General features: G+C 60.5%; 48 protein-coding genes and 2 tRNA genes (1 of these 50 only partly in view). 42 read left to right on the top strand and 8 right to left on the bottom strand.

Features of this window, described 5'->3' with window-relative positions; genetic code table 11:
* The 8 genes from dnaX to ACKTSJ_RS01900 form a co-directional block, all read left to right on the top strand.
* A protein-coding gene (gene dnaX / locus ACKTSJ_RS01935) for a DNA polymerase III subunit gamma/tau (RefSeq protein WP_407896848.1) crosses the window boundary here: on the top strand, positions 1 to 1,583 show its 3' portion. 22 nt of this gene lie to the left of the window's left edge; 1,583 of the gene's 1,605 nt are visible here — the last part of the coding sequence; its start codon lies beyond the left edge, outside the window; it ends in the stop codon at positions 1,581 to 1,583.
* A gap of 133 nt (positions 1,584 to 1,716) precedes the next feature.
* Entirely contained in the window at positions 1,717 to 2,034 is a 318-nt protein-coding gene (locus ACKTSJ_RS01930) for a YbaB/EbfC family nucleoid-associated protein (protein WP_407896870.1), read from the top strand.
* A 120-nt stretch (positions 2,035 to 2,154) separates the two neighbouring features.
* Positions 2,155 to 2,754 (top strand): recombination mediator RecR, encoded by a 600-nt coding sequence (gene recR / locus ACKTSJ_RS01925; protein WP_407896846.1) that lies wholly within the window; start codon positions 2,155 to 2,157, stop codon positions 2,752 to 2,754.
* Positions 2,751 to 3,596 carry a 23S rRNA pseudouridine(2605) synthase RluB gene (rluB, locus tag ACKTSJ_RS01920; RefSeq protein ID WP_407896844.1) on the top strand — a complete coding sequence of 282 codons (846 nt, stop codon included), beginning with the start codon at positions 2,751 to 2,753 and terminating at the stop codon, positions 3,594 to 3,596. Before recR ends, rluB begins: the two co-directional genes overlap by 4 nt.
* A gap of 89 nt (positions 3,597 to 3,685) precedes the next feature.
* Entirely contained in the window at positions 3,686 to 4,888 is a 1,203-nt protein-coding gene (locus ACKTSJ_RS01915; protein WP_407896842.1) for an adenylate/guanylate cyclase domain-containing protein, read from the top strand.
* Positions 4,889 to 4,913: 25 nt separating this feature from the next.
* Complete coding sequence (locus tag ACKTSJ_RS01910) at positions 4,914 to 5,324, top strand: TssQ family T6SS-associated lipoprotein (RefSeq protein ID WP_407896840.1); 411 nt, start codon at positions 4,914 to 4,916, stop codon at positions 5,322 to 5,324.
* A 19-nt stretch (positions 5,325 to 5,343) separates the two neighbouring features.
* Positions 5,344 to 6,513, top strand: coding sequence for a serine/threonine-protein kinase (locus ACKTSJ_RS01905; RefSeq protein ID WP_407896838.1), 1,170 nt, complete (start codon positions 5,344 to 5,346; stop codon positions 6,511 to 6,513).
* A 6-nt stretch (positions 6,514 to 6,519) separates the two neighbouring features.
* On the top strand, positions 6,520 to 6,957 hold the full coding sequence (locus tag ACKTSJ_RS01900; RefSeq protein WP_407896836.1) for a protein YgfX: 438 nt from the start codon (positions 6,520 to 6,522) through the stop codon (positions 6,955 to 6,957).
* On the opposite strand, the gene nadB is transcribed toward ACKTSJ_RS01900, so the two are convergent.
* Positions 6,948 to 8,531 carry an L-aspartate oxidase gene (gene nadB, locus ACKTSJ_RS01895; RefSeq protein ID WP_407896834.1) on the bottom strand — a complete coding sequence of 528 codons (1,584 nt, stop codon included), beginning with the start codon at positions 8,529 to 8,531 and terminating at the stop codon, positions 6,948 to 6,950. The genes ACKTSJ_RS01900 and nadB overlap by 10 nt on opposite strands.
* 184 nt (positions 8,532 to 8,715) lie before the next feature.
* Between nadB and rpoE the strand changes: the two genes are divergently transcribed.
* From rpoE to acpS, 13 genes are all read left to right on the top strand, one after another.
* Positions 8,716 to 9,315, top strand: a complete 600-nt coding sequence (gene rpoE, locus ACKTSJ_RS01890; protein ID WP_407896832.1) for an RNA polymerase sigma factor RpoE — start codon at positions 8,716 to 8,718, stop codon at positions 9,313 to 9,315.
* Between the two features lie 2 nt (positions 9,316 to 9,317).
* Positions 9,318 to 9,794 (top strand): sigma-E factor negative regulatory protein, encoded by a 477-nt coding sequence (locus ACKTSJ_RS01885; RefSeq protein WP_407896830.1) that lies wholly within the window; start codon positions 9,318 to 9,320, stop codon positions 9,792 to 9,794.
* Positions 9,795 to 9,799: 5 nt separating this feature from the next.
* Entirely contained in the window at positions 9,800 to 10,786 is a 987-nt protein-coding gene (locus ACKTSJ_RS01880; protein WP_407896828.1) for a MucB/RseB C-terminal domain-containing protein, read from the top strand.
* Positions 10,779 to 11,228: a SoxR reducing system RseC family protein gene (locus ACKTSJ_RS01875; protein WP_407896826.1), complete on the top strand. Its 450-nt coding sequence runs from the start codon at positions 10,779 to 10,781 to the stop codon at positions 11,226 to 11,228. The genes ACKTSJ_RS01880 and ACKTSJ_RS01875 overlap by 8 nt, the downstream gene beginning before the upstream one ends.
* Before the next feature lie 21 nt (positions 11,229 to 11,249).
* Complete coding sequence (locus tag ACKTSJ_RS01870; protein ID WP_407896824.1) at positions 11,250 to 12,641, top strand: DegQ family serine endoprotease; 1,392 nt, start codon at positions 11,250 to 11,252, stop codon at positions 12,639 to 12,641.
* Between the two features lie 93 nt (positions 12,642 to 12,734).
* A complete protein-coding gene (lepA, locus tag ACKTSJ_RS01865) occupies positions 12,735 to 14,528 on the top strand; it encodes a translation elongation factor 4 (RefSeq protein ID WP_407896822.1) in 1,794 nt (597 codons plus the stop codon).
* A gap of 14 nt (positions 14,529 to 14,542) precedes the next feature.
* Positions 14,543 to 15,346 carry a signal peptidase I gene (gene lepB / locus ACKTSJ_RS01860; RefSeq protein WP_407896820.1) on the top strand — a complete coding sequence of 268 codons (804 nt, stop codon included), beginning with the start codon at positions 14,543 to 14,545 and terminating at the stop codon, positions 15,344 to 15,346.
* A gap of 56 nt (positions 15,347 to 15,402) precedes the next feature.
* Positions 15,403 to 15,738 carry a DUF4845 domain-containing protein gene (locus ACKTSJ_RS01855; RefSeq protein WP_407896868.1) on the top strand — a complete coding sequence of 112 codons (336 nt, stop codon included), beginning with the start codon at positions 15,403 to 15,405 and terminating at the stop codon, positions 15,736 to 15,738.
* A 7-nt stretch (positions 15,739 to 15,745) separates the two neighbouring features.
* A complete protein-coding gene (gene rnc / locus ACKTSJ_RS01850) occupies positions 15,746 to 16,414 on the top strand; it encodes a ribonuclease III (protein WP_407896818.1) in 669 nt (222 codons plus the stop codon).
* Entirely contained in the window at positions 16,411 to 17,301 is an 891-nt protein-coding gene (era, locus tag ACKTSJ_RS01845) for a GTPase Era (RefSeq protein WP_407896816.1), read from the top strand. Before rnc ends, era begins: the two co-directional genes overlap by 4 nt.
* Positions 17,294 to 18,025 (top strand): DNA repair protein RecO, encoded by a 732-nt coding sequence (gene recO, locus ACKTSJ_RS01840; RefSeq protein WP_407896814.1) that lies wholly within the window; start codon positions 17,294 to 17,296, stop codon positions 18,023 to 18,025. Before era ends, recO begins: the two co-directional genes overlap by 8 nt.
* A complete protein-coding gene (gene pdxJ, locus ACKTSJ_RS01835) occupies positions 18,022 to 18,735 on the top strand; it encodes a pyridoxine 5'-phosphate synthase (protein ID WP_407896812.1) in 714 nt (237 codons plus the stop codon). Before recO ends, pdxJ begins: the two co-directional genes overlap by 4 nt.
* On the top strand, positions 18,732 to 19,115 hold the full coding sequence (acpS, locus tag ACKTSJ_RS01830; RefSeq protein ID WP_407896810.1) for a holo-ACP synthase: 384 nt from the start codon (positions 18,732 to 18,734) through the stop codon (positions 19,113 to 19,115). Before pdxJ ends, acpS begins: the two co-directional genes overlap by 4 nt.
* A 45-nt stretch (positions 19,116 to 19,160) precedes the next feature.
* On the opposite strand, the gene acnA is transcribed toward acpS, so the two are convergent.
* Positions 19,161 to 21,854, bottom strand: coding sequence for an aconitate hydratase AcnA (acnA, locus tag ACKTSJ_RS01825; RefSeq protein ID WP_407896808.1), 2,694 nt, complete (start codon positions 21,852 to 21,854; stop codon positions 19,161 to 19,163).
* A 226-nt stretch (positions 21,855 to 22,080) separates the two neighbouring features.
* Between acnA and ACKTSJ_RS01820 the strand changes: the two genes are divergently transcribed.
* The 7 genes from ACKTSJ_RS01820 (at position 22,081) to ACKTSJ_RS01790 (ending at position 38,314) form a co-directional block, all read left to right on the top strand.
* Entirely contained in the window at positions 22,081 to 24,990 is a 2,910-nt protein-coding gene (locus ACKTSJ_RS01820; RefSeq protein WP_407896806.1) for an EAL domain-containing protein, read from the top strand.
* Positions 24,968 to 27,781: an EAL domain-containing protein gene (locus ACKTSJ_RS01815; protein ID WP_407896804.1), complete on the top strand. Its 2,814-nt coding sequence runs from the start codon at positions 24,968 to 24,970 to the stop codon at positions 27,779 to 27,781. Before ACKTSJ_RS01820 ends, ACKTSJ_RS01815 begins: the two co-directional genes overlap by 23 nt.
* 65 nt (positions 27,782 to 27,846) lie before the next feature.
* A complete protein-coding gene (locus ACKTSJ_RS01810) occupies positions 27,847 to 30,318 on the top strand; it encodes an EAL domain-containing protein (protein WP_407896802.1) in 2,472 nt (823 codons plus the stop codon).
* An 11-nt stretch (positions 30,319 to 30,329) separates the two neighbouring features.
* Positions 30,330 to 33,146, top strand: a complete 2,817-nt coding sequence (locus ACKTSJ_RS01805; protein WP_407896800.1) for an EAL domain-containing protein — start codon at positions 30,330 to 30,332, stop codon at positions 33,144 to 33,146.
* 356 nt (positions 33,147 to 33,502) lie between these two features.
* Positions 33,503 to 35,476 carry a TonB-dependent receptor plug domain-containing protein gene (locus ACKTSJ_RS01800; RefSeq protein WP_407896798.1) on the top strand — a complete coding sequence of 658 codons (1,974 nt, stop codon included), beginning with the start codon at positions 33,503 to 33,505 and terminating at the stop codon, positions 35,474 to 35,476.
* A gap of 1 nt (position 35,477) precedes the next feature.
* Positions 35,478 to 36,422 (top strand): ABC transporter substrate-binding protein, encoded by a 945-nt coding sequence (locus ACKTSJ_RS01795; protein WP_407896796.1) that lies wholly within the window; start codon positions 35,478 to 35,480, stop codon positions 36,420 to 36,422.
* Positions 36,419 to 38,314 carry an ATP-binding protein gene (locus ACKTSJ_RS01790; RefSeq protein WP_407896794.1) on the top strand — a complete coding sequence of 632 codons (1,896 nt, stop codon included), beginning with the start codon at positions 36,419 to 36,421 and terminating at the stop codon, positions 38,312 to 38,314. The genes ACKTSJ_RS01795 and ACKTSJ_RS01790 overlap by 4 nt, the downstream gene beginning before the upstream one ends.
* Before the next feature lie 2 nt (positions 38,315 to 38,316).
* Here the strand turns inward: ACKTSJ_RS01790 and ACKTSJ_RS01785 are convergent, their stop codons facing one another.
* The 5 genes from ACKTSJ_RS01785 to recJ all read right to left on the bottom strand — a co-directional run bounded on the left by ACKTSJ_RS01785 (position 38,317) and on the right by recJ (position 44,673).
* Complete coding sequence (locus ACKTSJ_RS01785) at positions 38,317 to 38,982, bottom strand: Crp/Fnr family transcriptional regulator (RefSeq protein ID WP_407896792.1); 666 nt, start codon at positions 38,980 to 38,982, stop codon at positions 38,317 to 38,319.
* A 2-nt stretch (positions 38,983 to 38,984) separates the two neighbouring features.
* Positions 38,985 to 40,487: a lysine--tRNA ligase gene (gene lysS, locus ACKTSJ_RS01780; protein ID WP_407896790.1), complete on the bottom strand. Its 1,503-nt coding sequence runs from the start codon at positions 40,485 to 40,487 to the stop codon at positions 38,985 to 38,987.
* Positions 40,488 to 40,502: 15 nt separating this feature from the next.
* A protein-coding gene (prfB, locus tag ACKTSJ_RS01775) for a peptide chain release factor 2 (RefSeq protein WP_407896788.1) occupies positions 40,503 to 41,607 on the bottom strand; the annotation gives its coding sequence in 2 pieces (ribosomal slippage) (positions 40,503 to 41,525 and positions 41,527 to 41,607; 1,104 coding nt in all).
* A gap of 59 nt (positions 41,608 to 41,666) precedes the next feature.
* A complete protein-coding gene (locus tag ACKTSJ_RS01770; RefSeq protein WP_407896786.1) occupies positions 41,667 to 42,938 on the bottom strand; it encodes an MgtC/SapB family protein in 1,272 nt (423 codons plus the stop codon).
* Between the two features lie 4 nt (positions 42,939 to 42,942).
* Positions 42,943 to 44,673 carry a single-stranded-DNA-specific exonuclease RecJ gene (recJ, locus tag ACKTSJ_RS01765; RefSeq protein ID WP_407896784.1) on the bottom strand — a complete coding sequence of 577 codons (1,731 nt, stop codon included), beginning with the start codon at positions 44,671 to 44,673 and terminating at the stop codon, positions 42,943 to 42,945.
* Positions 44,674 to 44,780: 107 nt separating this feature from the next.
* Between recJ and ACKTSJ_RS01760 the strand changes: the two genes are divergently transcribed.
* The 14 genes from ACKTSJ_RS01760 to ccmI all read left to right on the top strand — a co-directional run bounded on the left by ACKTSJ_RS01760 (position 44,781) and on the right by ccmI (position 55,588).
* On the top strand, positions 44,781 to 46,013 hold the full coding sequence (locus ACKTSJ_RS01760) for an aspartate kinase (RefSeq protein WP_407896782.1): 1,233 nt from the start codon (positions 44,781 to 44,783) through the stop codon (positions 46,011 to 46,013).
* A gap of 46 nt (positions 46,014 to 46,059) precedes the next feature.
* A tRNA-Ser gene (locus ACKTSJ_RS01755) sits at positions 46,060 to 46,153 on the top strand.
* Positions 46,154 to 46,203: 50 nt separating this feature from the next.
* Positions 46,204 to 46,280: transfer RNA gene (locus ACKTSJ_RS01750), tRNA-Arg, on the top strand.
* 108 nt (positions 46,281 to 46,388) lie between these two features.
* Positions 46,389 to 48,278: a SurA N-terminal domain-containing protein gene (locus ACKTSJ_RS01745; RefSeq protein ID WP_407896780.1), complete on the top strand. Its 1,890-nt coding sequence runs from the start codon at positions 46,389 to 46,391 to the stop codon at positions 48,276 to 48,278.
* A 229-nt stretch (positions 48,279 to 48,507) separates the two neighbouring features.
* Positions 48,508 to 49,137 (top strand): cytochrome c biogenesis heme-transporting ATPase CcmA, encoded by a 630-nt coding sequence (gene ccmA / locus ACKTSJ_RS01740; protein ID WP_407896778.1) that lies wholly within the window; start codon positions 48,508 to 48,510, stop codon positions 49,135 to 49,137.
* Positions 49,134 to 49,817, top strand: coding sequence for a heme exporter protein CcmB (gene ccmB, locus ACKTSJ_RS01735; protein WP_407896776.1), 684 nt, complete (start codon positions 49,134 to 49,136; stop codon positions 49,815 to 49,817). The genes ccmA and ccmB overlap by 4 nt, the downstream gene beginning before the upstream one ends.
* 6 nt (positions 49,818 to 49,823) lie before the next feature.
* On the top strand, positions 49,824 to 50,561 hold the full coding sequence (gene ccmC, locus ACKTSJ_RS01730) for a heme ABC transporter permease CcmC (RefSeq protein ID WP_407896774.1): 738 nt from the start codon (positions 49,824 to 49,826) through the stop codon (positions 50,559 to 50,561).
* Between the two features lie 20 nt (positions 50,562 to 50,581).
* Positions 50,582 to 50,725: a heme exporter protein CcmD gene (gene ccmD, locus ACKTSJ_RS01725; protein ID WP_407896772.1), complete on the top strand. Its 144-nt coding sequence runs from the start codon at positions 50,582 to 50,584 to the stop codon at positions 50,723 to 50,725.
* Complete coding sequence (gene ccmE / locus ACKTSJ_RS01720; protein WP_407896771.1) at positions 50,722 to 51,171, top strand: cytochrome c maturation protein CcmE; 450 nt, start codon at positions 50,722 to 50,724, stop codon at positions 51,169 to 51,171. Before ccmD ends, ccmE begins: the two co-directional genes overlap by 4 nt.
* The gene (locus ACKTSJ_RS01715; protein WP_407896769.1) at positions 51,168 to 51,350 is read left to right on the top strand and encodes a hypothetical protein; all 183 of its coding nucleotides are present in this window, start codon (positions 51,168 to 51,170) and stop codon (positions 51,348 to 51,350) included. The genes ccmE and ACKTSJ_RS01715 overlap by 4 nt, the downstream gene beginning before the upstream one ends.
* Positions 51,351 to 51,367: 17 nt before the next feature.
* Positions 51,368 to 53,353: a heme lyase CcmF/NrfE family subunit gene (locus ACKTSJ_RS01710; RefSeq protein WP_407896767.1), complete on the top strand. Its 1,986-nt coding sequence runs from the start codon at positions 51,368 to 51,370 to the stop codon at positions 53,351 to 53,353.
* Positions 53,350 to 53,877: a DsbE family thiol:disulfide interchange protein gene (locus ACKTSJ_RS01705; RefSeq protein WP_407896765.1), complete on the top strand. Its 528-nt coding sequence runs from the start codon at positions 53,350 to 53,352 to the stop codon at positions 53,875 to 53,877. Before ACKTSJ_RS01710 ends, ACKTSJ_RS01705 begins: the two co-directional genes overlap by 4 nt.
* Positions 53,874 to 54,335 carry a cytochrome c-type biogenesis protein CcmH gene (locus ACKTSJ_RS01700; RefSeq protein ID WP_407896763.1) on the top strand — a complete coding sequence of 154 codons (462 nt, stop codon included), beginning with the start codon at positions 53,874 to 53,876 and terminating at the stop codon, positions 54,333 to 54,335. The genes ACKTSJ_RS01705 and ACKTSJ_RS01700 overlap by 4 nt, the downstream gene beginning before the upstream one ends.
* Complete coding sequence (gene ccmI / locus ACKTSJ_RS01695) at positions 54,332 to 55,588, top strand: c-type cytochrome biogenesis protein CcmI (RefSeq protein ID WP_407896761.1); 1,257 nt, start codon at positions 54,332 to 54,334, stop codon at positions 55,586 to 55,588. The genes ACKTSJ_RS01700 and ccmI overlap by 4 nt, the downstream gene beginning before the upstream one ends.
* Positions 55,589 to 55,677: 89 nt before the next feature.
* Here the strand turns inward: ccmI and ACKTSJ_RS01690 are convergent, their stop codons facing one another.
* Positions 55,678 to 57,519: an N-acetylglutaminylglutamine amidotransferase gene (locus ACKTSJ_RS01690; RefSeq protein ID WP_407896759.1), complete on the bottom strand. Its 1,842-nt coding sequence runs from the start codon at positions 57,517 to 57,519 to the stop codon at positions 55,678 to 55,680.
* Positions 57,520 to 57,671 lie beyond the last annotated feature (152 nt).

The following is a 57,671-nucleotide window of genomic DNA, read 5'->3' as shown; positions in this document are numbered from 1 at the left end:
CGCGCAAGTGGCGCCCCAAAAATTTTGCGCAACTGGCGGGACAAGAGCACGTGGTGCAGGCGCTGACCAATGCGCTCACGCAGAGCCGCCTCCATCATGCCTATCTGTTCACTGGCACGCGCGGTGTGGGCAAGACCACCATCGCACGCATTTTTGCCAAAGCCCTGAACTGCGAAAGCGGCATCACCGCCACGCCGTGCGGCGTGTGCAGCGCCTGTACCGAGATCGACAGCGGCCGCTTCGTCGATCTGATCGAGCTGGATGCGGCCTCGAATACGCAGGTGGACAACATGCGCGAACTGCTGGAGAGCGCGTTGTACGCCCCGACCAGCGGACGCTTCAAGGTCTATATCATCGACGAAGTGCACATGCTGTCGAAGAATGCCTTCAACGCCATGTTGAAGACGCTGGAAGAGCCTCCGGCGCATGTGAAATTCATTCTCGCCACCACTGATCCGCAAAAGATTCCGGTCACGGTGTTGTCGCGCTGCCTGCAGTTCAACCTCAAGCAATTGTCGCCTGCCCTGATCCATGATCATCTGCAGTTCGTGCTGGAACAGGAGCACATTCCGTTCGAGAACGGCGCGCTAAATCTCGTAGCGCGCGCTGCCACCGGCAGCATGCGCGATGCCCTGAGCCTGATGGACCAGGCGATTGCCTATTCTTCCGGCAAGGTGGACGAGGGGCTGGTGCGCACCATGCTGGGCGCAATCGACCAGGGGTATCTGTTCGATCTGTTGCACTGTTTGCGGGCCGGCGATGGCGCGGGACTGCTGCGGATCGCCGACGACATGGCGCTGCGCAGCATCGCGTTCGATCCGGCGCTGCAAGATTTGGCGACTTTGCTGCATCGCATTGCGCTGGCGCAAACGGTTCCGCAGGCAATTCCGGACGATGAGCCGGAGCGCGTGCGCCTGCTGGAACTGGCGCAGCAGTTCACCCCGGAAGAGATTCAATTGAACTACCAAATTGCCATTCACGGACGCAACGAGATCGATCTTGCGCCGGATGAATATGCCGGCTTCACCATGACCCTGTTGCGCATGCTTGCCTTTGCGCCCAAGGGCGCGGTGCGCAGCGCAGAGCCGCCGGCAACGCGCGCGCTGCCGGCGCAGGCAGCCACTGCGGTGCGGAAAGTCGTCAAGCCGGCACCGGCGGCGAGGCCTGAGCCTTCTGCCCCGGCGCCCGTTCCAGGTGGCGCCGATCTGGATTGGAATACCCTGTTGGCACAGTTGAACGTGCAGGGCATGGCGTTGCAACTGGCGAAAAATAGCGTGCTTTCCAGATTTGACGAGGGCCGTCTGGTATTGGGGCTGGCGCCTCAGCACAAGCACTTGCAAAACAACAAGAGCGCGCAGGAGAAGTTGCAGGCGGCGCTGACGGATTATTTTGCCCGCCCGGTCAAGCTCGTCCTAGAGTTGGCAGTGGCGCAGGACGTGGTCACCCCGGCGGCGGTCGAGCAGCACGAGAAACAGACCCGCCAGCAGGCGGCCGAAGCGGCCATCAAACAGGATGTCTTTGTGCGCGAGGCCCAGGCGCAATTGGGCGCGCAACTGGTCGAAGGGGCCATCCGGCCCGTATAGCAAACGATGCGGGTTTGTCCGGTCGCACGGCAAGCCATTGATCGTTTTTCTCTCCCCGTGTTTTCGCGCTCCCGGCGGGCGCGGCCGGGAGTGGGCCACAATCGGGATATTTTTTGAACGGAGGATGCAGAAAATGATGAAGGGCGGATTGGGCGGACTGATGAAGCAGGCCCAGCAGATGCAGGCGAACATGAAAAAGGCGCAGGACGAACTGGCCACCATCGAGGTCGAGGGGCAGTCCGGCTCCGGCATGGTCAAGGTCGTAATGACCTGCGCCCACGAGGTGCGCCGCGTGCAACTGGACGACAGCGTGCTGGATGACAGGGAGATGCTGGAAGACCTGATCGTGGCGGCATTCAGCGATGCGAACAAGCGGGTGGCCGAAACCACAAAGGAGCGGATGAGAGGTTTCACCACGCATTTGCCACCCGGCATGAGCCTGCCGTTCTGATGTGGCAGAGTATTTAAGAACATGATGCTGACAAGGCTTGGTCCACTCCCTCACCCCCGTTTCCCCTCTCCCTGTGGGCGAGGGGTGCGGTCAGCCCTCGCTATGCGAGATTCGCATTAAATGAAAACACCTTCCAGTCTGGAGGCCCTGATCAGCGCGCTGCGCTGTTTGCCGGGGGTCGGGCCAAAATCCGCGCAGCGCATGGCCTATCACTTGCTGCAACGCGACCGCCAGGGGGCGCTGCAACTGGCACGTTCGCTCGATCATGCGGTGGAGAGCGTCAGGCACTGCGCCAAGTGCAACAACTTTTCCGAGGAAGAGATTTGTGCGTTGTGCGCCTCGTCGCGCCGTGAAACCGGCGTGCTGTGCGTGGTGGAGATGCCGGCCGATCTGCTGGTGATGGAGCAGGCACAATGCTTTCGCGGCATGTATTTCGTCCTGATGGGCAGGTTGTCCCCGCTGGACGGGGTGGGCGCGCGGGAACTCCCGCTGGATAGACTGGTCAAGCGCGCGCAGGAATTGCAAGGCGAGGTCATTCTGGCCACCAACTTCACGGTGGAAGGGGAAGCCACCGCCCATTATCTGGCGACCCTGTTGCGGGCGCACGGCATCAAGGTCTCGCGCATCGCGCGCGGCTTGCCGGTGGGGGGGGAATTGGAGCATGTGGACAGCGGGACCTTGGCGCAGGCTGTGCTGGAAAGAAGAGCAGTGATCGAATGATTGAAGATTCCGCAGCAGGACAGCCGGGCGAACGCCTGCAAAAGGTTCTGGCACAGGCGGGTTTCGGCTCGCGCCGCGAGATGGAAGCGTGGATCGCCGAGGGGCGGGTTACCGTAAATGGCGCCGTCGCGACCTTGGGTGTTCGTATCACGGAAGGTGACAAGGTGCAGGTGGACGGCCGCATCGTGCGTCTGGTCTTGCCGGGCGAGCAGAAATTGCCGCGTATCCTGCTCTATCACAAGCAGGAAGGTGAAATCGTCAGCCGGGACGATCCGGATGGACGTGCCAGTGTTTTCGACCATTTGCCGAAATTGCGCGGACAAAAATGGATCGCCATCGGGCGCCTGGATTTCAATACCAGCGGTTTGCTGATTTTTACCACCTCCGGCGAACTGGCCAATCGTCTGATGCATCCGCGTTTCGAAGTGGAACGCGAGTATGCGGTGCGGGTGCAGGGTGAGCTGACACCGGAACAGATGAAACAGATGACCGGTCCTGGCATCGAACTGGAAGACGGAAGAGTCAGGTTCGACCAGTTGAGCGATGAAGGGGGCGAGGGCTATAACCACTGGTACCGTCTGGTGATCCGCGAGGGACGGAATCGCGAGGTGCGTCGCACCTTCGAGGCGCTGGGACTGCCCGTGAGCCGCCTGATGCGGGTTCGTTTCGGCATCATCAACCTGCCCCCGCGTATCAAACGCGGCATGATGGTCGAGCTGGGCGAGGGCGAGTTAAGGGCGATATTGGAGTGGGTTGGCTTGCCGGCAGGGGAGGCGAGACAGGTCGTCAAGACCGACCGCGCACAACGCAAGCTGAAACGCGTCCCTCCCCGAAAAAATTGAACTGGCGATAGTCAATGACTATCGTTAGAATCGGCGGGCTGATTATTCGCAGGACAGGCTTCATGGCGAGCACATAACCGAAAAAATACATGGAACAAAGAGGCAACAAAACCATCATCTGTGCGGTATTTTTTTTGGATATTGTCGAATATTCAAAAAAATCCGTTGCGGGCCAGATTTCCCTGAAAGAACGGTTCAATGCCTTTTTGTCGATTGCGATCCGTGATGTGCCGGTTGCCGACCGCATCATTCTGGATACCGGAGACGGGGCGGCAATCAGCTTTCTGGGAGATATCGAAGATGCCTTGCAGGCAGCGTTGAGTGTGCGCAGCAGCCTGCTGGGCGAGGGGGTGCGCATGGACCAGCCCCTGCTGGTACGGATGGGGATCAATCTCGGCCCGGTGCGACTGGTCAAGGATATCAACGGGCTGCCCAATATCGTCGGAGACGGCATCAATGTGGCGCAGCGCGTGATGGGCTTTGCCGATCCCGGCCAGATTCTGGTTTCGCGCTCGTATTTTGACGCGGTCTCGCGGCTATCGCACGAATACGCCGGCATGTTCCACTACCAGGGCGCGCGCACCGACAAGCATGTGCGCGAGCACGAGGTGTATGCCATCGGTTATCCGGGGGATTTGACCTCGACGCATCGGAGCAGGGTGCTTACGGATGAGGTTGAGCGGACAATGGGGTGGCACCGATTTTTGCTGTCGGCCAAGCGCTACTGGTACGATTTATCCCATCAGGCGGCCAATGCAGAACGGTATGTTGTCTCTCGTTTTGTGGGCGCAACCCGGATGCAGCAGGCTGGATTTGTCGCGGTGATTGGGCTGCTTTTGCTGGGATTGCTGCTGGGGGGCTATCGTCTGTCACAGCGGCAGGATACATCCCGGCAAATCATGGCAGGAGCTCCGTCCCAGGTGGACCGCGGAGTGCCTATACCGGCTTCAGCACCCATTGCGGTGTCGGAGGCATCCAATAAACCGGAGGCGCCAAACAAAAAAGTGGCCAAACCGCCGGAAAAAAAGATTCAGGGCATCAAGCAAAGCGCTCGAACCAGAACGTTGGAGGAAACGACTGGCGGACCGGCCCTGGTGCGGCTTTCCATCCAGCCTTGGGGCGAGGTGTATCTGGATGGAAAAAAACAGGGCGTCAGCCCGCCTTTGCTTGAATTGCAAGTGGTTGCGGGAAAACATTCGGTTGAAATCAAAAACTCGACTTTCCCGGTGTACACGAAGAAGATTCAGGTCAAGGCAGGCGCACAAATAATAATTAGGCACAGTTTTAAATAAACGGCCGCGATAGGAGAGTGGAAGAATGTTACGGTGGATAATGGCGGGCTTGATTCCGCTATTGCTGGCGGGGTGCGGTTCCATCATCGGCACGTGTGATGATGGGCGAGGCGGCATCCGACTGTTCGGAAAGAGCGAGGCTGAATACAAATTGAATCGAGGTCTCAAAGATTATGAAGATGGCAATTACATCAATTCGATGAATGCCCTTCAGGATGTGTTGGAGACCAAGTTGGCCAACAAGGAAGACAAGGTGATCGCTTACAAATATCTGGCGTTCATTCACTGTATTTCCTCGCGCGAGATGCTGTGCAAGGAATATTTCCGCAAGGTGTTGTTGATCGATCCGACCTTTGAGCTTTCCCCGGCAGAAGTCGGACATCCCCTGTGGGGGCCCGCCTTCCGGAGTGTCAAAGGCAGCAAGACGAACAAATAATCAATCTATTCGACGAAAAATGATCAGCCAACTTGGGCGTTATAAGGTAGTCGGAGATCTGGGCCAAGGCGCGATGGGGGTCGTCTATAAGGCGCGCGACCCCCTGATCGACCGCGAAGTGGCCATCAAGACCATCAACTTGAGCCTGGCGATGGATGAGCGGGATGAGTATGAGGCCCGTTTCTATCAGGAAGCCAAGGCGGCTGGACGGCTCAGTCACCCGAATATCGTCACAATCTACGATGTTGGGCGCAGCGAAGATGTGGCCTATATCGCGATGGAGTACCTGCAGGGCCGCGAACTGCGCGATATTCTCAACGAAAACCCGATGTTGCCGGTCAGCGAAGTGATCGATATCGTCACCCAGGTTGCCCGGGGGCTGTCCTATGCGCACGAGCACGGCATCGTGCATCGTGACGTCAAGCCGTCCAACGTGATGGTTCTGCGCGACGGACATGTCAAGATCACCGACTTCGGAATTGCGCGGATGGCGTCGGCGGCGGTGCGGACCCAGACCGGCATGGTGCTGGGTTCCCCCAAGTACATGTCGCCGGAGCAGGTATTGGGCAAGGAAATTGACTCGCGTTCCGATATTTTTTCCCTCGGTGTGATGGCGTACGAGATGCTGACGGGGCGGGTTCCGTTTCTTGGCGAGAACGTCAATGCCATCATGTATCAGACCTTGAATGCCATCCCGGCGCAGCCCAGCAGTTTGAATCCGGCGGTTCCGGAAATGCTGGACTACATTTTGGCCAAGGCGCTGTCCAAGGATCTGGAGGCGCGCTACCAGAATGCACGTGATCTGGCGGACGATCTGAAAGTCTGTCGCGATGGCATGCCGCGCGACGTGTCTTCTGCTCCGAAATTCGGTGTGCCGAGAGCCGGAATACCGGATGCACGGGGTGAAACTGAAGCAAAACCAGTCGCCGTGCTGGGGCTCTCCAGTTCTTTCGACTCCACGGAGGCGACCATGCGCCTGGCCGCGATGACCGCGAGCAAGGAAGAAGTGGAAGAATTATCCAAGACCTTGCGCATTGCGCGCCCTAACATGGCCGAGATCAATCGCGGGGCGCCGAAAAGCACCAGACCGACCGGATATCGTAAGGCTGCGAGTACGAGCGGCGGCTATCTGTTGTTTGCGATCATCCTTACTGTGCTGGTCGGGTTGTTTGCGATCATCTTTTCCTGAAGCTCAATGAATGCCGGTGTAGCCGGGCAGCCGTTCACGATCCTGCCCTCGCGCATACTGACCTGTTTTCTGGTGTTGTCTGCAATCGTATGTCTGTGCGCAATCTGCTGTTTGCCGTGGGCTGCTGGATGGAAAGCGGCGGGCGTAGCCGGGCTGCTTGTTGTGGCCGGATTTAGCTTGATGCGGGATGCCTGGTTGCGCCTGCCCCAATCCTGTGTGGCCTTTGAACTGACCGCGCCGCGCCGTCTGTCGCTGGTGCCGCTTGCGGGCGATCCGGTTGCGGGCGTGATCAGCGACAGTAGTTTCGTCTCGCCTTACCTCACCCTGATCAATATCCGGACTGACACCGGCAGGCGCCGCAGTCTTGTGATCATGCCGGATAGCCTGCAGGCGGAAGACTATCGTCGACTGCGCGTGCGCTTGCGCTGGTCAACTCAAGCCTGACGCTGCGGGGTAAGAATGGTCGGCTCGGCGACGGACAGGGTTTGCGGATAGTCCTTGCTGAAATGCAGGCCGCGGCTTTCATGGCGTGACAGCGCGCTTTGCACGATCAGGTCGGCGGTCAGCACGAGATTGCGCAGTTCCAGCAGATCGGCGGTGACGTGGAAATTGCGGTAATACTCGTTGATTTCCTCGTGCAGGAGTTGAATGCGATGTTGGGCGCGTTGCAGACGTTTGGTCGTGCGCACGATACCGACGTAGTCCCACATGAAGCGGCGCAACTCATCCCAGTTGTGGGAGACGACCACCAGTTCATCCGCGTCGGTCACCCGGCTTTCATCCCAGTCCGGCAGCGCCTCATGTGCGGATTCCGGACGCGCCAGGATGTCGGTGGCGGCCGCATCGGCGAATACCAGACACTCCAGCAGTGAATTGCTGGCAAGACGGTTGGCTCCGTGCAAACCGGTGCAGGCCGTTTCGCCGATCGCATACAGCCGGTCAACATCAGTACGTGCCGCCAGATCAGTGACAACCCCGCCGCAGGTGAAATGCATCGCCGGGACGACCGGGATCGGCTGTCTGGCGATATCGATGCCCAGCGCCAGGCAGCGCGCATGGATGGTCGGGAAATGTTCTTTCAGGAAAGATTCCGGCTGGTGCGAAATGTCCAGAAACACGCAATCCAGACCGCCCTTCTTCATTTCGTAGTCGATGGCGCGCGCGACCACATCGCGCGGTGCCAGTTCGGCGCGTTCATCATGTTGCGGCATGAAACGGGTGCCGTCGGGCAGTTTGAGCAGGCCCCCCTCGCCGCGCACCGCCTCGCTGATCAGGAACGACTTGGCATGCGGGTGGTAAAGACAGGTCGGATGGAATTGCATGAACTCCATGTTGGACACGCGACAACCGGCACGCCAGCCCATGGCGATGCCGTCGCCGGTGGATGTGTCCGGATTGGTCGTATAAAGATAGACCTTGCCGGCGCCGCCGGTCGCCATTACGGTGTTTTGTGCGGCGATGGTGCGCACCCGGTCGTGTTCCTTGTCGAGCACATAGGCGCCGTAGCAGCGCGCTTCGCGCTTGCCCAGCTTGCGTCCGGTGAGCAAATCCACCGCGATGTGCTGTTCGAGTACCGTGATGTTCGGATGCGCCAGCACCTGCTCCCCCAGGGTCTGCTGCACGGCTTTGCCGGTGGCGTCGGCGGCGTGAATGATGCGGCGGCGACTGTGCCCGCCCTCCCGGGTGAGATGGAAGTCGGTGCCGCTCCCTTCGCTGCGGGAAAACGGCACACCCTGTTCGATCAGCCAACTCACGGCGGCCGCACCGCGTTCGACGACAAAGCGCGTGGTTTTCGCATTGCACAGGCCGGCACCTGCCGTGAGCGTGTCGCGGATGTGTTCGTCCAGGCTGTCATCCGGGGTTTGTACGGCCGCAATCCCGCCCTGTGCCCACGCACTCGCACCATCCAGCAGGCCGCGTTTGGTGACGATGGCGACTTGCTGCCGGTCGGCCAGTTTCAGGGCGAGGGTCAGGCCGGCGAGGCCGCTACCGATGATGAGGGTGTCAAATTCCAGCACGATGTGGGGAGGGCGTGAGTCGATGTCGCGACTATAGCAAAACTGGCCGGACAAACGTGGAAATGAACTAATTTTCCAGGCGGCTGTCCATCCGCGCGTTACGGGCAAGGCTGACGATGTGCACCCGTCCGGTTATACTCACGCGCCGCATCTGGCGGCAATCAACGATAAACCGGGAAACGGAATGGGTGACAGGGAAGTCGATCAACAGCTGGTGGAACGCGCGCAACGCGGGGACAAGCACGCGTTCGAGCTATTGGTCGGCAAATATCAGCGCCGTCTCGGGCGGTTGATTTCCCGTTTTGTGCGCAATGCGGCCGAGGCCGAGGATTTGACGCAGGAAGCGTTCATCAAGGCGTACCGGGCGTTGCCGGCATTCCGTGGCGACAGTGCTTTTTACACCTGGCTGTACCGCATCGGCATCAACACGGCCAAGAACCATCTGCTGGCGCAGGGGCGGCGGGCGCCCACCAGCACCCCGTTCGACTCGGAAGAGGCGGAAGATTTCGAGGATGCGAGTTTGCTGCACGAGGTGGCGACTCCTGAAAATGAATTGATGAGCAAACAGGTGGTTGAAGTCGTCAATGCTTCGCTGCAGCAACTGCCGGAAGACTTGCGTACCGCGCTGACGCTGCGCGAGATCGAGGGTTTGAGTTATGAAGAGATCGCGTCGGTGATGAATTGTCCGATCGGCACGGTCAGGTCGCGCATCTTTCGGGCGCGGGAAGTGGTCGCCACGAATCTGCGGCCATTGTTGGGAACCAGTGAAAACAACAGGTGGTAAAGATGAAACAGGAAATATCGGCGTTGATGGATGGCGAACTGTTCGAGGACGAGGCAGAGGCCCTGCTGGACAAACTCAAACGGAAACCGGACGTTGACCGGGACTGGATGACCTATCACCTGATCGGCGATGTCCTGCGCCAGCCGGAATGTATTCATTGCGGTTTTACCGCGTCCTTCCATCAACGACTGCAAGCCGAACCCACCGTTCTGGCGCCGCACCGCCAAACTTCTCAACGCATCAGGCATTACGCCATGTCGGCGGCAGCCTCGGTCATGGCGCTGGCCCTGGTGGCATGGTTGTCCATGCAGGTCGGTACCGAACCCGTGGTGCAGACGGCAAACGTGCAACCGCCGAACCCGATTCGTCCGGCGGCCTATCAGGTTGACGATTATCTGATGGCACATCAGGAATTCTCGCCCAGCGCGGATGTGCAGGGCGCAGCGACCTATATCCACACCGTGGCGGAAAAAGAGTGAAGCGCGTGAGGTTGCACGTCATCCTGCCCGGCATGCTGTGGTTGCTGGGCGCGGCTTCTGCCGCGGCCGATCCGCTGCAGGATGATGCGGGATGGTTGCGCACCATGGCGTTCGCCGCGCATCAGACCAATTACAGCGGCGTGTTTGTCTATCAGGCCGGCGGCCGGGTGGAGATGTCGCGCATCACCCATCTGGTGGACGCGCAGGGGGAACATGAACGATTGCAGGGGATGGAAGGTTCTCGGCGCGAGATCATCCGCCACAATGACCAGGTCTGGATGTATCTCGGGGACAAGAAAGTCAGGTTCGGCAAGCGTCATGCCCGGCGCGCGTTTCCGGCGCTGTTGCCCGAGCAGATTCTGACGCTGAAAGAAAATTATGTCGTCACCCAGGAAGAAGAGGATCGGGTGGCGGATTACCACGCGCACACGATACGCCTGCAACCCAAGGACACTTTGCGCTACGCGCGCAAGATGTGGGCGCACAGCGAATCCGGCCTGTTGCTCAAAGCGGTGGTGCTGGACGAGCACGACCGGGTGATCGAGCAATACGCTTTCTCGCAATTGCAGATCGGCGGCAACATCGACCGCAAGTGGATTCCGGCGAGCGAAAGCGATACCCGGGAAATCGCGGCGAGGGAACACCTTTCGCCGCTGCCGGAGGCGGGCATCGAAAGCGTGTCGAGTGGATGGCAAGTCGATGGCGTGCCGCCCGGATTCAAAAAAATAATCGAAATGCGCCGCATTCTGGCGCAACGCGAATCCCCGGTGGTGCAAATCGTGTATTCGGACGGACTGGCCGCGCTGTCGATCTTCATCGAGCGGGCTGCCGAAGCGGATCATCCGCACCTCGGCCTTTCCAGCCAGGGCGCGGTCCACGTTTATCGCAAGTTGAGCGACGGCAATTTCATCACGGTTGTCGGCGAATTGCCGCCGCGCGCCGTGCTGCAGGTTGGCGAGTCGGTACGCTATGCGGGAGAGCCTCATGAATGAGATGCGCGCCATCGTCGTTTCCCTGCGCGGCGACCAGGCCGAGATTGCGCCGGTCGGCAATTTCGGGTGTAGTCATTGCAACAGCGGCAACGGATGCGGCAGCGGCAAGCTGGCGCAGATGTTTTGCAGCAACAAGCCGCGCAAATTCAGCGCGCGGAATTTAGCGCAGGCGCATATCGGCGACGAAGTGAATGTCGTGCTGCCCGCAGGCTTGCTGCTGCGGAGTTCGCTGCTGATGTACATCCTGCCGCTGGCGCTGCTGCTGGGTGGCGCGCTGCTGGGCGCGGCGATGGCGGACACCCATGCCGCACGTGACGGCTATGCCTTGGCGGGCGCGCTGGCCGGATTGTTGGCGGGATTTGCCGCCGGCCGTGCCATCGCGGCCGGGGCAAGGCAGCAGGCGGTCGTGCAGTCCGTGGTCGTAGGCAAAGCGGTTATTTGAGAGCTCATCGGGAGGTTTTTCATGTTCAAACGGTATTTGCTGTTCTTTGCGGGTTTTCTGTTTGCAGCTTCGGTCTGGTCGGCAGAACTGCCGGATTTCACCACCTTGGTGGAAAAGCAGGGTGCGGCCGTGGTGAATGTCAGTACCACGCAAACCATCGAAGCGCCGCAGGGTTTGCAGGGGTTTCCCAATTTGCCGGAGAACGATCCGTTCTACGAATTCTTCCGCCGTTTCGCCCCGAAAGTCCCGCAGCAGCGTGAATCCAGGTCCTTGGGCTCGGGCTTCATCATCAGCGCCGATGGCTATGTCCTCACCAATGCGCATGTGGTCGATCGGGCCGACAAGATCACCGTGCGCCTGACCGACAAGCGCGAATTCAAGGCGACCGTGGTCGGCGTCGACAAGCGCACCGACGTGGCGTTGCTGAAAATCGAGGCGAACGGATTGCCGCAAGTGGTGCTGGGCAAACCGGATCAGCTCAAGGTGGGCGAATGGGTGCTGGCGATCGGCTCGCCGTTCGGCTTCGACAGCAGTGTCACGGCAGGGATTGTCAGCGCCAAGGGGCGCTCCCTGCCGCAGGAAAATTTTGTGCCGTTCATCCAGACCGACGTGGCGATCAATCCGGGCAACTCCGGCGGCCCTCTGTTCAATCTGAAAGGCGAAGTGGTCGGCATCAACTCGCAAATCTACAGCCGTTCCGGCGGTTACATGGGCTTGTCGTTCGCCATTCCGATCGATGTCGCGATGGAAGTCGTATCCCAGTTGCGCACCACCGGAAAGGTCACGCGCGGCCGCATCGGTGTCAGCATTCAGGAGATGACGCGCGAACTGGCGGATTCCTTCGGTCTGGCCAAGGCAGAAGGCGCCCTGATCTCCGGGGTGGAGCGGGGCGGGCCGGCGGACAAGGCGGGGGTGCGCGCCAGCGACGTGATCCTCAAGTTCGACGGCAAGGCGATTGCCAGTTCTTCCGATCTGCCGCGCATCGTGGCGGCGACCAAGCCCGGCAGCGAAGTCGGGGTGTTGCTGTGGCGCAAAGGAAGCACCCTGAAAGTCACGCTCGTCGTGGGCGAGATACAGGATGCCGCAGGCAAGCGGATCGCCGACAATGGGGATGACGATGCCCAGTCGCAGAGCATCAGCCGCCTCGGCCTGAGGGTGGCCGAACTGAATGCCGAGCAGAAGGCCGAGCTGGAAGTGGCGGGCGGTTTGCTGGTGCTGGATGCCAAGGGCGCGGCGGCGAAAGTCGATCTGCAGCGGGGCGATGTCATCCTGGCAATCGGCAACATCGAAATCACCAGTGTCAAACAGTTCAATGAAATCCTGAAACAGGTTCCGCCGGGCCGCAACATCGCCTTGCTGGTGCGGCGCAACGACGGGACGGCCTATGTCCCGATCCGCATCGACGACAAATAACCCGGGCCATCTGCGTTCGGCGATGCGCGGCAAAATCGGCTAGAATGCGCGCCTTGCGCAACTGGCCGATTTTGGCGTTTTCTCCCTATCTTCATGCAATATATCCGCAATTTTTCCATCATCGCCCATATCGATCACGGCAAATCCACGCTGGCCGACCGCATCATTCATCTTTGCGGCGGACTGTCCGACCGCGAGATGGAGGCGCAGGTGCTGGATTCGATGGACATCGAGCGCGAGCGCGGCATCACCATCAAGGCACAGACTGCCGCGCTGAACTACAAGGCGCGCGATGGCCGGATCTACAACCTCAACCTGATCGATACGCCGGGGCACGTGGACTTCTCCTACGAGGTGTCGCGCTCGCTGTCCGCCTGCGAGGGTGCGCTGCTGGTGGTGGATGCTTCGCAAGGCGTCGAAGCGCAAACCGTGGCCAACTGCTACACCGCACTCGACCTCGGCGTGGAAGTGGTGCCGGTGCTGAACAAGATCGATCTGCCGTCGGCCGATCCGGCAAATGCCATCGCCGAGATCGAGGATGTGATCGGCATCGACGCCCACGATGCGGTGCACTGCTCGGCCAAGACCGGACTGGGCGTGCAGGATGTGCTGGAATCCCTGATCGTCAAGGTGCCGCCGCCCAAGGGCGATCCCGCCGCACCGCTGCAGGCGCTGATCATCGATTCCTGGTTCGACAACTACGTCGGCGTGGTGATGCTGGTGCGCATCGTCAACGGCACGCTCAAGCCGAAAGACAAAATCCTGCTGATGGCGACCGGCGCGCAGCACCTGACCGAGCATGTCGGTGTGTTCACCCCCAGGTCGCAGGATCGTGCCGCCTTGTCCGCCGGACAGGTGGGTTTTGTGATTGCCGGCATCAAGGAGTTGAAGGATGCCAAGGTGGGCGACACCGTTACCCTGGTGTCCAGGCCGGCAGCAGCCGCCTTGCCGGGCTTCAAGGAAATCCAGCCGCAGGTATTCGCCGGACTGTTTCCGGTGGAATCCAACCAGTACGAGGCGCTGCGCGACTCGCTGGAGAAGCTCAAGCTGAACGATGCGGCGCTGCAATACGAACCCGAAGTGTCGCAAGCACTTGGCTTCGGTTTTCGCTGCGGCTTCCTCGGCCTGTTGCACATGGAGATCGTGCAGGAAAGGCTGGAGCGCGAGTTCGACATGGACCTGATCACCACCGCGCCCACGGTGATCTACGAGGTGGTGCTGCGCGATGGTTCGGTAATCATGGTGGACAACCCGTCCAAGCTGCCCGACCTGTCCAAGGTCGAGGAAATCCGCGAACCCATCGTCAACGTTAACCTGTATATGCCGCAGGAGTATGTGGGTGCGGTCATTACCTTGTGCACCCAGAAGCGCGGGGTGCAGGTGGACATGGCTTACCACGGCAAGCAGGTGCTGCTGAAGTATGAGATGCCGATGGGCGAGATCGTGCTGGATTTTTTCGACAAACTGAAATCAGTATCGCGCGGCTATGCTTCGATGGATTACGAATTCAAGGAATACCGCGCTGCGGATGTGGTGAAGGTGGACATGCTCATCAACGGCGACAAAGTGGATGCGCTGTCCATCATCGTGCACCGCTCCAACAGCCAGTACCGCGGGCGTGAAGTGGCTGCCAAGATGCGCGAACTGATCCCGCGCCAGATGTACGATGTGGCGATCCAGGCCGCCATCGGCGCCAACATCATTTCGCGCGAAAACGTGAAGGCTTTGCGCAAGAATGTGCTGGCCAAATGCTACGGCGGTGACATCACGCGCAAGAAGAAACTGCTGGAAAAGCAGAAGGCCGGGAAGAAGCGCATGAAACAGGTGGGCAGTGTGGAAATTCCGCAGGAAGCCTTCCTTGCCATCCTGCGCGTTGACGATAAATAACCACGGAAATCCAGATGACTTTTGCCCTGATCCTGTTCGTCCTGCTCGTGCTCACCGGCGCGATCTGGCTGTTGGATAAATTCATGTTGCGCCAACGGCGTGCGCCCGCGGACAAGCAACCGTGGTGGGTGGAATATTCCATCAGTTTCTTTCCGGTGATTCTCGCCGTATTCGTGTTGCGCTCGTTCGTGGTTGAACCGTTCAAGATTCCGTCCGGCTCGATGATCCCGACCTTGCACGTGGGCGACTTCATCCTGGTCAATCGCTACACCTATGGATTGCGCCTGCCCATCGTCAACCGGAAGATCGTGGAGATCAACCAGCCGCAGCGCGGCGATGTGATGGTGTTCCACTATCCGAACGATCCCTCGGTGGACTACATCAAGCGCGTGATCGGATTGCCGGGAGACGAGATCATCTACCGCGACAAGCAACTGTGGCTGAACGGCAAACTGCAAGCCGCTGCCCGCGACGGGGATTACAATTATGTCGAAAGCGGTCTCAATTTCGTGCATACCGAACGCTACCGTGAGAATCTCGACGGGCGCGAGCACCCCATCCTGATCAATCCGGAGCGGGCGCAGATCCACCTGAACGGGGTCGAACGCTTTCCGCAATTCGAGCAATGCCGTTATAGTGAGCGCGAGATGCGTTGCACCGTGCCGGCCGGACAGTATTTCATGATGGGCGACAACCGCGACAACAGCCGCGACAGCCGCTACTGGGGATTCGTTCCGGACGAGCTGATCGTGGGCAAGGCGTTTCTCATCTGGATGAATTTCGACGAGCTGAAGCGCGTGGGCTTGTCGGTCGAGTGAGCGTGTTTTTTGGGAAAGGAGTCGTCATGCATGGAATGAAAAATCGACAATGCGGCGTGGGCTTGACTAATTTAATCATGGGCGCATTCGCGCTCATTATCATCGCGTTGCTTGCCCTGAAAATCGTACCAAGCTACCTGCACAGCATGCAGATAAGCCATATTTTCAACGAAATCGTGGCGGATCCGGCCATGCAAGATGCGCCGATCAGCGCGGTGGAGATGTCCTACCGCAAACGCGCCAGCATCAACTATATCGAAGACCTCAAGGTCGAGGATATCGAGATCGTGCGCGAGGGCGGCGCGCTCAGTTTGAGCGCCAGCTACGAAGTGCGGATTCCGCTGATGGGCAACGTCAGCCTGGTCTTGGCGTTCAATCCCTCCAGTTCCTGATGCGCCGATGAAGCATGCCGCACTCTGTCAGCGGATCGGTTACCGCTTTGTCCAGCCGCAGCTCTTGCAACGCGCACTGACCCATCGCAGCTACAGCGCTGAACACAACGAGCGTCTGGAATTCCTCGGCGACAGCCTGCTCAACTGCACGGTCGCCAAATATCTTTATGACCGCTATCCCGACATCGCCGAAGGCGAGTTGTCGCGGCTGCGCTCGAATCTTGTCAACCAGCAGACGCTGGCCCAACTGGCGCAGCAACTGGAACTGGGCAAGGAATTGCGGATGGGGGAGGGTGAAGTAAAGAGCGGCGGCAACCGGCGTCCGTCCATCCTCGCCGATGCGCTCGAAGCCCTGTTCGGCGCGGTCTGGCTGGATGCGGACTTCGCCGTCGCGCAGCAGGTCGTGCTCGGCCTGTATGTGCCTTATCTCGGCGGCCTCGACTTGCGCAGCCTGGGCAAGGATCCGAAGACCCTGCTGCAGGAACATCTGCAGGGCCACAAGCTGCCGTTGCCAAAATACGAGGTGGTCGCGATCCGGGGCGAGGCGCACGCGCAGACCTTCGTGGTGGCCTGCAACCTGCCAAAATTGAACATCGTCACCCAGGGCGAGGGCGCGAGCCGCCGTCTGGCCGAACAAATCGCTGCCGCTGCGGCTTATCAGCAAATTACCCCATGACCGAAAATACTGCACGCACCGGATTTATCGCCATTGTCGGCCGCCCCAACGTGGGCAAATCGACCCTGCTCAATCATCTCATCGGACAGAAGGTCAGCATTACCTCGCGCAAGGCGCAGACCACGCGCCACCGCATCCACGGCATCCTGACCGAGGGCGCGGAACAGTTTGTGTTTGTCGATACGCCCGGGTTCCAGACCCGCCACACCAACGCGCTGAACCGCAGCATGAACCGCGTGGTGACCGGCAGCCTGCGCGATGTGCATGCGGTGCTGTTCGTCATCGAGGCGCGCCACTTCGACGAGCGCGACCAGCAGGTGCTGGAACTGTTGCCGCAGGACAGGCCGATCATCCTGGTGATCAACAAGGCCGACCTGATGAAGGACAAGGCCGAGTTGCTGCCTTTCATCGAACAGGTATCCGCGCTGCGCCCGTTCGCCGCCATCGTTCCGGTCAGCGCGCGCCAGGACAAACAGCTCGACACCCTCCTCGACGCGGTCCGGCCTTATCTCGCGGCAGGTGAACATCTGTACGCGGAAGATGACATCACCGACCGCAACGAGCGTTTCCTCGCGGCCGAACTGTTGCGCGAAAAAGTATTCCGGTTCACCGGCGAAGAATTGCCCTACTCGGTCAGCGTGGTGATCGAGCAGTTCCAGCAAGAGGGCAAGTTGCGCCGCATCCATGCCGCCATTCTGGTGGACAAGGAAGCGCACAAGATCATGCTGATCGGCCACAAGGGCGAGAAACTGAAAGAGATCGCCACCCAGGCGCGGCTCGACATGGAGAAACTGTTCGACGGCAAAGTGTTTCTCGAAGTGTTCGTCAAGGTGCGCAGCGGCTGGGCCGACAGCGCGCACATGCTCAAGACACTGGGGTATGAGTAACGCGCCTGCCGGACTGCGCTTCCAGGACGAACCCGCGTTCGTGCTGCACAGCTACCCCTTCCGCGAGACCAGTCTGATCCTCGAAGTATTCAGCCGGGCGCACGGGCGGGTGCCGCTGGTGGCGCGCGGCGCCCGGCGCCCACGATCCGCGCTGCGCGGGCTGCTGATGAACTTCCAGCCGCTGGCCTTGAGCTGGTTCGGCAAGCACGAGTTGCGCACCCTGCACCGTGCGGAATGGCAGGGTGGGCAACCGCAGTTGCGGGGCACGGCATTGCTGTGCGGTTTTTACCTGAACGAACTGCTGCTCAACCTGATGGCGCGCGACGACCCGCACCAGCGGCTGTTCGATTATTACCAGCAGACCCTGCAGCGTCTGGCGCAGGAAGACGATCAAGCATTCACCCTGCGCTGCTTCGAAAAGCACATGCTGCAGGAACTCGGTTACGCGCTGACGCTGGACAAGGAGGCGGACAGCGGCAAGCCGGTCGTACCGGAGCGGACGTACCGCTATATACTTGAACGCGGCGCGATTGTGGAGACACCGGACTCGGTACAAGGCATGCCAGTGCTCGGCAAGACCCTGCTCGACATGGCGGCGGACGATTACCGCGACGCCGACAGCGCGCGCCAGAGCAAGCAATTGATGCGCATGCTGCTGGACCATCATCTGGCCGGGAAAACCTTGCATACACGCGAATTGATGAGGGATTTACAGAAGCTATGAAACTTGGACTGAATATCGACCATATCGCCACCCTGCGCCAGGCGCGCGGCGCGCGTTATCCCAATCTGGTGCGTGCCGCGCTGATCTGCGAGGATGCCGGTGCGGATGCCATCACCCTCCATCTGCGGGAAGACCGGCGCCACATTCAGGATGCCGACGTTGACCTGTTGCGCGGCATGTTGCAGACGCGGATGAATCTCGAATGCGCAGTCACCGGGGAGATGATAGACAACGCCCTGCGCGTCAAGCCGCACGACATCTGCCTGGTACCCGAGCGGCGCGCGGAACTGACCACCGAAGGCGGGCTGGACGTGGTGAAGTATTTCGAGCCGGTAAAAAGCGCGACGCAGCGTTGCCTTGATGCGGGCATTCGCGTTTCGCTGTTCATTGATCCCGACGAGAGGCAGATCGACGCGGCGCAGCAGAGCGGCGCGCCGGTGATCGAACTACACACCGGCCGCTATGCCGACGCCGACAATTTGCCGGCGCGCGCAGCGGAATTGGCGCGCCTGCACCGTGCTGCCCTGCACGCGCACGCGCTCGGACTGCAGGTCAACGCCGGACACGGTTTGCATTACCACAACGTGCAGCCCATCGTTGCCCTGCCGCATATCGCCGAGCTCAACATCGGCCATGCGATCATCAGCGAGGCGGTGTTCATCGGGCTGGAGCAGGCAGTGAAGAACATGAAGGCTTTGCTCGCCGCATGATCTTCGGCATCGGCACCGACATCGTCAGCGTCGCGCGCATCGAAGCAGCGGTGCAGCAACATGGTGCCGCCTTCGCGCAAAAGATTCTGACGCCCTCCGAGCTGGCCGACTATGCGTTGGCGCCGCATCCCGCACGTTTCCTGGCCAAGCGCTTCGCCGCCAAGGAAGCGTTTGCCAAAGCGACCGGGCAGGGGTTGCGTCATCCCATCACCCTGCACAACCTCACGGTCAACCACGATGCAATGGGCAAGCCGCAATTCTGCTTTGCAGCTGAATTATCCGTTCAATTGCAACAGCTCGGTATCCGGCATCATCACTTGAGCATCAGCGATGAAAAAGACCATGCGATTGCCTTCGTGATTTTAGAGGTGGCCTCGTAATTTCGGACAGTCCTATAAGTTCCAATACAGCGAGCTGAACGTTGCTTACGCCTTGCCCGCCAGTTCCTTCAGCACAAACGGCAGGATGCCGCCGTTGTTGTAGTAATCCACCTCGATCGGCGTGTCGATGCGCAGCAGCAGGGCAACAGTCTGCCTGCTGCCGTCGCGGCGGGTGATGGCAAGCTGAACGTCTTGTTGCGGCTTCAGCTTGTCGTTGATGCCGAGCAGGTCGAAGGTCTCGTCGCCCGTCAGATTCAAACTCGCCACGCTATCGCTGCCCTTGAATTGCAGCGGCAACACGCCCATGCCCACCAGGTTGCTGCGGTGGATGCGCTCGTAGCTCCGGGCGATGACCGCCTTCACGCCGAGCAGTTGCGTGCCTTTCGCCGCCCAGTCGCGCGACGAACCGGTACCGTATTCCTCGCCGGCGAAGATCACGGTCGGCGTGCCGTCGGCGATGTATTTCATCGCGGCGTCGTAGATGGCCATCTGTTCGCCCTTGTACAGGGTGTAGCCGCCTTCGATGCGGCTGCCGTCGGCCCCAGGCGGCAGCATCAGGTTTTTCACGCGCACGTTGGCGAAGGTGCCGCGCATCATCACCTCGTGGTTGCCGCGGCGCGAACCGTAGCTGTTGAAGTCCTTCACGGCCACCTTGTGCGCTTGCAGATACTGGCCTGCCGGCGTGGTGGGCTTGAAGCTGCCGGCCGGGCTGATGTGGTCGGTCGTAACGGAATCGCCAAACAGCGCGAGCGCCTTCGCGCCCTTGATGTCGCCGATCCTGGGAGCATCTCCGTCGAAGAACGGCGGTCGCGCGATGTAGGTGGAATCATCCCACTGGTACAGGTTGCCGGTGGGGGCCTGGATGGCGTTCCACAGCGGCAGGTCGCGGGTCAGATCGGAATACAGCTTCTGATACACGGCGGGATCGGCCGCGTACTTCATCACGGTCGCCACCTCGTGGCTGTTCGGCCAGATATCCTTGAGATACACCGGCTGGCCATCGCGGCCGCTGCCCAGCGGCTCGCTGGTGAGGTCGATGTTGGCGCGGCCGGCGATGGCGAACGCCACCACCAGCGGCGGTGAGGCAAGGAAGTTGGCCTTGATGTTCGGGTGGATGCGCGCCTCGAAATTGCGGTTGCCGGAGAGCACGGCGGCGCACACCAGACCGTTATTGGTGATGGTCTGGTCGATGTCTTCGCGCAGCGGTCCGGCGTTGCCGATGCAGGTGGTGCAGCCGTAGGCGGCAAGACCGAAACCCAGTTGCGTCAGCGGTTCCAGCAGACCGGCATTCTGCAGGTACTCGGTCACCACGCGCGAACCGGGAGCGAGGGTGGTCTTGATGTGCGGCGCAACCTTCAAGCCCTTGGCGACCGCCTTCTTCGCCAGCAGTCCGGCGGCCAGCAACACGCCGGGGTTGGAGGTGTTGGTGCAGGAAGTGATCGCCGCAATCAGCACGTCGCCGTTGCCGATTTCCAGCCCATCCCTGCCGGTGGGGTAACGCTTGGAGAGGTTCGCGGCAGGTTGGTTGAAGCCGTTCTCGGCGACGGGCTTGCTGAACAGGGTGTCGAACGTGTCCTGCATGGCGGGCAACGCGATGCGGTCTTGCGGGCGCTTGGGGCCGGCCAGCGACGGCACGATGCTGGACAGGTCCAGTTCCACCACGCTGCTGTAGTCGATGCTGCCTGCCTTGGGAATCCCGAACAGACCCTGCGCCTTGAAGTAGGACTCGAAGGCATCCACTTCTTCCGCCGTGCGGCCGGTGTTCTTCATGAACTGCACGGTTACGTCGTCCACCGGGAAGAAACCCATGGTGGCACCGTATTCCGGCGCCATGTTGGCCAGCGTGGCGCGGTCGGGGACGGACAGCGCCGCCGTGCCTTCGCCGAAGTATTCGACGAACTTGCCCACCACCTTGTGTTTGCGCAACAGTTCGGTCACGGTCAGCACCAGGTCGGTGGCTGTCACCCCCTCGTTCAACTTGCCTGTCAGGTGCACGCCGACCACATCCGGCGTCAGGAAATATACCGGCTGGCCGAGCATGCCGGCCTCAGCCTCGATGCCGCCCACGCCCCAGCCAACTACGCCGATGCCGTTGATCATGGTGGTGTGCGAATCGGTGCCGACCAGGGTATCCGGGTAATACACGCCGTCCTTGTGCTGCACGCCGCGCGCCAGATATTCCAGGTTCACCTGGTGCACGATGCCGATGCCGGGCGGCACCACCTTGAAGGTGTCGAAGGCCTGCATGCCCCACTTCATGAAGCGGTAGCGCTCGCTGTTGCGCTCGAACTCCAGCCCCATGTTGATCTTCAGTGCATCCGGGTTGTTGTAGCTGTCGATCTGCACCGAGTGGTCCACCACCAGGTTCACCGGTACCAGCGGCTCGATCACCTTGGGGTCTTTGCCCGCCTTCGCGGCGGCATCACGCATCGCGGCGAGGTCGGCCAGCAGCGGCACGCCGGTGAAATCCTGCAACACGATGCGCGCCACCACGAACGGAATCTCTGCGCTGCGCGCGGCGTTCGGCTGCCAGTTCGCCAGTTCGCGCACATGCTGCTCGGTCACCTTCTTGCCGTCCACGTTGCGCAAGACGGATTCCAGCACGATGCGGAGGGAGACCGGCAGGCGCGAGAGCTTGCCGATGCCGGCCTTCTCCAGTGCGGGCAATGAATACAGCGTGCCCTTTTTGCCGGAAGCGAGCGTGAGGGTCTGGCGGACGTGGAAGGGATCGTGGGGCATGGATGCGTCTCCATAAAAGGTAACGGGAAAGGTGCGTGATTATAGTCGTTCGGTCTGTCCAGTTGGCGCTCCATGACGTTTCTGCTAAAGATTTTCAAAATCCAGCCGATAGGGTTCGAGACGGGCAGCAGGCGGATCAGGTTCTGTTTCCAGGGGTTATTGCAACGATTGCGCGGGGGCGTAGCTTGTTAAGATGGGCGTCCGAATCTTCAAATAAGGAATGGTTTTGCTGATTTCCTGGAATATTCCGCTGGTGCTGCTGTCGGTGTTGCTGGCCATGGTCGGCGCTTACACCGCGCTGATCCATGCCCGGCGCATGCGGATCAGCACCGGCCATACCGCCAACATGTGGATGCTGACGGGGGCGGCGACGCTGGGCGTGGCGGTCTGGGCTATGCACTTCGTCGGCATGCTGGCATTCCATTTGCCCATTCCGCTGGGTTACGACCTCGAACTGACCTTGCTGTCGCTGCTGCCCGCCATCCTCGCCGCCCTGGTCGGGTTCCGCATCCTGCGCCAACCGGAGGTCAGCGCCGGACGCCTGCTGTTCAGTGCCGTCCTGATGGGGATCGGCATCAGCGGCATGCACTACCTCGGCATGGCCGCGCTGAAGATGATGCCGGCGATCCGCTACGAACCGCTCGTCTTGGTCGCGTCCGTGCTGGTCGCCATCACCGCATCCTGGATGGCGCTGTATTTCATGTACCGTGCCGCATGGCTGAAGCTGCACGGCACGCCGCGCAATGTGCTCGGCGGAATCCTGCTGGGGCTGGGCATCTCTGCCATGCACTATGTCGCCATGGTCGGCGTGCAGATTCCGCAGAACGCGATCTGCCAGGTTGATGCCCTGCGCATTGAACCCGGCGTGCTGGCGATCCTGGTGGCCTTGACCTCGATGTTCTGGTTCGGCGGCGGCCTGCTGGCCAGCCTGTTCGACCAGCGCATGGCGCGTGCGAACGCCAACGAGCTGGAAAATCTGCAGCAGCAGCACGAGCAGTTGCTGCGCCAATCGGAAGCGGTATCGTCCGCCATGATCGCCGCCCTGCGCGAGAGCGAAGACCAACTGCGCCTGACCCTGCAGAGTGCGCCGGATGCCGTGTTCATCACCGAGAAGGACGGGCACATCGTCTATGTCAACGACAACGTGGTGAACCTGCTGGGCTATGAACGCGCCGAGCTGTATGCGATGAGCGTGTTCGATCTGGTGCCGGAAGACTGGCGCGCAACGTACCACGAAACAGGCGCGCAGATCATTTCGGTTTCCGGGCGTCATGTGTTCGAGATCCGCCTGCTGACGCGCGACGGCGAGAAGATCCCGTTCGAGTTGAACGCGGTGCTGTTGCCGAATGGCCGGGTCTATGGTTCCTGCCGCGACATCCGCGAGCGCAGGGCGGCACAAAAAGCCCTGAAAGAGTCGCAGGAGAGCCTGCAACGCCTGCTCGATTCGATGGCGGAAGGCATGTATGGCGTGGACAACCGGGGGCGGTGCACCTTCGTCAACCGGGCGTTCCTGCGCATCCTGGGGTTTGCCAGTGCCCGGGAGGTGCTGGGCCGGCACATCCACACGCTCATCCACCATTCCCATGCCGATGGCACGCCCTATCCGGCAACCGAATGCCTCATGTACCAGGCCTTCCAACTGAACCAGTCCGCGCATTGCGACGATGAAGTGTTCTGGCGCAAGGACGGCGTGGCGCTGCCGGTGGAATACTGGTCGCATGCCATCGTCGCCGACGGCAAGGTCGTCGGTGCGGTGGCGACCTTTCTCGATATCTCGGAGCGCAGGGAAAAAGAGCAGCACATCCATCAGCTGGCGTTCTACGACGCCCTGACCAACCTGCCGAACCGGCGTCTGTTGCTGGAGCGTTTGCAGCAGTCGATGGCGGTCAGCGCGCGCAACGGACGGCATGCGGCGCTGATGCTGCTCGATCTGGACAATTTCAAGAAACTCAACGATTCCAAAGGGCATGCCGCCGGCGACGAGCTCCTGCGCGAAGTGGCCAGGCGCTTGCAGAACGCCATGCGCGAGGGCGACACCGTGGCGCGCCTGGGCGGCGACGAATTCGTGCTGGTGCTCGACAACCTGAGTATTGCGCCGCAGGAGGCGGCGGAGCAGGCGGAAATCGTGGCGGAAAAGATCCGCGCCGCCCTCAACCAGCCCTATCAGTTGGGCGAGTATGCGCACCACATCTCGCCCAGTATCGGGGTGGTGATGCTGCGCGGCCATCGGGAGACTCTCGACGCGCTGTTGAAACACGCCGACATCGCCATGTATCAGGCCAAGCAGGCGGGGCGCAACACCATCCGTTTCTACGATCCGCAGATGCAGGCCATCATCGATGCCCGGCTGGAACTGGAATCCGAACTGGAGCAGGCGCTGGCGGGCGACCAGTTGCTGCTCTACTACCAGATTCAGGTAGATGCGCAGCACCGTCCGCTCGGTGCCGAAGTCCTGATGCGCTGGCAACACCCGCAGCGCGGCATGGTGTCGCCTGCCGCTTTCATCCCGCTGGCGGAAGAAACCGGGCAGATCGTGGCGATGGGTACCTGGGCCTTGCGCACGGCCTGCCTGCAACTCAAAACCTGGCAGCAGGATGCGCAGACCTCCGAGCTGACCCTGGCCGTCAACGTCAGCGCGCGCCAGTTCCGCGATGCCGAATTCGTGCCGCAAGTGCAGCGTATCCTGGTCGAAACCGGTGCCAAGCCGTCCCGCCTCAAGCTCGAACTGACCGAAAGCACGGTGCTGGAGAACGTCGAGGACACGATCGAGAAGATGCGCGAACTGAAGCTGCTCGGTATCAGTTTTTCCATGGACGACTTCGGCACCGGCTATTCCTCGCTGCAATACCTGAAGCGCCTGCCGCTGGACCAGATCAAGATCGACCAGAGCTTCGTGCGCGACATCGCCACCGACCCCAACGACGCCGCCATCGTGCAGACCATCATCGCCATGACCGAGGCGCTTGGCCTGAACGTGATCGCCGAAGGCGTGGAAACGGAAGAACAGGAACAATTCCTCAACCTGCGCGGTTGCCATGCCTTCCAGGGTTATCTGTTCGGCAAGCCGGTGCCACTGGTGCAATTCGAACAATTACAGCGGGAGGGCCTGTCAAATGCTCGCACGCTTCAATCCTAAAAGCAGCCTGCGCGCGGAGATTGGTCTGGCCAGCGGCGGCATCGTCATGCTGCTTTCTGCCGCCTTGAGTTTTTATGCGGCGGATACCAGCAAGCGCCAGATCGAGCAGAACGAGGGCGAGGCTTTTGTGCGCCGCGCCCAGACCGCGCTGGACGTGCTGGACCGCGGCATGTTCGAACGGGTCCGCGAGATCCGCAATGCGGCGAATCTGGATGAGATGCGCGACCCCAAAGTGGGCGTGGATCGCAAACGCGAACTGATGGAACGTTTGCAGAAAAACTTCGATGCTTATGCGTGGATCGGCTTTTGCGACACCCAGGGCATTGGCCTGGTGGGTACCGGAAAATACCTCGAAGGCAAGAATCTGTCGAAACGGCCCTGGTGCACCGAGGGGCGCAAGGGAGACTATATCGGCGATGTGCACGATGCCCTGCTGCTGGCCAAGCTGCTGCCCAACCCCAGCGGCGAGACGTTCTACCTGGTGGATGTTGCGTCCCCCGTGTTCGATCACCGGAACAATCTGCTCGGCGTACTGTGCGGCCACATCTACTGGAGCTGGGCATCCGAAGCGCTGGACAGCAAGCGCACGCCGGGGCGGGAAATCTTTTTATTGAGCGACGACGGCAAGGTGCTGTCGGGCACCGAGAATGCCTGGGGGGACTTCGCCGCAATGGCGCCGCTGACCGCACAGGACATCAAGGCGCACGCGGGCAAAGGGTATCGGATCGAGCCGTTCAGGGATGACAAGACCTATCTGGTGGGCTACGCGCGCTCGGCAGGCTATCGCGACTATCCCGGTCTGGGCTGGTCGGCGGTGGTGCGTGAAGAGGTGACGACCGCGTTCGCGCCGGCGCGCGATTTGCAACGGCACATTTTGTTCGCGGGCGTTCTGCTGGGTTTGTTTTTTACCTGGCTTTCCTGGTTGATGTCGGGGCGTATCTCCGATCCGATCCGTCGCATCAGTGCGGCAGCAGACAAGGTGGCGGCGGGCGATCTGGACACCGCCATACCGACGGTGAACCGGGAAGACGAAGTGGCGCATTTGGGCCGCGCCATCCATGACATGGTCGATAGCCTGACCGGGGAAATCAGGCAGCGCCGAGTGGCTGAAGCAGGACTGCGTCTGTCCGCCAAGGTGTTCGAGCAGAACAGCGAGGCAATCATGGTCACGGATCGCGACAACCGCATCGTTATGGTCAATCGTGCCTTCAGCCTGATCACGGGCTACGCTGAGGCAGAGGTGATTGGGATAAATCCGCGGCTGCTGTCTTCCGGTCGCCAACCGATGCAGTTCTACCGCGAGCTGTGGCAGAAATTGAATGAAGAGGATATGTGGCGCGGAGAGATCTGGAACAAACGCAAGAACGGGGATGTGTTTCCGGAATGGCTGACCATCAGCAACGTGCGGGATGACGCGGGCGAGCTCACGCATCACATCGCCGTCTTCATCGATATCACCGAGCGCAAAAAAGAAGAAGAGCGCATCCGCCAGTTGGCGAATTACGACAGCCTCACCCGTTTGCCCAACCGCAACCTGCTGCAAGACCGCATCGAGCAGGGCATCGCGCAGGCGCTGCGCCATAGGACCAAGCTGGCCACGCTATTCATCGACCTGGATCACTTCAAGAACATCAACGATTCGCTGGGGCACGATGTGGGCGACGCGCTGTTGCGGCAGGTTGCGTTGCGTTTGCAAACCTGCATCAGGCGAACGGATACCCTGGCGCGCTTCGGTGGGGATGAGTTCATCGCTTTGCTGACCGATCTGGACAGCGAGGCGGAAGCCTCCTTCGTGGCGGAAAAAATGATCGCGGTGCTGGGCGAGCCGTTCGACATCGGCAAGCACGCCTTGCACGTTACGCCCAGCATCGGGATCAGCCTCTGCCCCGACGACGGCGACACGGCGATGCAGTTGATGCGCAACGCCGATCTGGCGATGTACCGCGCCAAGGACGGGGGGCGAAACCGGCTTGCCTTCTACGAGGAGCAGATGAACCGCAAGGCGGTGGAACGGCTGCGTCTGGAGAACGACCTGCGCGCTGCCATCGACCAGCAGCAGCTCATGCTGTATTACCAACCCAAAGTGGCGTGCGCGGACAATCGGGTCGTGGGCATGGAAGCGCTGCTGCGCTGGGAGCATCCCGAGTTTGGTTTCATCTCGCCCGCCGTTTTCATTCCGGTGGCCGAGCAGAGCGGATTGATCGCCGAGATCGGCGACTGGGTTTTGCGCCAGACCGTCTTGCAGTTGCGCATCTGGCAATCGCAGGGCTATTGCATCGTCCCGGTCGCGGTGAATCTGTCGGCGGTTCAATTCAGGCAGTCCGACCTGGTCGAGCGCATCCAGAAAATCGTGCATGACGGCGGTATTGACAATCGCTACCTCGAACTCGAATTGACCGAGAGCGTGCTGATGGAGAGCGGCAACAACAGCGAGACGACGGTTCACCGCTTGAGTGCGGCGGGATTCAGCCTGGCGCTGGACGATTTTGGTACCGGCTATTCCTCTTTGAGCCGGTTGAAACTGTTGCCGATGAACGCGCTGAAGATTGACCAGTCCTTTGTGCGCGACATCGCCACCGACGAGAACGACGAAAGCATCGTCAGTGCGACCGCCGTGCTCGCGCATGCGATGGAGATGACGGTGATTGCGGAAGGCGTGGAGACCCCGCAGCAACTCGCCTTCATCCGCGATCTGAATTGCGAGCAATACCAGGGCTATCTGTTCAGCAAGCCGGTGCCTGCCGGGGAAGTGGTGCGCTTTTTGGCCACGGAAGCGAGGACGGGGTCATGAGATGTGCTCTTGCAGTTCTGGATTTCTGAACGCGCCTGAATCAACGATCACGGGGAATAGCCGACATGATGAGAGATAGTCTCGAAGCAAAAATCACGGGAAGCGGCCACGCCGGCATGCCCGATGCCGTGGCGATGCAAACGGCGATCGACCAGCATGCCATCGTGTCCATCGCCGACCGTCAGGGCAACATCATCGAGGTGAACGACAAGTTCTGCGCGATCAGCGGCTACGCGCGCGACGAGCTGCTGGGCCGGAATCATCGCATCGTCAATTCCGGCCTGCACCCCAAAGCCTTCTTTGCCGCGATGTATCGCACGATCTATGCCGGCCAGGTCTGGCACGGCGAGATTTGCAACCGGGCCAAACACGGCGGGCTGTATTGGGTGCAGAGCACCATCGTGCCGCTGTTCGACGCGGCGGGAGCAGTCGCCTCGTTCATCAGCATCCGCACCGACATCACCCAAAGCAAGTTGCAGCAACTCGTGCTGGAAGAGGCGCAGCGGCTGGGCAAGCTCGGGTACTGGCAGCTCGACCTGCAGAGCGGGAAACTGGATTGGTCGGCGGAGATCTACCACATCTTCGAGATCGATCCGGAGCGGTTCGGCGCGTCCTACCCGGCTTTTCTCGACCTGATTCATCCCGAGGATCGCAATCTGGTTTCCGAGGCGTATGAATCGTCGGTGGACGAGCGCCGCGATTACGCTATCGAACACCGCCTGCTGTTTGCGGACGGGCGTGTCAAATGGGTGTGCGAGCGCGGCCGCACCGAATATGACGCGCAGGGCAGGGCATTCAAGTCCATCGGCACGGTGCAGGACATCACGGCGGCAAAGGCCAGCGAGGAAAAGCTGCGCATCGCCTCCATCGCCTTCGAGACGCAGGAGGCGATCCTGGTGACCGACGCGAAGAACCGCATCATTGCGGTCAACCGCTCCTTTGAGCGGCTGACCGGTTACAGCGCTGCCGAAGCGATCGGGCGCGACCCCAGCCTGCTGAAGTCGGGCAAGCACGATGCGTCTTTCTATGCAGCGATGTGGAAGGCATTGCAAACCAACGGGTCGTGGTCGGGCGAGGTCTGGGACAAACGCAAGGACGGATCCCTTTATCCCAAGTGGCTGACCATCACCGTGGTGCGTGATGACAAGAACGAGATCAGCCAGTTCGTGGCGATCTTCATGGATATCAGCGAGCGCAAGCAGGCGGAGGCGGAGATTCATCGCCTCGCTTTCTATGACAGCCTGACCGGGTTGCCCAATCGCAGGCTGTTGATGGACCGGCTGGAACTGGCGCTGGCGACCAGCGCGCGCAGCGGCGAATGGGGCGCGCTGATCTTCATGGATATGGACAACTTCAAGACGCTCAACGACACGCGCGGACACCAGATGGGCGACCTGATGCTGGTCGAAGCGGCCCGGCGTCTCAAAACGTGTGTGCGGGAAGTCGATACCGTGGCGCGCCTGGGCGGGGACGAGTTTGTCGTGGTGTTGCAGAACATGGGGGTGACGGAAGTGCGTGCCGCCACCCTGACCGAATCGGTCGCGGAAAAGATTTCCTTGGCCATGAACACACCCTATTCGCTCAAGGGCTACCAACACCACTCCAGTGCGAGCATCGGCATCAGCCTGTTTCACGGGCACGACACCGGCATCGAGGAACTGCTGAAGCGGGCGGATACCGCGATGTACCGGGCCAAGCAGGGTGGGCGCAACCTGATCCGCTTCTTCGAGGAGGAGATGCAGGAAGCGGTGGTGGAACGGTCCGAACTGGAAACCAACCTGCGGCAGGCGCTCGAACAGGGCCAATTGCAACTGTACTTCCAGTCACAGATCGGGGCGGAGCACCAGATCACCGGGGCGGAAGTGCTGCTGCGCTGGTTCAGCCCGCAACTCGGCACGGTCTCGCCCGCGCGCTTCATTCCGGTGGCGGAAGAGAACGGGATGATCCTGTCCATCGGCGCGTGGGTGCTGGAAGGGGCGTGCCGTCTGTTGCAGGAATGGGCGATGGACGCGCAGAAGCGCCATCTGCAACTGGCGGTGAATGTCAGCCCCAAACAGTTCCGGCAAAGCGATTTCGTCGAACAGGTCACGGCACTGCTGCACCGTTACCACTTCGATCACGGCAAATTGAAACTGGAACTCACCGAGGGGCTGGTGTTGACCGACGTGAACGACACCATCGCCAAGATGAGCGCGCTCAAGCGCCTCGGCATCCATTTCTCGATGGACGATTTCGGCACCGGCTATTCGTCGCTTTCCTATCTCAAGCGGCTGCCGCTGGACCAGCTCAAGATCGACCAGAGCTTCGTGCGCGATCTGGCGACGGACAGGAATGACAAGGTGATCGTGCGCACCATCATCGACATGGCACGCAACTTCGGCCTCGATGTGATCGCCGAGGGGGTGGAGAGCATCGAGCACGTGAATATTCTGAAAAGCAGCCATTGCACCAGTTATCAGGGCTTCTTTTTCAGCAAGCCGGTGCCTTTGCCTGAATTCGAGGCGTTGTTGCCGCGGGGAGATGCGCCGCGTTCGTAGGCGCGAATATCGTGAAATCGATCACCCATTCGATTCTGCTGTTCCTGCTGCTCGGGCTGGCTCTGCCGGTGCAGGCGGCCGAGCGCGAGGTACGCATCGGCATCCTGGCATTCCGCCCCATCGAACAGACGCGGCAGCAGTGGCAGCTGACCGCGGATTTCCTGAATGCCCGCATCCCTGGCCACCACTTCACGATCGAGCCGATGTTTTTTCCCGAGCTGGACCGTGCGGTGGACGAGAAGCGCTTCGATTTCGTGCTCAACAATCCGGAGCATTACGTCACGTTGCGTGCCGCCCACGGACTGACTGCCATCGCCACCCTGATGCCGCTGGCGGAAGGACATCCGGTCAGCCAGTTCGGCGGGGTGATCTTTACCCGAGCCGACCGCGCCGACATCAACACGCTGGCCGACCTGCGCGGCAAGGCGGTGTCCGCAGTCGGTGAGAAATCGTTCGGCGCCTACATGATGCAGCGCTGGGCGCTGTTCCAGCAAGGCATCAAAATCAGCGAGGTCAGGCGCGTGAAGTTCACCGGTCTGCCGCAAGATAATGTCGTGCGCGATGTACTGAACGGCGAGACGGACGCCGGTTTCGTGCGCACCGGCATCATCGAAAGCCTGCAGCGCGAGGGCACGCTAAAGCCGGGCCAGTTGAAGATTCTCGACCCGCAACCGGCCGCCCTGTTCCCGCAACTGCTGTCCACCGAGCTGTATCCGGAATGGGCCTTTTCGGTGATGCCCGGCGTGCCGGAGCAACTGACTAAGGCGGTGTCGCTGGCGCTCTTTCGTATTCGCCGTGGTGATGCGGCGGCGACAACGGGTGATTATTTCGGGTTCACGCCGCCGGGCAATTACGCGCCGGTGGAGGCGGTGATGACGCGCTTGCGCATGCTGCCCGGGCAGCCGGTCGAATTCGATTGGCGCGACGTTGTTCGCCAATACGCTTTGGGGCTGCTTGCGGGGGGCTTGCTGCTGATGCTGAGCGTGTTGGCGGCCGCTTTGTATCTGGGGCGCAAGAATGCCGCGCTGCTGCGCGGCAACAAGGAGCGGGCGCGGCTGCAGGAGGAATTGCAGCAGGCCAATGCCCAGTTGCAAAGCAAGGTCAGGAAACGCACCGAGCAATGGCAGCAGAGCGAATCGCGCTTCCGCTTCATTTTCGAGGGGCATTCCTCGCCGATGCTGCTGATCGAGCCGGACAGCGGCCAGATCGTGAGTGCCAACGCGGCGGCCGCGGATTTCTACGGCTACACGGTCGAACAATTGCAACGCATGTCGATCGCCGAGATCAATACCCAGACGCCGGAAGAAGTGGCCGTTGAGCGCCAGCAGGCGCTGCGCGAGGAACGCAACTATTTCGTGTTTTCGCACCGGCTGGCCGACGGCAGCGTGCGCACGGTGGAAGTGCATTCGTCGCCGGTGATGGCCGACGGCAAGCCGCTGTTGTTTTCCATCGTGCACGACATCACCGATCGCCAGCAACTGGAAGCGCAGATGCGCGACATGGCGTTCTACGACACGCTGACCCGCTTGCCCAACCGGCGCCTGATGCTGGACCGCATGGGCAAGGCGCTGGTTTCGTGCGGCCGCAGCCACCGCCATGGCGCCCTGATGTTCCTCGATCTCGACCAGTTCAAGACGCTGAACGATGTGCACGGGCACGATATCGGCGATTTGTTGCTGGTGGAGGTGGCGCGGCGCATCGCGCTCTGCATCCGCGAGGACGACAGCGCGGCGCGCTTCGGCGGCGACGAGTTCGTGGTGATGCTGGAAGGGTTGTCGCACAGTACGGAAGAAGCGATGGTGCAGGCCGAGATAGTGGCGGAAAAGCTGCGCGCTGCGCTGGCACAACCATATGAACTGTCCGCGGGCGGGGGAGCGCCCCCCGTCGTGCACCATTGCTCGTCCAGCATCGGGGTCACCCTGTTCCGCGACCACAACGAGAGTCTGGACCAGTTGCTGCGCTGGACCGACATGGCGATGTATCGCGCCAAGGAGGCGGGGCGCAACACCATCCGCTTCTTCGATCCGGCCATGCAGACCGCCCTCGAACAGCGCGCCGCGCTGGAGGCCGACTTGCGGGGAGCCCTGGGACAGGGGCAATTCAGTCTGTTCTACCAGGTGCAGGTGAATGCGGCGGGCAAGCCGCAGGGCGCCGAGGTGCTGCTGCGCTGGCACCATCCGCAACGGGGGATGGTGTCGCCCGCGCAATTCATTCCGCTGGCGGAGGAGGCCGGTTTTATCGTGCCCATCGGTGCCTGGGTGCTGGACACCGCCTGTGCCCAGCTCGCGGCGTGGCAGGACCAGTTGCCATACCGCGACTTGTCGCTGTCGGTGAACGTCAGCGCGCGCCAGTTCCGCCAGACCGATTTCGTGCAGCAGGTGCGGGCGGCGGTGGAACGGCACGGCATCGCGCCGACCCTGCTCAAGCTGGAACTGACCGAGAGCCTGGTGCTGGACAACGTGGAGGACACCATCGCCAAGATGCGCTCCCTGAAGGAATTCGGGGTGCGTTTCTCGATGGACGATTTCGGCACCGGCTATTCGTCGCTTTCCTATTTGAAGCGTCTGCCGCTGGACCAGCTCAAGATCGACCAGAGCTTTGTGCGCAATCTGGCCACCGATTCCGGCGACAAGGTGATGGTGATGACCATCGTGGACCTGGGCATGAACTTCGAGCTGGATGTGATCGCGGAAGGGGTGGAGACGGACGCCCAGTTCGAGTTGCTGTACCGCTACGGTTGCTCCAATTTCCAGGGCTATCTGTTCAGCAAGCCGGTGCCGGTGGAGGCGTTCGAGGCGCTGTTTTCGTCCTGCAGATGGCGCGATTGATCCGTCCAGTGAACGGATAACGGTGCCCTTGATATAATTCCCGGTCGTGTCGCCATGGGCATCAGTCAGCCACTGAAGAAGGGTGTCCCGGGGCCGTGCGCCGACGCGCATCCCGGCCATGCCTCATGGCGGTTGGGGAATGTCCAGCGACAATCAACAGGAATGAAAAGGGAGCCAGCATCGTGTCTTTATCCGTCTTTGGGTTGAACCTGCTCTGCGTCGAAGGGGTTACCTGGTTTTTCGCGAGTGCCATGAGCAGGGCGCACCCCATGCGGACTCTGTCCGGTACTGGCGGCAAGAATTTGAGGGAAAGTTCGAACGCCAGCTTTTCTTGGGCTGGAGGGTCGGGATGCCTGATGCTGCTCGGTTGCCTGTGCGGTGCCAGCGCTGCCCTGGCCGCCGATGCCGCCTATTCCGAAGCGGAATTTCTTGAGGAATTGCCCACCGTTCTGACTGCATCGCGTTTGCGCCAGCCCATCTCGGAGGCGCCGAATGCGATGACGGTCATCGACCGCGACATGATTACGGCTTCCGGTTTCCGCAACCTGGCCGATCTGTTGAAACTGGTGCCCGGCATGTATGTCAGCTATTACAAGGGGGCGCAGCCGATTGTTTCCTATCATGGCTCGCTCGATCAATATGCGCGCTCGATGCAGGTGCTGATTGACGGCCGCAGCGTCTATCTGCCGCCAACCAACCTGGTGGACTGGGCGGCCTTGCCGATCATCCCGGCGGATATTGAACGCATCGAGGTGATACGCGGCCCGGCCGCCGCCTCCTATGGCGCGAACTCCGTGCATGGCGTGATCAATATCATTACGCATGAGGCGACGCTGTTTAACGGGACAAATGTGGCGGTCACCCGTGGCAACAACGGGATCAATGATGTTCAAGGCCAGTTTGGGGCGCACGGTGAAAAATTTGACTATCGCATGACCCTGGCCTACACCGCGGACAACGGTTATGACGACCGGACCGCGATGCATTTTCCCAGCTCTTTCCCGCAACTGATGAATAACAGCAATGACAGCAATCAGGCGCGGCTCCTGAACTATCGCGCGAATTATTATCCCCGCGAGGGCGATGACCTCGATATTCAATTCGGGGTGAGCCGGGATGTGCAGGGGGTGGGGTTCTGGGACAGCCACCTGCAGCGCAATCCGTTTCACGATTTGATCCACGAGAATGGTTTCCTGATGCTGACCTGGCAGCATCAACTGGGCAACGATTCCGAGCTTACCGCCCGGGTCGCGCACACCCGGAGCACGACACGGGAGCAGTTGAATCCGGGCGTTACTGCACAACCCGCCCGTAATGACGTGAATGTGGACGTCAGTGTGCTGACGGTGCAGCACGCGCTCGCGCTCGCGGCGGACAATCGGGTCCTGTATGGAATGGAACTGGAGCAGGATGACGCGCGCGGCACCATCCGTTTTCTGGAATTCACTCCCACCGTTCATCGCAACACGCTCAACCGGCAAGCCGCGCGCCTGTTCGCACACGACGAATGGCGCATCAGCCGGCAATTCGTCAGCAACGTGGGCGGAATGTGGGAAGACGACGGGCAAGGCAACACCCGGTTTTCGCCCCGTGGCGCACTCAACATCCACGTCGTTCCCGACCACACCCTGCGCGTTGGCGTGTCGGTGGCCTATCGCACCCCTTCGTTTACGGAACAGTACAACGCCCCCTCTTTGCCTTACCAGCTGGGCGACCGTTTTACGGTGGGCGTGCAGAAACTGGCGTTGGCTCCGGAAAAAACGCGATCGCGCGAAATCGGTTATCTGGGGCAATTCAACCGGCATGCCAGCTCGCTGGATGTGCGCATTTTCAAGGAGCAATTCAGCCACGGCATATTTCCGACCCGGACCGGATTTGCCAATGGCCTGACCGGCAGCTTTACCGGGGTGGAGACCACGTTCAAACATGATTTCGATGCGCAGACCCATCTGACGCTGAACCACGCGCGCGAATACGGGCGCAGCAATGTCCCGGCGCTGCAACCCGGTTTGCGCGATTTGCTGGCCGGGAGCATCCCGCGAAACAGCATGAGCGCATTGTTCATGCACCAATTTGCGCGCGGCTTCAGTGTCAGTGCGGCGGTTTACCGGCAAGGCGCGATGCAACCCTTTGACCGGGGCGTCATGGATTTTCAGCCCAAACAAAAACGGGTTGATGTGCGCGTGGCGCAGCAACTTAAACAGGTGCTCGGGATCAACGGGGAGTTGGCGGGGGTGGTGCAAAATCTGTTCAAGCAGAACTACACCGAATACGTTGCGAGCAACGTGTTCGATCAGCGTGCCTACGTCACTCTGAAACTGAACTTCTGACTTGGACCTGTTCGTGGGTTCGTTCAGCATCCGGATTGTTTTGTTGGGCACGCTGCAGCGGGTTGCAGCGGTGCTGTGGCGTCGTGCCCGGCGATGGGCGGCGTTGCTGCTGCTGGGGCTGTGTCTGCCCCTTTATGCCGCCCCGCTGCGCGTGAACGTCCTGTTGAGCGAGGCGGGCGGGAGCTATTCCGAATTGGCCGGCGCCTTGCGAGACGCACTGGATGCGGGCGCGTTCACGCTAACCATCGGCACATCTGCCGCTCCGCCGGAAAGCACCGATCTCTATGTGGCGGTTGGGATGAAGGCCTCTTTGGCCGTGTCGCATTCGACACGGCCGGTATTGAGTGTGTGGACGCCGCGCGCCACGGTTGACGCCATAAAGCGTCCCGCATTTTCCGCCCTCTATATGGAGCAACCCATTGCGCGGCACTGGGCACTGCTGCGTGCGGCATTGCCGGAGGTTCGTGCGGTAGGCGTGCTGTATGCAACCTTGCCGATGGAATTGCCCGGTTTAAGGCGCCTCGCGCGTGCGGACGGCCTGGTATTGCACGAACAAGTGGTGACAGAACCCGCGCAGCTTGGCGCAAATTTGGCCGAATTGATTGGGAAGTCAGATGTGTTGCTGGCCTTGCCGGACGCCGCCATCTATCGCCGCGACACGATCCGGAATATTTTGTTGCAAACCTATCGCCAGCGCGTGCCGCTGATCGGAATTTCCCGGAATTATGTACAAGCCGGCGCGCTGTGTTCGGTTTATAGTAGCCCCGTGCAAGTTGCGCATCAGGCGGCCGGGGCGATCGAATATTTCGCCGCGAACGGACATTTGCCGGCCAGCCAGTATCCGCAAGAATTCGAGGTGAGCGTCAATACCCAGGTTGCCCGCTCGCTCGGTTTGACGATTAAAGACGCAGCACAACTGCGCGCAGCCATCGGGTGGGGAGGATGAAACACTACGGCATTCAACGGCAGGCACTCGCCGTTGCCCTGATTCCAGTCCTGATTCTTGCGGCACTGTTGGAAGGCGCGTTCCTCTACTACCGCATGGGCGAGGAGGATCGGGCGTTGCTCGATCGCGCCGAACTGATTGCCAAGCAATTGGCCGTTTCCAGCGAGTATGCGGTGTTCGCGGCAAATCAGGGGGCGCTGCAACAATTGCTTGAAGGTGTGATGTGGCAGAAAGATGTGCAGGCGGTCAGGGTGCTGGATGGGGAGGGCAACCTGCTGGCAGTGGCGGGCAATTCAGGCTGGAATGAAATGCCGCCGGTGCTGGATGGTGAGTTGCTGTTGTGGCAAAACGACGTTTCGCTGTGTGTGTACCGGCCGATCGTTGCTACGCAACTGGCGCTGGATGACAGCGCGCTCAAGGCGCCCGTTCCTGCCGCCGGACGCGTGGAACTGCTGATGAGCAAACGCCGTCTGCATCAGTCGAAGTTTGAACTGGTGCTGTTCAGCCTGCTGTTGACGGCGCTGGTGTTGCTGGCGTCCGTATTAGTGGCGATGGGCGCCGCGCGCCGGATCACCCTGCCCATTTTTGGCATGCGCGCTGCTGTGCGCGATCTGGGCGAGGGACGACTGGATACCCGCATCGCGGAGATGCAGGTCATCGAGTTGAACGAGTTGGGGCAGGGCATCAACGAAATGGCGCTGCAACTCCAGCAACAGCAACAGCATCTGCAACTGCGCATCGATCAGGCTACCCAGGCGTTGCGCGAAAAGAAGGACGAGGCGGAGAAGGCCAATTTTGACAAGACGCGTTTCCTGGCGGCGGCCAGTCATGATCTGCGCCAGCCCATGCATGCGCTGGGCCTGTTCATGGGGGAATTGCATCACCGCATCAACACCCAGGAACAGCGGGAGATCGTGGATAAAGTGGAGGAAGCGGTCAGCGCGATGTCCGGTTTGCTGGAGTCGCTACTGGACATTTCCAAGCTGGATGCCGGGGTGGTCGTGCCGCAAGTGCAGGCAATCGATATTCTCCCGCTGACACGGCGCCTGCTCGAGGTTTTTCAGGAACAGGCAGCACAAAAATTCATCATCCTGCGTTTGCATTGCCGTGCCGTGCGGGTGTTCAGCGACCCGATCCTGCTCGAGCGGATCATGCTTAATCTGTTGGGCAACGCAGTTCGCTACACTCCCCCGCATGGCACGGTGCTGTTGGCCTGCCGCATGCGCGGGAACCGTCTGCGCATCGAAGTCCGCGACAACGGTACTGGCATCGCCCCGCAGGATCAGACCAGAGTGTTTCAGGAATTCGTGCAACTGGAAAATGCAGCACGGGAGCGGAGCAAGGGGCTCGGCCTCGGACTGCCCATCGTCGAACGTTTATGCAAGCTGCTGCAATACCCGCTGACGTTGCATTCTGCCCTCGGTGTGGGTACGACATTCAGCGTTGAAGTGCCGCTGGTTCAGGCGCTGTCACAACTTCGGGCGGAACCGACCCACCCATTGCTCGGGACAGACGGGGCTGGTCAGGAATTTTCCGGCCTGAAGGTGCTGGTGGTTGACGATGATGAACTGGTGCGCAAGGGCACCAACGGATTGCTGACTTCCTGGGGTTGTCTGGTCAGCACCGCAGAAAATCTGGTGGAAGTGAGGGCATTGCGCGACCGGACGTTCGATCTGGTGATCAGCGATTATCGCTTGCCGGACGGGAACGGATTGGAGTTGTTCGACTGCATTCAGGCGAACTGCGCGGTCAAACCGGCCTTCATTCTGATCAGCGGAGACATCTCACCCGAAATTCTGCAGCAGGTGGCGGCGCACGGACTCCCTCTTCTGCATAAACCGGTGCGTCCGGCCAAACTGCGATCCCTGATGCGCTCCCTGCACAAGCACTGATTTCAGGCTGAAGCGAGCCGGGCCAGTGCGGCCGGATCCAGCACCTCGATCTGCTCGCGTCCCAATCTGACCCAGCCTTGGTCGGCAAATCCTTTCAGCAAACGGCTGACCATTTCGCGCGCGCTGCCCAATTCATCCGCAATCGCCTGATGGGTCGAATGAAGCGGCGAGGGGCGCGCAACGAGCAGGGCGGCCAGGCGTTGGTCCAGTTTCTGAAAGGCGACCGCGGTGACCAGTTGCATCAGGTCGGTCAGGCGTTCCGTGAATAAATTGAACACGTAGGTGCGGAAATTCCGGCTCTGGTTGAGCAGGGAATGAAAGAGGGGGGCGGGCAACAGCACCATGCTGATTTCTTCCTCGCAGACACCGCGCGCCTGATATCGGGTGTGGCCGAGCAGGCAACTGCTGGTGAGGATGCAGCTTTCGCCGGGCCGTACGCGGTACAACTGCAACTCGCGACCGCTGGTCGAGGCCTTGATCACCCGCAGGCTGCCGCCGAGCAGCAGCGGGAAACCCTGACACGGTTGATCTTCATCAAACACGGTGGCCCCGGCGGGCACGGTCAATGCAGTCGCGCCTGAACACAACTGTTCCATCATTTCGGTCGGCAACTCGGCCAGCATGGGGTAGTGCTGCAACAGACGGTCGCGCATGTTGCGGTCGAGCATGGCTATTCCTGGCGCATCTGCGGGAACAGGATCACGTCGCGGATGCTGGCAGAATCGGTCAGCAACATCACCAGGCGGTCGATGCCGATCCCTTCGCCGGCGGTCGGTGGCAGACCGTATTCCAGGGCGCGCACAAAATCGCTGTCCTTGAACATCGCCTCTTCATCGCCCGCATCCTTGGCGGCCACCTGCGCATCAAAGCGGCGCTCCTGATCTTCCGCATCGTTCAATTCGGAAAATCCGTTGGCGATCTCGCGCCCGACGATGAACAGCTCGAAGCGCTCGGTGATCTCGGGGTGGGCATCGGAAGCGCGGGCGAGCGGGGAAGTCTCTACGGGATAATCGACGATGAAAGTCGGCTCAAACAGGTGCGCTTCGGCCAATTCCTCGAACAGGGAAAGCTGCAAGCCGCCGACCGCGTCGTGCGGGTTGTATTTCGCTTTCAGGTCTTTCAGTTCGCTGACGAGGAAAGCGCGGTCATTCAACTGCGCTTCGGTGAATTGCGGATGGTATTTCCGGATCGCCTGCACCATGGTCAGGCGGTGGAAGGGTTGACCCAGATCCAGCGTCTTGCCCTGATAGCTGATGACGGTCGTGCCCAGCACCGTGCGCGCCACCTCGGCGAACAGGCGTTCGGTGAAATCCATCAGATATTTGTAATCGCGATAAGCCTCGTAAAACTCGATCATGGTGAACTCTGGATTGTGCCGGGTGGACAGCCCCTCGTTGCGGAAATTGCGGTTGATCTCGAACACCTTTTCGAAACCGCCGACCACCAGACGCTTCAGATACAACTCGGGCGCGATGCGCAGGTACAGCGGCATGTCGAGCGCGTTGTGATGGGTGATGAAGGGTTTTGCCGATGCGCCACCGGGGATCACGTGCATCATCGGCGTCTCAACTTCCAGATAGTTGTCGCGAATAAAAAAATCCCGGATCGCCTGTACGATTTTAGAGCGGGTGAGGAACGTGTTGCGCGTCTGCTCGTTGGTGATGAGATCGACGTAGCGCTGGCGATATTTCTGCTCCTGGTCGCTGAGTCCGTGGAATTTCTCGGGCAGGGGGCGCAAGGCCTTGGTCAGCAGGCGCACCTGCGTGACGCGGACCGAAAGTTCGCCGGTTTTGGTTTTGAACAGCACGCCGACCGCGCCGAGAATGTCGCCGAGGTCGAAATGCTTGAACTCGGCATGCGCGGCCTCGCCGGCATTGTCATTGCTGATGAACAACTGGATGCGGCCGCTCATGTCCTGGAGCGTGGCAAAACTGGCCTTGCCCATCACGCGCTTCAGCATCATGCGGCCGGCGACTGCAACCTCGATCGGCGCGGCTTCCAGTTCGTCATGCGTTTTTTCGTCGAATTCGCGATGCAGGTCGCCCGCCAGATTTTTGCGTTCGAAGTCGTTCGGGAAAGCGATCCCCTTTGCGCGAATCGCTTTCAATTTGACGCGGCGCTCCGCGAAGATCTGATTTTCGTCCGGCAGGAGTGGGTTCTGTTCGTTGGTCATGAGGGGTCTCTGAAGTTAAACGCCTTGTTTCAGGCTGGCTGCAATGAAGTCGTCGAGGTCGCCGTCGAGTACGGCCTGGGTGTTGCCGACTTCGTGGTTGGTGCGCAGGTCCTTGATGCGCGACTGGTCGAGCACGTAGGAGCGGATCTGGTGGCCCCAGCCGATGTCGGATTTGGTGTCTTCCAGCGCCTGTTTCTTTTCATTGCGCTTGCGCAGCTCTTCTTCATACATGCGCGATTTGAGCATGGACATCGCTTCGGCGCGGTTCTTGTGTTGCGAGCGGTCGTTCTGGCACTGCACCACGATGCCGGTCGGAACGTGGGTGATGCGCACCGCCGAGTCGGTCTTGTTGATGTGCTGGCCGCCCGCGCCGGAGGCGCGATAGGTGTCGATGCGCAGGTCGGCCGGGTTGATGTCCACCTGGATCGAATCATCCACTTCCGGATAGACGAACACGCTGGAGAACGAGGTGTGGCGGCGGTTGCCCGAGTCGAACGGCGACTTGCGCACCAGACGGTGCACGCCGGTCTCGGTGCGCAGGCGACCATAGGCATATTCGCCGCTGATCTTGATCGAGGCCCCCTTGATGCCGGCGACTTCGCCGTCCGACTGTTCCAGTACCTCGACCTGAAAGCCCTTGCGTTCGGCGTAACGCAGATACATGCGCAGCAACATGGATGCCCAGTCCTGTGCTTCGGTGCCGCCGGAACCGGCTTGAATATCGAGGAAGCAATTGTTGGCATCGAGTTCGCCGGAGAACATACGGCGGAATTCCATGTCGGCCACCAGTTGCTCGGTCACGCCGATATCAGCGGCAATGCTGTGCAGGCTGGCATCGTCGTTCTCCGCCAGCGCCATCTCCATCAGTTCGCTGTTATCGTTGAGCGATTGCTCGACGCGCTGCAGATTGAGCACGATGCCTTCCAGCAACTTGCGTTCGCGCCCCAACTCTTGCGATCGCTTATTGTCCTGCCAGACGGCGGGATCCTCGGCGAGGACGACGACTTCGGCTAAACGCTCCTGTTTGCCGTCGTAGTCAAAGATACCTCCGTAATTCAAGGCTGCGGGCGCGCAAATCGGCGATCTTGTGGGTGAGGGCGTTGAGTTGTTCGGCTTCCATTTTTTGTGATCTGTCGCAGCTGTGAAAGGCGCCGATTATAGCCGAAAGGGGGTGTCAGGTCACAGCAAGAACAAGCCGAGCGCAACGCCTGCGGTGAGGGCAACAAAGCCGACAGCAAGGTGTCTTGCCAGGGCCATGCCGCCGATGGAAACGGCCAGGCCGAACTTGAACGCCATGTTGGAGATGAAGGCGAGCGTGATCGAGATGATGGTTTGTTCGCTGTTCAGTTTATCCATCTGGAACAGGCGCAGACTGGAAAGGGTAATCGCATCGACATCGGTTAGGCCGGAGGCGATAGCGACGAAATACAGTCCGCCGCTGCCGGCCACTTCCGACAGCCAGGCGGAACACAACAGCACCACGACAAACAGGAAACCAAAACCCAATGCAGCGTGCAGTTCGGTCGGATTGGCCGTCTCCGGCAACGGCAGGTCGCCCTGGTTTTTCAAGCGTTGCCAGTCAAATGCGGTCGCGATCATGCCACACAGCAGTCCCAGACCCAGCACCGGCAGCAGTTGGTGCAGGATGGCAGGGGAAACGATGCTGCTGACCACCCCCAGCCTGACCAGCACGACCTGGCTGGAGATCAGGATGACGACCGCCGACAGGCGCAGCATGCCATCGTTCAACTTGCTGTGGCGCGCATAGAGCAGGGTGGTGGCAGTGCTGGAAACCAGTCCGCCGAGAAAACCCAGCAGGGGCGCACCATAGCGCTGACCGACGATGCGCAGTGCGATATAACCGGCCAGGCTCAAGCCTGAAATCAGCACCACCATCATCCAGGCGTGGTGTGGGTTGAAGGCGTCGTAGGGTCCGAAATTCTGATTGGGCAGGATGGGCAAGATGACGAAACTGAGCACCGCGAATTGCAGGATGGAAACCAGGTCGCGGCGCGTGAGGCGCTGGCTCATGCCTTGCAGTTCGGGTTTGAAATAGAGCAGAACCGTGGTCGCAATCGCCAGCATCACCGCGAGGGTGGACAGTCCGTACCACACCAGAATACCCAGGGCATAGCAGATCAGCAGGGCGGCGACGGTGGTGGTGCCGGGATCGTTGTTCTCGGCGGGGTTGTTGAGATAGGCGGCGATGATCATGCCGGCCACCGCGAGCAGCCCGGCAATCAACAACCAGGAAGAACCGCTCTTGTCAGCCAGCAGGGCAATGAGGGTACCGAACAGGGAAACCAGGGCAAAGGTGCGCAGTCCTGCTTTGGCGGAAGGATTGCGCTCGCGCTCCAGACCGATCAGCAGGCCGATGGTGAGGCTGGTCAAAAACCTGGGGAGACTTTCGATGCCATTGCCCAGCATGCTTTGCGACAGGATGGATTCCATGAACTCACGCTTTCTGCCAGTGGCGCACGATGAGTTGCAAATTCTCGCTGCCATTGTATTCATTGATATTCAGGCTGTACACCGCGCGGATGTTTTCCGCCACGGGTTCGGCAGAGAAGAAACGGATGGCATCAAAATTGCCCGCGGGCGATGACAATTTGAGTTTGAGATGTTTTTCGCCGACCACGCGTTGCGCCTGCACATGAAAATCGCCCTCGAACAGCGGCTCCGGGAACCCCTGCCCCCAGACCTGATTCTGCAAGGAGCGGGCAATGTCGAGGGTGAATTCGTGCACCTCAAGCGCGCCGTCCGTGGTGATCGTTTTCTGCAGGGCATCGGCATCCAGCAGTTCCCGGGCAACCGCTTCAAAGGCCATGCGAAAATCGGCAAGGTGCGCTTCGGCGATGCTCAGGCCGGCCGCCATCGCGTGGCCGCCGAATTTCAGGATCAGGTGCGGCTGGCGCTTGGAGACGAGATCAAGCGCATCTCGCAGGTGGAGGCCAGGAATGGAGCGACCGGAACCCTTGAGTTCGCCATTCTGGGCGCGGGCGAAAGCGATCACCGGACGATGGAATTTATCCTTGAGGCGCGAGGCGAGAATGCCGATCACGCCCTGATGCCAGTCCGCGTTGAACAAGGCCAGCGAAAAATTGTCAGCCGGATCGAACGCGTGCAGTGTTGCCAGCGCGCTTTCCTGCATATCGGCTTCGATGCTGCGACGCTCGTGATTCAGGGCATCCAGGCGGGTGGCCAGTTCGTCCGCTTCGTTCGCATCGTCGGTCAGCAGGCAACGAATGCCGATGCTCATATCTTCCAGACGCCCGGCCGCATTCAGGCGCGGGCCGAGCATATATCCGAGTTCATAGGAGCTGGTTTGGGCGGCGGGGCGGCGCGCCACCCGCAGTAAAGCCTGCACCCCGCAGCAGCCGTGTCCGGCGCGGATGCGCTGCAAGCCTTGCTGTACCAGGATGCGGTTGTTGTCATCCAGTTTGACCACGTCGGCGACCGTGCCGAGCGCGACCAGATCGAGCAGATGGCCCAAATTCGGCTCCCCTCTCCCTGCGGGGGAGGGGCTGGGGGTGGGGGAAACCTCAACAGGCTCGAATGCGCCGCGTTTGCGCAGCTCTGCCCGCAGTGCCATCAGAACGTAGAACATCACGCCCACGCCGGCCAGATGCTTGCTGGGGAATGCGCAGCCGGACTGGTTGGGGTTCACGATGCATTCCGCCTCCGGCAGTGTGTCGCCGGGCAGGTGATGGTCGGTCACCAGCACCTGCATGCCGAGCCGGTGCGCTTCGGCCACGCCTTCCACGCTGGCGATGCCGTTGTCCACGGTGAGCAGGATGTCGGGGCTGGATTGACGGGAGAGCTGGACGATTTCCGGTGTCAGGCCATATCCGTATTCAAAACGGTTCGGCACGATGAAATCCACCCGCGCGCCGAGTGCGCCCAGCCCGCGCATGCCCACCGCGCAGGCGGTGGCGCCGTCGGCGTCATAGTCGGCCACAATCAGTATCCTTTTGTCTGCGCCGATGGCGTCGGCCAGCTGTTTTCCCATCTGCTGTGCATTCTTCAGCAGGGCGAACGGCAACAGATGTTGCAGGCCGGTATCCAGTTGTCCGGCATCGGTGATCCCGCGCGCCGCGTAGAGACGTGCCAGCAGGGGCGGGACACCCCCCGCAATCAGTTGCTGGACCAGACGGTCGGAGCAGGGGCGCGGGCTGATTTTGTTCATGATTGTGGATTCTCCGGTTTCTGTTTCAGTGTAGCAGGGGGTCATCGTATTTTGGGGGCAGTTCGGATAGAATGCCGGCCACTTTAAAAACGAGGCAGGCACTGATTGTGGCATTGATAGTTCAAAAATACGGCGGCACTTCTGTGGGCAGCCCGGAGCGCATCAAGAATGTGGCGCAACGCATCGCAAAATACAAGGCGCAAGGGCATCAGATCGTGGTGGTGGTATCGGCCATGAGCGGAGAAACCAACCGCTTAATCGCACTTGCCAAAGAAATCCAGAGCAACCCCGATCCGCGCGAGCTGGATGTGGTCATCTCCACCGGCGAACAAGTGACCATCGGCTTGCTGGCCATGGCACTCAAGGATTTGGGCTTGCCGGCAAAAAGCTATACCGGTTCACAAGTCAAGATTCTGACCAACAGCGCTTTCACCAAGGCGCGCATCGTCAGCATCGACGAGGAGAACATGCGCAATGATCTGGATAACGGCGATATCCTGATCGTCGCCGGATTCCAGGGGATGGATGAAGCGGGCAACATCACGACTCTGGGACGCGGTGGCTCGGATACGACCGGGGTCGCCATTGCCGCTGCACTGAACGCAGACGAATGCCAGATTTACACCGATGTGGACGGCGTTTATACCACCGACCCCCGCGTAGTCCCCGAGGCGCGCCGTCTGAAAACCATCACCTTTGAAGAGATGCTGGAGATGGCCAGCCTTGGCTCCAAGGTATTGCAGATTCGCTCGGTCGAGTTTGCCGGGAAATACAAAGTCAAACTGCGCGTGCTGTCCAGTTTTGAGGAAGAGGGCGAAGGCACACTGATTACTTTCGAGGATAACGACAAAATGGAACAGGCAATCATTTCCGGAATCGCATTCAATCGCGACGAGGCCAAAATCACCGTGCTCGGCGTACCGGACAAACCCGGTATCGCGTACCAGGTCCTTGGACCGGTGGCAGACGCCAACATCGATGTGGACATGATCATCCAGAACGTCGGTGTCGATGGCACGACCGATTTTTCTTTCACCGTGCATCGCAATGAATTCGCCAAGGCGATGGACCTGCTGAAAAATCAGGTACAGCAGCATATTGGCGCGCGCGCCGTGGTGGGCGACGACAAGACGGCGAAAGTTTCGGTCGTCGGTGTGGGCATGCGTTCCCATGTGGGCATCGCCAGCAAGATGTTCCGCACGCTGGCGGAAGAAGGCATCAACATCCAGATGATCTCCACTTCGGAGATCAAGATTTCCGTCGTGATCGACGAGAAATATCTGGAGCTGGCGGTACGCGTTCTGCACAAGGCTTTCGATCTGGAGCAGGAAGACGCATAAACCGTTTGACCGTCCAGCCTTCAATCAGTATCATGCGCGCCTCTTCGGAGAGGTGGCCGAGAGGTCGAAGGCACGCCCCTGCTAAGGGCGCATACGAGCTTAAACTTGTATCGAGGGTTCGAATCCCTCCCTCTCCGCCACAGAGAAATCGCAGTTGTAATAAGTAAGAAGCAGGTAGTTTGAAAACAATGCGCCGGTAGCTCAGCTGGATAGAGTACTTGGCTACGAACCAAGGGGTCAGGAGTTCGAATCTCTTCCGGCGCACCAATTTGAAAAGGCTTCCAGTACTGGGAGCCTTTTCCTTATCCGGTCGAACGAAAGTTCGCTTTTTCACGCGGGATGTTCGCGCATCCGTCTTTTGACGCAGAGGTTGCTATGTTCGATTTTGTGCATGAAAGAAAACGCCTGGTCCAGATCGTGTTGGCGCTCATCATTCTGCCGTTTGCCCTTTGGGGCCTCGACTCGTACCAGCACTCGGGCGATACCGGCGCACTGGCGACTGTGAACGGGACAAAAATTGGCCAGGCCGAATTTGAAGATGCGATGGTGCGCCAGCGCGAGAGACTGCGCGAGGTATTGGGCGAAAATCTGGACCCAGCCATGTTCGACAGTGCCGAAATGAAACGCTCGGTGTTGCAGGGGCTGGTGACGCAGCATTTGCTGCTGGACGAAGCGCGTGCCGCCGGGCTGGTGGTGAGCGACGAACAGATGGCGCGTCTCATTGCGGGCGTTCCCGCGTTTCAGAAAGACGGTGTTTTCGATAAATCGGCCTATGAGGCGGCTTTGCGTGCACAGGGGATGAATCCCGCCTTGTTCGAGTACCGTGTGCGCCAGGATATTCTGAGCCGGCAGTTGACCGATGCACTGGCACAAAACGGCTATGCAGCGGATGCGACGGCGGAAAATCTGATCCGCCTGAATGAGCAGCAGCGCCGGGTGTCTGTGGCCAAACTTGATCTGGCGGCATTCCGCAACGAGGTGCGCGTGGAAGACGCCGAGGTCAAGGCGTTCTATGCGGCGAATCAGCAGCAGTTCCAGCTGCCGGAGCGCGCGCAGGTCGAATATGTCACGCTGTCCGTGGCGGATTTGTCTGCCAGGGTGGCGGTGTCGGCAGGCGAGGTGGAACAGTATTACCGGGAACATGCGGCCGAATTCGGCACGGCGGAGCAGCGCCGCGCCGCGCATATTCTGGTCGGGGTGGCGAAAAACGCGTCGTCTGCGGACCGCGATGCGGCCAGAAGCAAGGCCGATTCCCTCCTGCAGCAAGTCAGACAGAAGCCGGCAAATTTTGCCGCGCTGGCAAAACAGTATTCCGACGATCCGGGCTCGGCTGCCAACGGCGGGGATTTGGGCCTGTTTGGCCGCGGCATGATGGTGAAACCGTTCGACGATGCCGTGTTCGGGCTCAAGGTGGGTGAAATCAGCGGTCTGGTGCAGACCGATTTCGGTTTCCACATCATCAGGCTGACCGCCATTCAGCCCGGCAAGACAAAACCGCTGGCCGAGGTTAAGGCACAGATCGAGCAGGCAATCCGCCTGGAAAAAGCGAACAACCGCTTTGCCGAGCTGGCCGAGCAATTCAGCAATATCGTCTATGAGCAGAGCGACACCCTGAAACCCGCAGCCGAACTGATCGGTGCGACAGTGCAGGGCGGCCTCTGGCTGACGCGCGGCCAGCAACCTGCCGGCCTGTGGACAGACAAGATGCTGCAGGCCGTGTTTGCGCCGGAGACGCTGAACGAGAAACGCAATACCAGCGCGGTGGAGGTTGCGGCCAATACCTTGCTGGCGGCGCGCGTGACGGAACACCGCGTGGCGAGCACGCGTCCCTTGCCGGAAGTGGCTGCCCAGATCCGCCGACAGTTGCAGGACCAGGCAGGTTTGCAGGCTGCGGCTAAACAGGGCGCGGCGCTGATGGCGCAGTTGCAGAACGGCGAGAAAGTGTCGGTGAAGTGGGACAAGGCACAGACTGTGGCGCGAGCGCAGCAGAGTGAACTGAATCCGGCGTTGGCACGCAAAATTCTGACTGCGGACGCAAGCAAGCTACCCGCCTATGTGGCTGTCGAAGATGCGCAGCAGGGCTATCTGATTGCGCGCATCGAGGCGGTGAAGGAGATCGCCGGAATCGAGCCAATGAAACGCGAAGGCTACGCGCAACAGGTGCGGCAGATGACGGGAGAGGCCTTGCTGCAGGCCTATCTGGAAGAGGCCAAGGCGCGTGCCGATATCGAAATCAAGGATTTTGCGCCCGTGGAAAAACAGTAATAAGACAAGGATACTCCCAGCAAAAACGCCGCTCACACAGCGGCGTTTTTGCTGGGTGACTGGCGAGGTTCAGGCTTCTGGCGTGCCCAATATCCGTTGCGCCCCTATCTATCATGCGGCTATCGCAGTGTCGTAAGCGATGTTATATCCGATCGCATGTCTCGCCCCGGATGGCTATCGTATATAATCCGCCGCTGTTGAATTTCGAGCGTCTGCACCCTGTTCATCCATGCCGTCGAACCCCGTATTGGAAGTGAGTGACCTTGCCTGCGAACGCGGCGAGCAGCGCCTGTTCGAGGGGTTGAGCTTCGCCATTTCCAGCGGTGAGCTGATGCGGGTGGAGGGAGAGAATGGCAAGGGCAAGACCACCCTGCTGCGCACTTTGTGCGGCTTCGTGCAGCCCGCACAAGGCAGCGTGCGCTGGCAGGGACGCGACATCCACGAGTGGGATGACCTGTTTCATGCCGAGATGTGCTATCTCGGCCATGCGAATGCGATCAAGGACGAGTTGAGTGCACTGGAGAATCTGCGCATCGGCGCTGGCTTGGCCGGGATCGCGGTGAGCGAAAGCAAGGCGCTGGAGGTCTTGCGGCGCATGGGATTGCGGCGCAAGGAACATTTGCCGGTGCGCGTGTTGTCACAGGGCCAGCGCCGCCGGGTCGCGTTGAGCCGCTTGCTGGTGGGGGATGCGAAATTGTGGATTCTCGATGAACCATTGACCGCATTGGATGTGGGGGCTGTCGCACTGATGCAGGAACTTATCGGGGATCATCTGTCGAATCGCGGCATGGCGATTTTTACCACGCACCAGCCGTTGCAGGTGACGGGGGTGGAGATGCGGCATCTGGTGCTGGCATGAACCGGCTTTCCCTGATCGACTTGCTGTTGCTGGTGGTCCGCCGCGATCTGTTGCTGGCGATGCGGCGGAGGGCGGATGTGCTGACCACGCTGATTTTTTTCGTGATGGTGGTGAGTCTGTTCCCGCTGGGAGTCGGTCCCGAGGCCGACATGCTGCGCAAGATGGCGGGCGGGGTGTTGTGGGTGGCGGCCTTACTGGCTTCGATGCTGTCCTTGCCGCGCATGTTCTCGGCCGACCATCTGGACGGTACGCTGGAGCAGATGATGCTGGCGCCGCAATCGTTGACCGTCATGGTGCTGGGCAAGATCGCCGCGCACTGGATGCTGTCCGGCCTGCCGCTGGTCCTGATTGCGCCGGTGTTGGGCCTGCAGTTCGACATGTCGCCGGCAGCGATCTGGACGCTGATGTTGGCATTGCTGCTGGGGACGCCGGTGTTGAGCATGATCGGTGCGGTGGGTGCGGCGCTGACCCTGGGCTTGCGCGGCGGCGGGGTGCTGGTGTCGTTGCTGGTGTTGCCGCTGACCATTCCGGTGCTGATCTTTGGCGCGGGCGCCGTGGAAGCGGTGAACAGCGGGCTCGATGCCGTTTCCAACCTGGCGTTGTTGGGGGCGTTTCTGCTGTTCGCTTTGGTATTCACGCCATTCGTGGCGGCGCAGGCGTTGCGCATTTCGATGGAGTAATGAAGATTGGCGATCAACTGGTTTAAATATTCTGCTCCTTCCACCTTCTACGGTCTGGCGGGGAAACTGATTCCCTGGTTTGCCTGGCCGGCCGCCGTGCTGTTCGGCATCGGTTTCTATATCGGGTTTTTCGTGGCGCCGACCGATGCGGTGCAGAGCGAGGCTTACCGCATCATCTTCATCCATGTTCCCGCCTCGATCCTGTCGATGTTCATCTACCTCATCATGGCGGGCTACGCCGCGCTGGGACTGATCTTTAAAACGCGCCTGTCCGCCATGATGGCGTCGGCGCTGGCGCCGACCGGCGCGCTGTTCGCTTTCATTTCGTTGTGGAGCGGCGCCTTGTGGGGCAAGCCGATGTGGGGCGCGTGGTGGGTATGGGATGCGCGCCTGACTTCCGAACTGATTTTGCTGTTCCTCTACCTGGGCTTCATCGCCCTGCAGGCCTCGATCGAAGACCCGCGCCGGGCGGATCGCGCCAGTGCTTTGCTCGCCATCGTCGGCTCGGTCAACGTGCCCATCATCTATTACTCGGTGCAATGGTGGAACACCCTGCACCAGGGTTCGACCATCAAATTCAGCGGCACCAGCATGCACATCGCCATGCAGCAATCCATGTTCATCATGCTGGTCGCCTGCTGGCTTTACGCGATTGCGGTCGCGCTGGCGCGCGTGCGCAGCATCATCCTGGAGCGCGAATCGGCCACGCAGTGGGTCAAGGAACTGGGAGACATCAAAGAATGAACTGGGCAGAATTTTTCGCCATGAACGGCTATGCATTTTATGTGTGGGGTTCGTATGGCTTGACTTTGCTGGTGTTCCTGATCGAGATCGTCGCGGTCAGACACAGAAGAAAACTGGCACTGCGCCAGTTGCGCCTGATGAATGAAAGTGGGGATGCGGAATGACACCAAGACAGAAAAGACTGACATGGATATTGCTGGGCGTTGGGCTGGTGGCGGCCGCGGTCGGGCTGGTGCTGTTCGCGCTGAAAAACAATGTGAGCCTGTATTTCACCCCGACCCAGGTTCATCACAACGAAGCGCCGCAGGGGCGCAGCTTCCGCATTGGCGGTCTGGTCGAGGAGGGCAGCGTGCAGCGCGAAAAAGACGGGCTGACCGTGCGTTTCAATATCACCGACACCGCCGAAAAGATGGCGGTGATCTACAAGGGCATCCTGCCGGACCTGTTCAAGGAAGGCAAAGGCGTGGTCGCGCAGGGCAAGCTGGAAGAAGGCAATGTGTTCCGTGCCGAGGAAGTGCTGGCCAAGCATGATGAAAATTACATGCCTCCCGAAGCGATGGACGCCATCAAGAAAGCCCAGCAAGCCAGTGACAAAGGTGCGGTCAAATGAACGGCGGGCATGTGATTTCGGTGCAGGCCAACCTGTGCGCAGCGCAGCTTAAGCCGCAGCGCGGCGGCCGTAACCAAAATCAGATGCCGCCGGAAGTTGCGGCCGCCATCAAGAAAGCCGAAGCCGGAAAGTCTGGGGACGGCAATGCACCCTCCGCAGCATATCCCGTCGCCCAATAACCATCGAAAGTCACACCATGATTCCAGAGATCGGTAATTTCACCCTCATCATCGCCCTATTCCTCGCACTGTTGCAGGGCACCTTGCCCATCGTTGGCGCGGCACGCGGCAACGCGGTGCTGATGAGTACGGCGCGCACCCTCGCCAGCGGCCAATTCGTATTCGTCGCGATCGCGTTTTCCTGTCTGACCTATTCCTTCATCACCAACGATTTTTCCGTGCTGTATGTTGCGCAGCATTCCAACTCGCAATTGCCGGTGGCGTACCGGGTGGCGGCGTTGTGGGGCGGGCATGAGGGTTCGTTGCTGCTGTGGGTGTTCATCCTGACCGTGTGGACGGTCGCGGTCGCAAAATTCAGCAAACATCTGCCGCTGGAAATGGTGGCGCGCGTGCTCGGAGTGATGGGGTTGGTGGCGGTCGGTTTCCTGCTGTTCATGTTGCTCACTTCCAATCCGTTCGACCGCCTGCTGCCGGCGGCGCTCGACGGACGCGATCTGAATCCCCTGCTGCAAGACCCCGGCCTGGTGATCCATCCGCCGATGCTGTACATGGGCTATGTCGGCTTCTCCGTTGCGTTCGCTTTCGCCTTGTCAGCATTGCTCGGCGGCAAGCTCGATTCAACCTGGGCGCGCTGGTCGCGGCCGTGGACCACGGTGGCGTGGGTGTTCATGACCATCGGCATCGCGCTCGGCAGCTGGTGGGCGTATTACGAGCTGGGCTGGGGCGGCTGGTGGTTCTGGGATCCGGTCGAGAATGCCTCGTTCATGCCGTGGCTGGTCGGCACCGCGCTGATCCATTCGCTGGCGGTGACCGAGAAGCGGGGCGCCTTCAAGAGTTGGACGGTGCTGCTCGCGATTGCCGCGTTCTCGCTGTCGTTGCTCGGCACGTTCCTGGTGCGCTCCGGCGTGCTGACGTCGGTGCATGCCTTTGCCACTGATCCCAAGCGCGGCATCTTCATCCTATCCTTTCTGGTGCTGGTCATCGGGGCGTCGCTGCTGCTGTTCGCCTGGCGCGCGCCCAAGGTCGGGCTCGGGGGCAAGTTCGAACTGGTGTCGCGCGAGACCATGTTGTTGAGCAATAACGTGCTGCTTTCCGTTGCTTCCGCCTCGGTGTTTCTCGGCACGCTGTATCCCTTGTTCATGGATGCGCTGGGTTTCGGCAAGCTGTCGGTCGGCCCGCCGTATTTCAATACCGTATTCGTGCCGCTGATGATCCCGCTGGTGATGATGATGGGCTTGGGGCCGGTTGCACGCTGGAAGCATGCCAGCCTGCCGGACATCTGGCAGCGTGTGCGCTGGGCGCTGCTGGCCAGCATCGGCGTGGCGCTGCTGTTGCCCCTGGTGCTGGGCACATGGACCCCGTTGATCGCGCTGGGCATTCTGCTGGCGGCATGGATCATCACCACCGGCGCGCTCGATCTGCGCCGGCGCATGGGCCGGGAAGGCTCGCTGTGGCAGCGTTTGCAGACACCCACGCGCAGTTATTACGGCATGCAGCTGGCGCATCTTGGCATCGCGGTCTTCATCATCGGGGTCACGCTGGTGAAAGGCTATGAAACCGAGCGCGATGTGCGCATGGAAGTCGGCGACACCCTGACGGCGGGCGGGTATGTCTTCCGTTTCGATGGCGTGACCGAAAGGGAGGGACCGAATTACATCGCCGCGCAGGGATTGGTCAGTGTCAGCAAGGACGGCGAACCGGTCACCGTGCTGCATCCCGAAAAACGCACCTACAACGCCTCCGGCATGCCAATGACCGAAGCCGCGATCCGCACCGGACTGTTGCGCGATCTGTATGTTTCCCTGGGCGAGCCGATTCCCGACAGCGAGGCATGGGCGGTGCGCATCTATATCAAACCGTTTGTGGACTGGATCTGGGCGGGCTGTCTGCTGATGGCGCTGGGCGGCGTCATGGCCATCAGCGACCGGCGCTACCGCATCCATGCGCGCAAATCCGAATCGGCAACGCCGACCGAACCGGCCCTGAAGGAGCAGACAGCATGATGCGTTTCATATTGCCGCTGGTGATTTTCCTGGTGCTCTCCGCCTTTCTCTACGTGGGGTTGAGCATGGACCCGCGCGAGGTGCCGTCCCCCCTGATTGGCAAACCCGCCCCCGTTTTTACCCTGCCTCTGCTGGACGACGCCAACAAGCAGTTCTCCGCGCAGGACATGCAAGGCCAGGTGTGGCTGTTGAATGTATGGGCATCGTGGTGCACCGCATGCAAGGACGAGCACCCGGTGCTGATGGACCTGGCGAGCCGGAACATTGTGCCGGTGCTGGGGTTGAACTACAAAGACAAACGCGAAGATGGCCAGGCGGTTCTGCGCCGGTCTGGCAATCCCTACCTGCTGACCCTGTTCGATGCGGATGGAAAAATCGGATTTGATTACGGCGTCTATGGCGTGCCGGAAACCTATGTCATCGACAAGCAGGGCATCATTCGCGACAAACTGATCGGTGCGGCAACCCAGAAAAACCTGGCTGAACGTATTCTGCCGCTGGTCGAGGAGCTGAAGAAAAAATGAAAAGATTTTTATGTGCATTGCTTCTGGTCGTGCCTGTATTCGCAGGGGCGGAGGAGGCCAGAGACCTCGCCGACAATCCCGCGATCGAGCGCCGCATGATCAATCTGGCGGAAAAGGTGCGCTGTCTGGTGTGCCAGAGCGAGAACGTCGCCAGCTCCCGTTCCGACTGGTCGAACGATGTGCGCCAGATCATGCGCGACAAGATGATGGCGGGGGCGACCGACCAGGAAATAATGGACTTGCTGGTGGAGCGCTTCGGCAAGTCGGTATTGTTCGATCCGCCGGTTGACCGCGAAACCATGCCGTTGTGGGCTGCGCCCTTCGTGCTGTTGCTGCTGGGTATCGGCATTCTGCTATTCCAGCTGCGCAAGCGTCGCGCGACCGTTCCCGAGCCGGCGCTGACCCCGGAAGCCGTGCAAAGAGCGGCCACCCTACTCGAAGAAGAAAGTAAATCATGATTCTGTTCTGGCTGATTGGTGCGGCGCTTTTGTTCGTCGCGGTGATGTTCGTTGCCGTGCCCTTGTGGCGCGGTCGTGCGGTCAATAATGTGGTGGAACGCAATGCCGCCAATCTGCAAATCCTGCGCGACCAGTCGGCCGAGCTGGATACCGATCTCAAAAATGATCTGCTTGCGCCGGAGCTTTACGAACAAGGCAAGCGCGAACTCGAAAGCCGGGTGCTGGATGAGGTGGCGGGTTCGGAACAGGCTGCAACAGAAACCGCTGCCCGCCCGTTTCGGGCGCTGGCTGTCGGCTTGTCCGCCTTGCTGGTGATGCTTTCGGTCGGTGTCTATCTGGCCGTTGGTACGCCGGATGCGTTTTCTCCGGCCAATCCGCACGCGGGCGTGAGCGCGATGGGCGGGTCGGTGCGCACCGACACTGCGCTTGCCGAACTGGAACAGAAGGTCAAGGCCAATCCGGACGATGCGACTTCGCTGCTGATGCTGGCGCGCAGTTATATGGATGCCGAGCGCTATGCCGAGTCGGCGCGGGGATATGCCGAGCTGGTGAAGCGGGTACCCAATGAAGCCTGGGTGTGGGCGGACTATGCCGATGCCGCAGCGATGGCACAGGGACAGACCTTGCGCGGCAAACCGACCGAATTCATCAACCAGGCGCTGGCACTCGATCCGAACAACATGAAGGGGCTGGCGCTGGCGGGCTCGGCGGCGATGGAACGCGGCGACTTTGCCGTGGCTATCCAGCACTGGGAAAAGTTGCGCGTGCAATTGCCGCCGGACAGCGAGGATGCCCGCGCTATCGAGGGCGGTCTGGCCGAAGCGCGCCAGTTGCTGTCCCACATCAAGGGCGGCAAGGCGCCGATGCTCGAACCGATCGCACCGCCGGCACAGACTGCCGCTGCGGGCAAGGAGCGCATCACCGGCAAAGTCACGCTGGATCCATCGCTGAAAGGCAAGTTCAGCCCGGACGACACCGTATTCGTGCTGGCGCGCGCCGCCCAAGGGCCCAAGATGCCGTTGGCGATCCTGCGCAAACAGGTGCGCGATCTGCCCATCACTTTCGAGCTGGATGACAGCATGGCGATGGCGCCCCAGATGACGCTGTCCGCTTTCGACCAAGTCGTGGTGGTGGCGCGCATCTCGAAATCCGGTACCGCGATGCCGCAAGCCGGTGATGCGGAAGGATTGAGCCAACCCTTGCGACCGGGTAGCAAGAACGTGAACGTGAAGATCGGCGCCATCGTGCAGTAAGCGGTGATGCCAGAAAAAAACCGCACCTGCATCGGTGCGGTTTTTTTATGTCTGCTATTGTGGGTCGGGTTTCAACCCGACAGGACCATTTATGCCTGGTCGACATTCAGTTGCAGCCAGTATTCAAGCAATGCCAGATGCCACAGCTTGCTGCCGTTGAGGCGGGTGAAGTGCGACTCCGGTTCGGCAAGGAGTTTTTCGACGTAGGCGCGGTTGAATACTCCGCGGTTGCGGCAGGCGTCGGAGAGCAGGATGTCGCGCATGAATTGCAGAAATTCGCCGCGCACGTATTTCAGGGCGGGGACGGGGAAGTAGCCTTTGGGGCGGTCGATGACGCTGTCGGGGATGAGGCCGCGCGCGATCGCCTTGAGCGGGAATTTGCCGCCTTCCTTCAGGCGCAGCGAGGGCGGCATCTTCGCCGCCAGTTCCACCAGCTCATGGTCGAGGAAGGGCACGCGCGCTTCCAGTCCCCAGGCCATGCTCATGTTGTCCATGCGCTTCACCGGGTCGTCCACCACCAGTGTGCTCACGTCGAAACGCAGCACCTGGTCGAGGAATTCATCGGCATGCGGTTTTGATAATTCGTTGGCGACCAGTTCGCTGGTGACATCCTCCGTGCGGTAGGCGTCGCTCACCGTCTCCAGATACTCGGCGTGGTCGCGGTCGAAGTAGTGGTTGCGGAACTTTTCCAGCGCGCTGCCTGCGGTGGCCTCCATCTTCGGATACCAGAAATAGCCGCCGAACACTTCGTCCGCGCCTTGTCCAGCCAGCACCACTTTCACATCCTTTGATACCTGCTCCGCCAGCAGGTAGAACGCGATGTTGTCCTGGCTCACCATCGGCTCCGACATGCTGCGCACCGCTTCCGGCAGGCGCTTCAGCACTTCGCGGTTGGGGATGAGCATCTTGTGATGCCGCGTGCGGTAACGCGCCACCACCTGATCGGAATATTCAAACTCATCGCCTTTCTCGGCATCGCCGCCGATGTCCTCGAAGCCGATGGAGAAAGTGCGCAGGTCGGGCACATGGTCGGCTAGCAGGGCCACAATCAAACTGGAATCCAGCCCGCCGGAGAGCAGTACGCCCACCGGCACGTCCGCCGCCAGACGGTGGCGTTCCACCACCTTCTTCAACACATGGCGCGTGGCGTTGAGCCAGTCCTGTTCCGACAATTCAAAATTCGTGGAGCGATTCGTTTTTTCCCTCTCCCTCCGGGGGTGGGTTGGGGAGAGGGAAGTGCTTGGGCGCGTCGCATCCAGTTCCCAGTAACGTTTCATCTCGACGTTGCCTGCCGCCGAGATGCGCATCCAGTGCGCCTGCGGCAGTTTGCGGATGCCGTTGAGCAGGGTGCGCGGCGGCGGTACCACGGCATGCAGGGTGAGGTGATGGTGCAATGCGATGGGGTCGATGCGGGTGTCGATGCCGCCGCCTGCCAGCAGCGCTTGCATGGTCGAGGCGAAACGCAGCGATGCGCCGTCCAGCGCGTAGTAGAGCGGTTTGATGCCAAAACGGTCACGCGCCATGAACAAGGACTGGCTGCGTGTATCCCATACGGCAAAGGCAAACATGCCGATGAAATGGCTCACGCAATGCTCGCCCCATGCGTGGTAGGCCTTGAGAATGACCTCGCTGTCGCTGTCGGAGAAGAACTCGTAATCCATCTCCTGCAACTCGGCGCGCAATTCCCGATAGTTATAGATCGTGCCGTTGAACACCAGCGCGAGATGCAGGTCTGCATCCAACATTGGCTGTTTGGCACGCTCAGAAAGATCGATGATGGCCAGACGGCGATGACCGAGTGCCACCGGCCCCTCGCTATGAAAACCCGCCGCATCCGGGCCGCGCCGGGCCAGCGTTGCTGTCATGCGCCGCAGGACGGAAGCATCGGGGATCTGTTGATCGAAGCGAAGTTCACCGCAAAGGCCGCACATGGGGGGAGATTCCTATCAGAGAGGGTGAATATAAGATTGGCACGCCCAAGGTATGCAACCTGCGCCGCTCGAAGTGGGCGCGGTTGCAATCGGAAAATGTGGCACGCTGTCGATTTTATAGATACTTGTGATGCCCTGCAAAGCCTGGAACT

The organism is Ferrigenium sp. UT5 (genome assembly GCF_045866295.1).
GTDB lineage: Bacteria > Pseudomonadota > Gammaproteobacteria > Burkholderiales > Gallionellaceae > Sideroxyarcus.
The sequence above is the reverse complement of the archived record's forward strand: the minus strand, read 5'-3'. Positions and strand labels throughout refer to the sequence as shown.

Bases quoted from the DNA above. Each gene is read 5' to 3' on its own strand.
- ACKTSJ_RS01900 (WP_407896836.1), top strand. From the start codon at position 6,520: ATGAATGCCGGTGTAGCCGGGCAGCCGTTCACGATCCTGCCCTCGCGC.
- ccmB (WP_407896776.1), top strand. From the start codon at position 49,134: ATGAACCGGCTTTCCCTGATCGACTTGCTGTTGCTGGTGGTCCGCCGC.
- ACKTSJ_RS01705 (WP_407896765.1), top strand. From the start codon at position 53,350: ATGATGCGTTTCATATTGCCGCTGGTGATTTTCCTGGTGCTCTCCGCC.
- ccmA (WP_407896778.1), top strand. From the start codon at position 48,508: ATGCCGTCGAACCCCGTATTGGAAGTGAGTGACCTTGCCTGCGAACGC.
- rnc (WP_407896818.1), top strand. From the start codon at position 15,746: ATGAAGCATGCCGCACTCTGTCAGCGGATCGGTTACCGCTTTGTCCAG.
- ACKTSJ_RS01810 (WP_407896802.1), top strand. From the start codon at position 27,847: ATGATGAGAGATAGTCTCGAAGCAAAAATCACGGGAAGCGGCCACGCC.
- ACKTSJ_RS01745 (WP_407896780.1), top strand. From the start codon at position 46,389: ATGTTCGATTTTGTGCATGAAAGAAAACGCCTGGTCCAGATCGTGTTG.
- ACKTSJ_RS01770 (WP_407896786.1), bottom strand. From the start codon at position 42,938: ATGGAATCCATCCTGTCGCAAAGCATGCTGGGCAATGGCATCGAAAGT.
- lysS (WP_407896790.1), bottom strand. From the start codon at position 40,487: ATGACCAACGAACAGAACCCACTCCTGCCGGACGAAAATCAGATCTTC.
- ACKTSJ_RS01815 (WP_407896804.1), top strand. From the start codon at position 24,968: ATGCTCGCACGCTTCAATCCTAAAAGCAGCCTGCGCGCGGAGATTGGT.
- ACKTSJ_RS01700 (WP_407896763.1), top strand. From the start codon at position 53,874: ATGAAAAGATTTTTATGTGCATTGCTTCTGGTCGTGCCTGTATTCGCA.
- ACKTSJ_RS01915 (WP_407896842.1), top strand. From the start codon at position 3,686: ATGGAACAAAGAGGCAACAAAACCATCATCTGTGCGGTATTTTTTTTG.
- pdxJ (WP_407896812.1), top strand. From the start codon at position 18,022: ATGAAACTTGGACTGAATATCGACCATATCGCCACCCTGCGCCAGGCG.
- ACKTSJ_RS01885 (WP_407896830.1), top strand. From the start codon at position 9,318: ATGAAACAGGAAATATCGGCGTTGATGGATGGCGAACTGTTCGAGGAC.
- ACKTSJ_RS01690 (WP_407896759.1), bottom strand. From the start codon at position 57,519: ATGTGCGGCCTTTGCGGTGAACTTCGCTTCGATCAACAGATCCCCGAT.
- ACKTSJ_RS01800 (WP_407896798.1), top strand. From the start codon at position 33,503: ATGCTGCTCGGTTGCCTGTGCGGTGCCAGCGCTGCCCTGGCCGCCGAT.
- recO (WP_407896814.1), top strand. From the start codon at position 17,294: ATGAGTAACGCGCCTGCCGGACTGCGCTTCCAGGACGAACCCGCGTTC.
- ACKTSJ_RS01715 (WP_407896769.1), top strand. From the start codon at position 51,168: ATGAACGGCGGGCATGTGATTTCGGTGCAGGCCAACCTGTGCGCAGCG.
- lepA (WP_407896822.1), top strand. From the start codon at position 12,735: ATGCAATATATCCGCAATTTTTCCATCATCGCCCATATCGATCACGGC.
- ACKTSJ_RS01930 (WP_407896870.1), top strand. From the start codon at position 1,717: ATGATGAAGGGCGGATTGGGCGGACTGATGAAGCAGGCCCAGCAGATG.
- era (WP_407896816.1), top strand. From the start codon at position 16,411: ATGACCGAAAATACTGCACGCACCGGATTTATCGCCATTGTCGGCCGC.
- ACKTSJ_RS01905 (WP_407896838.1), top strand. From the start codon at position 5,344: ATGATCAGCCAACTTGGGCGTTATAAGGTAGTCGGAGATCTGGGCCAA.
- ACKTSJ_RS01790 (WP_407896794.1), top strand. From the start codon at position 36,419: ATGAAACACTACGGCATTCAACGGCAGGCACTCGCCGTTGCCCTGATT.
- ACKTSJ_RS01785 (WP_407896792.1), bottom strand. From the start codon at position 38,982: ATGCTCGACCGCAACATGCGCGACCGTCTGTTGCAGCACTACCCCATG.
- ccmD (WP_407896772.1), top strand. From the start codon at position 50,582: ATGAACGGCTATGCATTTTATGTGTGGGGTTCGTATGGCTTGACTTTG.
- ACKTSJ_RS01710 (WP_407896767.1), top strand. From the start codon at position 51,368: ATGATTCCAGAGATCGGTAATTTCACCCTCATCATCGCCCTATTCCTC.
- lepB (WP_407896820.1), top strand. From the start codon at position 14,543: ATGACTTTTGCCCTGATCCTGTTCGTCCTGCTCGTGCTCACCGGCGCG.
- rpoE (WP_407896832.1), top strand. From the start codon at position 8,716: ATGGGTGACAGGGAAGTCGATCAACAGCTGGTGGAACGCGCGCAACGC.
- ACKTSJ_RS01875 (WP_407896826.1), top strand. From the start codon at position 10,779: ATGAATGAGATGCGCGCCATCGTCGTTTCCCTGCGCGGCGACCAGGCC.
- acpS (WP_407896810.1), top strand. From the start codon at position 18,732: ATGATCTTCGGCATCGGCACCGACATCGTCAGCGTCGCGCGCATCGAA.
- recJ (WP_407896784.1), bottom strand. From the start codon at position 44,673: ATGAACAAAATCAGCCCGCGCCCCTGCTCCGACCGTCTGGTCCAGCAA.
- rluB (WP_407896844.1), top strand. From the start codon at position 2,751: ATGATTGAAGATTCCGCAGCAGGACAGCCGGGCGAACGCCTGCAAAAG.
- ACKTSJ_RS01910 (WP_407896840.1), top strand. From the start codon at position 4,914: ATGTTACGGTGGATAATGGCGGGCTTGATTCCGCTATTGCTGGCGGGG.
- acnA (WP_407896808.1), bottom strand. From the start codon at position 21,854: ATGCCCCACGATCCCTTCCACGTCCGCCAGACCCTCACGCTCGCTTCC.
- recR (WP_407896846.1), top strand. From the start codon at position 2,155: ATGAAAACACCTTCCAGTCTGGAGGCCCTGATCAGCGCGCTGCGCTGT.
- ccmE (WP_407896771.1), top strand. From the start codon at position 50,722: ATGACACCAAGACAGAAAAGACTGACATGGATATTGCTGGGCGTTGGG.
- ccmI (WP_407896761.1), top strand. From the start codon at position 54,332: ATGATTCTGTTCTGGCTGATTGGTGCGGCGCTTTTGTTCGTCGCGGTG.
- ACKTSJ_RS01870 (WP_407896824.1), top strand. From the start codon at position 11,250: ATGTTCAAACGGTATTTGCTGTTCTTTGCGGGTTTTCTGTTTGCAGCT.